The following is a 56,193-nucleotide window of genomic DNA, read 5'->3' on the forward strand; positions in this document are numbered from 1 at the left end:
TGACTCCGGTTTGGGGATTACCAACGATTTTTTCGCTATAGGGCAGGATCACTGTCATGCCTTCGCTGGAGGCACTGTGTACCTGCAGACCCAAGACCTGACAGTGACGCAATGCCGATAAAAAACGCGTCGTGCGCTCAAAAACGGGGTTTTCGGCCATGTGATAATTACTCGCGTTTGGGCCTTGTGCCAGTAGTGAGAAAAGCGGCAAAAGTTCCGTGATAAAACAAACTTATATATCTGAAACAAATGAGGAACTTAACCCGTAGCGCCGAGTTCTTAAGGCCAGTAGTTATTTTCCATAAGGAGATACACCCCATGCGTAAGACTTTAGCTATTGCCTTGATGTTGACCGCTTCCCTCGGTCTCGCTGCCTGCGATAAAAAATCCGAGGACAAAGCTCAAGATGCCAACCAACATGCTGAGCAGGCTCAGCAAGACATGAACAAAGCTCAGGATAAAGTGAACGACGCAGCAAAAGAAAACGCCGAAGCTGCCAAAGCTCAGGCTGAATCGAACGCCGCTGCTCAAGAAGAAGCCGCCAAAAAGCAATAAGCTTTCTGGTGTGAAAAGAAAACCCGCCAAGTGCGGGTTTTCTTTTGCCTGCGATTTACCGGTTATAGCAACACGGTTCTAAAAGTCGGACTAATCATCAGCAACAACGAGCAGATGAAGCCAACTAGCCACATCAGGCTGCGTAACTTCGCCAGGTCGGCCAGATAGAACCACAGATAGAAGATTCGCGAGATCACGAAGATGATCGCCAGCGCATCGATCAGCCAGCCTGCGGTTTGCGTGGTGTGCGCCATCAGCACACCGACGGCGAACAGGATGAAGGCTTCGATGCTGTTCTGATGGGCCGCCAGCGCTCGCGCACCGAAGCCGGTCAACTGTGCCTGCTGCTGACGGGGCTGATGATTGTCATACCCACCCTGCTCTTTCATGGCCTTGGCCACCGGCATGCGCGCCACATAAATCAATAAAGCACTGATAAACACACACCAGAACGGAATACTCATCAAACAGCCTCTTTGTTTGCCTCAGGGACGGGCGCCTCTGTAGGGGTATAGACCATGACATCGAGAACGTCGGAATGAAACTCCCGGCGATACAGAACCACCACGACGCCCGCGCTCATGATCATGAATAACCACGGGCTGACGAACCACGCCAGCATGCTCATGCCGAAGTAGTAAGAACGCAGGCCGAAGTTGAACTGGTTGGCCGCCATCGAGATCACCCGCGCCGCACGTGATGCGAACGCCTTGCGCTCTTGCTCGGTGACCTGGCGCTCGCCGATCATCGGCGCCGAACCGACCAGAATCGCGGCGAAGTTGTACTGCCGCATGCACCAGCTGAACGTGAAGAACGCGTAGACGAACACCAATGCCAGACACAGCAATTTGATCTCCGACATGCCCTGCGACGCCTGCTGCACCATCGGAATATCCGCCAACAACGACACGGCCCGTTCGGACGCACCGAGCACGGTGAGGATACCGGCGAGGATGATCAGCGTGCTGGAGGCGAAGAACGAGGCGTTGCGTTCCAGATTGCCGATCACGCTGGCGTCGGCGATACGGTTGTCACGCAGGAGCATGCGCCGCATCCAGTCTTCGCGGTACAGGTGCAACACGCTGGCCAGACATGCCGTGTCGCGGGCCTTCCAGGAGGCATAACGGGTGTAACCGCCCCAGCAGATGACAAACCAGACAGCGGCGAGCAGGTGGATCAGATTGGCTTGGATGAACGACATGCAATTCCCTGTGAGATGTAAACGCAGTACACCTGTAGGAGTGAGCCTGCTCGCGATAGCGGTTTGTCAGTCAGCATGGTGTTGGCTGACAAACCGCTATCGCGAGCAGGCTCACTCCTACATAAAAGCTAAGCAACCCTTCGACGTTAGCTCAGCAAAAAAGACACTGCCTCACGCGCATAAAAAATGCCCCGTATCGATTGATACGGGGCATTTCTGTTTAACCGTGCCGACCCGCTTGTGGCGGGTCATATCACGTCAGGCAGTGACTTCGCTGCGCTTGCCCAGCAGGCGATCGCACACCACGGCGACCACCAGGGTCATCACGCACGGCACCAGCCACGCCAGCCCCTGCTCGCTCAACGGCAGATGGGTAAGCTGAGTTGGCATCCAGTCGGCCAGACCGGCGCCTTTCAAGGCATCGATGGTGCCGAACAGGAACGACACCAGCATCACCGGGCCAAGAATGCGCGCGTGCTCATGCCAGAAATCCTTGCAGAAGCTCAGCGCAACCAGAACGATGCAAGGCGGGTAGATCGCAGTGAGCACCGGAATCGAGAAGGCAATGAGCTTGGTCAGACCGAGGTTGGAGACCAGCAGCGAAAACGCCGCAAGGATAATCACCAGAGTCTTGTAGGACAGTGGCAGCACACGGCTGAAATACTCAGCGCAGGCGCAGGTCAGGCCGACCGCCGGGACCAGGCACGCCAGCGAGATCAGTACCGCGAGGAACCCGCTGCCCAGCGAACCGAGGGTGTGTGGCACGTAGGCATGCAACACCGCCGCGCCGTTGGTGGCGCCGACAGCGACTTCATGACTGCCGGAACCGAGGCGGAACAGGCTGACGTAGACCAGCGCCAGACCGACACCGGCAATCAGCCCGGCGATGATCGCGTAACGGGTGATCAACGCCGGCGATTCGACGCCACGGGAGCGGATCGCGTTGACGATGACGATGCCGAATACCAGCGCGCCGAGGGTATCCATGGTCAGGTAACCATTGATGAAGCCCTGGGAGAACGGTGCCGCCACATATTCCGGCGTGCCGTGACCGATGTCCCCCGCCGGCAGGACGAATGCGGCGATACCCAGCACTGCCAGCGCAATGATTTTCAGCGGCGCGAGGAAGCGGCCGACGGTATCCAGCAAACGCCCAGGGTAGAGCGAAACAAAGAACACCAGCAGGAAGTACACCGAGCTGTAGAGAAACAGCGCCAGCGGGCTTTCGCCGGTCAACGGCGCCAGACCCACCTCGAACGATACGGTCGCGGTACGCGGGGTGGCGAACAGTGGACCCACCGCCAGATAGCACGCCGCCGCGAGGATACCGCCAGCGATCTTGCCGATCGGGCTGCTCAACGCATCCATGGCGCCGCCGACCTTGGCCAGCGCCACCACGGTGATCACCGGCAAACCTACCGCGGTGATCAGAAAGCCCAATGCAGCCATCCAGACGTGAGGTCCGGCCTGCAAGCCGACGATCGGCGGGAAGATGATGTTACCGGCCCCGACAAACAGGGCGAACGTCATAAAACCAAGTGCCAGGATGTCCTGACCTTTCAAAACTTTCATTAAGGTAATACCACACTACTGAAATCGGAATTTAGAGGGGGATTGCCCTGTTGGATTAGGGAAATGCTGTCGATCCGTATGGGACTGACCCTTAAAGCGCGTAGCTGCCTTGTGGGCGGCGGACGCAAAAATGGCTGCCAGCCTAACGAATTCGGCTGATAAACGCACTGTTAGAGGGCGAACTATCCGATACGCGACGTTTCAGTGTCGCGTTTACATATCTTATTTTCAGAATAAGAGGCACAACGCAAAAGATCGCAGCCTTCGGCTGCTCCTACATTTGGAATGCATTTCTCCTGTAGGAGCTGCCGAAGGCTGCGATCTTTTGATCTTCCAATCAGCAGAAACGACAAAGGCCACCCGACGGTGGCCTTTGTTGCTGGAGCTAAAAAGTCAGCCGGGGCTTACTTCTTCACTTCCCAGCCAGTCAGCTCGGCCAGGGCCTTGCCGATGTCTGCCAGCGAACGCACGGTTTTCACGCCTGCGTCTTGCAGCGCAGCGAATTTCTCGTCTGCAGTGCCTTTGCCGCCAGAGATGATTGCGCCAGCATGGCCCATGCGCTTGCCCGGAGGAGCAGTCACACCAGCGATGTAGGAAACAACCGGCTTGGTTACGTTTGCCTTGATGTAGGCAGCCGCTTCTTCTTCAGCCGAACCGCCGATCTCGCCGATCATTACGATCGCTTCGGTCTTCGGGTCTTCCTGGAACAGTTTCAGGATGTCGATGAAGTTCGAACCCGGGATCGGGTCACCGCCGATGCCGACGCAAGTCGACTGACCGAAACCGGCGTCAGTGGTCTGCTTCACAGCTTCGTAGGTCAGGGTGCCGGAACGCGAAACGATACCGACCTTGCCTGGCAAGTGAATGTGACCTGGCATGATGCCGATCTTGCATTCGCCTGGGGTGATCACGCCTGGGCAGTTAGGGCCGATCAGGACTACGCCCAGTTCGTCGCACTTAACTTTGGCGTCCAGCATGTCCAGGGTAGGAATGCCTTCGGTGATGCAGACGATCAGCTTGATGCCGCCGAATGCCGCTTCCAAGATCGAGTCCTTGCAGAACGGAGCAGGAACGTAGATCACGCTGGCGGTAGCGCCGGTGGCAGCTACTGCGTCTTTGACGGTGTTGAACACTGGCAGACCCAGGTGCTCGGTGCCGCCTTTGCCAGGAGTTACGCCACCAACCATCTTGGTGCCGTATTCGATGGCTTGCTGGGTGTGGAAACTACCTTGCGAACCGGTAATACCCTGGCAGATAACTTTGGTGTCTTTATTGATCAGGACGCTCATTACTTGCCCTCCGCAGCTTTGACAACTTGTTGAGCAGCGTCGGTCAGGCTGGTAGCAGCGATGATGTTCAAACCGCTTTCTGCCAGTACTTTAGCGCCCAGCTCAGCGTTGTTGCCTTCAAGGCGAACAACAACCGGGATTTTCACGCCGACTTCTTTCACGGCGCCGATGATGCCTTCGGCAATCATGTCGCAGCGAACGATGCCGCCGAAGATGTTGACCAGTACTGCCGCGACGTTCTGGTCGGACAGGATGATCTTGAACGCTTCAGTAACGCGTTCCTTGGTTGCGCCACCACCTACGTCGAGGAAGTTGGCTGGCTTGCCGCCATGCAGGTTGACGATGTCCATGGTACCCATGGCCAGACCGGCACCGTTGACCATGCAGCCAATGTTGCCTTCCAGGGCTACGTAGTTCAGTTCGAACTTGGCAGCGTGCGCTTCGCGCGGATCGTCCTGCGACGGATCGTGGAAAGCCTTCAGCTTAGGCTGACGGTACATGGCGTTGGCGTCGATGTTGATCTTGGCGTCGAGGCAGTGCAGATCGCCGTCAGCCTTGATCACCAGCGGGTTCACTTCCAGCAGAGCCAGGTCGTGGTCTTTGAACAGTTTGGCCAGACCTACGAAGATCTTGGCGAACTGAGTGACCTGCTTGCCTTCCAGACCCAGCTGGAATGCCAGCTCGCGACCCTGGGATGGCTGAGCGCCAACCAGTGGATCGATAGTGGCCTTGAGAATTTTTTCTGGCGTGTCGTGAGCGATTTTCTCGATGTCCACGCCACCTTCGGTGGAAGCCATGAACACGATGCGACGGCTCGAACGGTCAACGACAGCGCCCAGGTACAGCTCTTTAGCGATATCAGTGCACGATTCAACCAGGATCTTGGTGACTGGCTGGCCATTGGCGTCAGTCTGGTAAGTCACCAGACGCTTGCCCAGCCACTGCTGTGCGAAGGCCTTGGCGTCTTCTTTGCTGCGAACCAGCTTTACGCCGCCCGCTTTACCGCGACCACCGGCGTGAACCTGGGCTTTGACGACCCACTCGTTGCCGCCGATCTTGTCGCAAGCTTCTGCTGCTGCTTCCGGGGTGTCTACTGCGTAACCAGTGGAAACTGGCAGGCCGTATTCAGCGAACAGCTGCTTACCCTGATACTCGTGAAGATTCATGCTTTTTACCGTCTTCGTTAGGTACTGCGCATTCGGCGCTGCGCTCGTTTGAGTGCCGCGCCACCTGTGACTGCTGCTTGCGTAGCTGAGCTACGCAAGACTGCGTCCGGCGGACATTCCGCGGTGAGTCTTGCTCGCAAGGCTCACGACGGGCCGCTACCGCCGTGGTTTCTTATTGTGTGTCTTAACGCTTCTTGCGGTTGGCAATGTGAATGGCGCCGCCATTCACTGCCAGAGCAGCTTCGTGCAAGGCTTCGGACAGGGTCGGATGGGAGAAAACCATCATGCCCAGGTCTTCAGCGCTGGTGCCGAATTCCATACCGATCGCGCCCTGCTGAACCAGTTCCGCAGCGCTCGGGCCAATCACGTGCACGCCCAATACGCGGTCGGTCTTGGCATCGGCGATGACCTTGACGAAACCACCGGTATCGTTGGCAGCCATGGCACGGCCGGAAGCGGCGAACGGGAAGGTGCCGACGTTGACTTCAACGCCTTCGGCCTTCAGCGCCTGCTCGGTTTTGCCAACCCATGCGATTTCCGGGTGAGTATAAATAACCGAAGGGATCAAATCATAGTTCATCTGAGCCTTGTGGCCTTTGATGCGCTCGACAACCATGATGCCTTCTTCCGAAGCCTTGTGGGCCAGCATCATGCCGCGAACCACGTCGCCAATGGCGAAGACGCCCGGTACGGCGGTGACGCAGTGGTCATCGACCGCGATGAAACCGCGCTCGTCGATTTCCACGCCGCAGTCGGCAGACAGCAGATCAGTGGTCACCGGACGGCGACCAACGGCAACGATCAGCTTGTCGAATGTGATGGTCTGTTCGCCGTTGGCATCGGTGTAGTTGACGACAACTTCTTCACCGTTGACTTTCGAACCGGTAACGCGAGCGCCCAGCTTGATGTCCAGGCCCTGTTTGGTCAGGGTTTTCAGCGCTTCCTTGGAAACAGCGGTGTCCGCTGCCATCAGGAAAGTGTCCAGCGCTTCCAGAACAACCACTTCGGAGCCCAGACGCGACCATACCGAACCCAGTTCCAGACCGATCACACCAGCGCCGATCACGCCCAGACGCTTGGGTACGGACTGGAATTCCAGAGCGCCCGTCGAATCGACGATGACTTTCTGGTCAACCGGAGCCGGTGGGATGTCGATCGGACGCGAACCTGGCGCGAGGATGACGTTTTCCGCTTCGATGACTTCAACCGAACCGTCAGGCTTGGTGACTTCGACTTTCTTGCCGGCCAGCAGCTTGCCGTGGCCCTGGATCGAAGTAACGCCGTTGGCCTTGAACAGGGTGGCAACGCCGCCGGTCAGGTTCTTGACGATGCCAGCCTTGCGGCCAACCATCGCAGCGACGTCCATTTTGACTTCGCCGGTCGAGATACCGTGAACGTTGAAGCTCTCTTTGGCTTCCTTGTATTTCCACGAGCTGTCGAGCAGCGCCTTGGAAGGAATGCAACCCACGTTCAGGCAGGTACCGCCAAGGGCTTGCTTGCCCTCTGCGTCGGTGTACTTCTCGATGCAGGCAGTGGTCAGGCCCAACTGCGCAGCCTTGATGGCCGCTACATAGCCACCAGGGCCGGCACCGATCACTACTACGTCAAATTTCTGCGACATTCAAAAAATCCTCTTTAGCAATAAAGCTACAAGCCGCAAGCCTCAAGCTGCAAGCCCACCCGCTCGCCTTGAGCTTGAGGCTTGTAGCTGAAAGCTTGCAGCTGCTTTTTAGATATCCAGCAACAGACGAGCCGGATCTTCCAGCAGGTTCTTGATGGTCACCAGGAAGGTCACAGCTTCTTTGCCATCGATCAGACGGTGATCGTAGGACAGTGCCAGGTACATCATCGGACGGATCACGACCTGACCGTTGATGGCCATTGGACGCTGGATGATGTTGTGCATGCCCAGAATCGCTGCCTGCGGCGGGTTGACGATTGGCGTCGACATCATCGAACCGAAGGTACCACCGTTGGTGATGGTGAAGGTACCACCGGTCATCTCGTCCATCGACAGTTTGCCGTCACGGGCTTTCTTGCCGAAAGTGGCAATGCCGCCTTCGATTTCCGCCAGGCTCATCAGCTCGGCGTTACGCAGAACCGGTACCACCAGGCCACGGTCGCTGGAAACGGCAACGCCGATGTCCGCGTAGCCGTGGTAAACGATGTCGCCGCCGTCGATCGACGCGTTGACAGCCGGGAAGCGTTTCAGCGCTTCGGTGGCCGCTTTCACGAAGAACGACATGAAGCCCAGGCGTACGCCGTTGTGCGACTTCTCGAACAGGTCCTTGTACTTCGAACGCAGAGCCATGACTTCAGTCATGTCGACTTCGTTGAACGTGGTCAGCATCGCCATGTTCGACTGGGCTTCAACCAGACGCTTGGCCACGGTGGCACGTACGCGGGTCATCGGTACGCGCTTCTCGATGCGGTCGCCAGCAGCGAACACAGGCGCAGCAGCCGAAGGAGCAGCAGCCTTGGCAGGTGCGGCAGCCGGAGCGGCTTTCTTGGCAGCAACAGCGGCTACCACGTCTTCCTTGGTCACACGACCGCCCTTGCCGGTGCCGGCAACGGAAGCGATGTTGATGCCGTTTTCTTCAGCCAGTTTGCGTGCGGCCGGCGCTGCGATCGGGTCATCTTCGCCATCGGCAGCAGCTGGTGCGGCAGCGGCAGTAGCAGCCGGAGCAGCAGCGGCGGCAGGAGCGGCAGCAGCAGCGCCGCCCTCTTCGATCGAGCCCAGAACCTGGTTCGACAGAACGGTAGCGCCCTCTTCGGCAACGATTGCGCCCAGCACGCCGTCCGCTTCAGCCAACACTTCGAGCACGACCTTGTCGGTTTCGATGTCGACGATCAGGTCGTCACGCTTGACGGCCTCACCTGGTTTCTTGTGCCAGGTGGCAACGGTGCCATCGGCAACCGATTCCGGGAATGACGGGGCTTTGATTTCGATAGCCATTATCTGTGGGTCCTTAAAATTCGGTTTCAGTCAGCGCGAAGGCGTTAAACAGTGAAAGCATCTTGCAGCAGTTTTTCCTGCTGCTCGGCGTGCATCGATGCATAACCACAAGCTGGGGCAGCCGACGCCTCACGGCCCGCGTACTCGAGTACGAGAGTCTTGTCGAGGTTGGCGATGCTGCGACGCAAGTGATGCTGGCTGCAGTACCAGGCACCCTGGTTCATCGGCTCTTCCTGACACCAGACGGCATGCTTGACGTTGGTGTACGGAGCCAGGACTTCTTTCAAGTCGTCCTCAGGGAACGGATACAGCTGCTCGATACGCACGATGGCGATATCTTCGCGGCCTTCGGCACGGCGTTTTTCCAGCAGGTCGTAGTAGACCTTGCCGCTGCACAGAACCACACGCTCGACCTTTTTCGGGTCCAGTGCGTCGATTTCCGGGATCACGGTCTGGAACGAACCTTCGGCCAGATCTTCCAGCGTCGAGATGGCCAGCTTGTGGCGCAGCAGCGACTTCGGCGTCAGCACGACCAGCGGCTTGCGCAGCGGACGAATCACCTGACGACGCAGCAAGTGGTAGATCTGCGCCGGGGTAGTCGGCATGCACACCTGAATGTTGTGCTCGGCGCACAGCTGCAGGTAACGCTCAAGACGTGCCGAGCTGTGCTCAGGGCCCTGGCCTTCGTAACCGTGTGGCAGCAGCATGGTCAGACCGCAGAGACGGCCCCACTTGTGCTCGCCGCTGGTGATGAACTGGTCGATCACGACCTGTGCACCGTTGGCGAAGTCGCCGAACTGGGCTTCCCAGATCACCAGCGCGTTCGGCGTGGTGGTCGAGTAACCGTATTCGAACGCCAGTACCGCTTCTTCCGAGAGGAACGAGTCGTACAGGTCGAAACGTGGCTGACCGTCGTACAGGTTCTGCAGCGGAATGTAGGTGCCCGCGTCTTTCTGGTTGTGCAGTACAGCGTGACGGTGCGAGAACGTACCGCGGCCGATATCCTGACCGGTCATGCGAATCGGGTGACCTTCGAACGCCAGGGTCGCGTACGCCATGGTTTCAGCGTAACCCCAGTTGATCGGCAGGCCGCCGGCTTGCATCTTCTGACGGTCTTCATAGATCTTCGCGACCTGGCGCTGAACCACGAAGCCTTCCGGAATTTCCAGCAGCTTGGCGGACAGCTCTTGCAGGGTCTTCAGATCGAAACGCGTGTCGTGACGCGCAGTCCAGGCGTGGCCCAGGTACGGACGCCAGTCGACGAACAGCTCTTTGTTCGGCTCCTTGACCAGCGATTTCACCACGTGCAGACCGTTGTCCAGCGCGTTGCGATATTCGTCGACCTTGGCCTGGACACGTTCAGCATCGAGCACACCGGCCTGGGTCAGGCGTTCGGCGTACAGCTCACGGGTGGTGCGCTGCTTGGTGATCTGCTGATACATCAGTGGCTGGGTGCCGCTTGGCTCGTCGGCCTCGTTGTGGCCGCGACGACGGTAGCAGACCAGATCGATCACCACGTCACGCTTGAACTGCATGCGGTAGTCGATGGCCAACTGGGTCACGAACAGCACGGCTTCCGGATCATCACCATTCACATGGAGGATCGGCGCCTGGATCATCTTGGCAACGTCGGTGGCGTACTCGGTGGAGCGCGAGTCCAGCGGGTTGCTGATGGTGAAACCGACCTGGTTGTTGATCACGATGTGCACGGTACCGCCGGTCTTGAAACCGCGGGTCTGCGACATCTGGAAGGTTTCCATGACCACGCCCTGACCGGCGAATGCCGCGTCACCGTGGATGGAGATCGGCAGGACTTTCTCACCGGTCAGGTCGTTGCGACGGTCCTGACGGGCGCGCACCGAACCTTCGACCACCGGGGAAACGATTTCCAGGTGGGACGGGTTGAACGCCATGGCGAGGTGAACTTCACCGCCGGTGGTCATCACGTTGGACGAGAAGCCCTGATGATATTTCACGTCACCGGAACCGAGCTCGACCTTCTTCTTGCCTTCGAACTCGTCGAACAGCTCGCGCGGGTTCTTGCCGAAGGTGTTGACCAGCACGTTCAGACGGCCACGGTGGGCCATGCCGATGACGACTTCCTTGGTACCGTACGAGCCGGAACGCTGGATCAGTTCGTCGAGCATCGGAATCAGGCTTTCGCCGCCTTCCAGACCGAAACGCTTGGTGCCCGGGTATTTGGTACCGAGGTATTTTTCCAGGCCTTCACCGGCTGTCACGCGCTCAAGCAGATGGCTCTTGATGTCGGCGGAGTACGTCGGACGACCGCGCACGCTTTCCAGACGCTGCTGGAACCACTGGCGCTGCTCGGAATCGGTGATGTGCGTGAATTCAGCGCCGATGGTGCGGCAATATGTCTGCTGCAACGCTTCGTGAATTTCGCGTAGGCTCGCTTCCTCTTTGCCGATGAACAGGTCGCCGGCACGGAAGGTCGTATCAAGATCGGCATTGGTCAAGCCGTAATGATTGATCGACAGGTCTGCAGGTGCAGGACGCTGCCACAGCCCCAGCGGGTCAAGCTGGGCTGCCTGGTGGCCACGCATACGGTAGGCCTGGATCAATCGCAGCACTTCAACTTGCTTCTTCTCGTGCTCACTGCTCACGCTGCCGGCGGAAACCGGTTGGGCGCGGCGCTGGTTCTTTGCCAGCAGCACGAAATGATCGCGAATCGTCGAGTGCGAAACATCAGTGGCAGAGTTGCCGTCGGCTGGCAACTTCTGAAAGTAGGTGCGCCACTCTTCTGGCACAGCGTTAGGGTCGTGCAGGTAGAGCTCATAAAGCTCTTCCACATAGGCAGCGTTTCCACCTGAAAGGTAGGCGCTGTTCCACATGCGCTGCATCACGCTTTCTTGCATGCTTGGTCACCCTCGGTTAGGGGAACACCATCGGTGTCGACACCGAGCAAACTTGCAGAAGTCCGAATGCAGCGACTAAAACAAGCCACCTAGGATCACACTGATAGTCCGGGTACCAGCCCGGATGCCCCTGCTTGTCTCATTTCTTCAAAAGAAGAGCTGCAGCTTATGGCTACGGCTCTGGTTATAGCCATGACGCGGGTTGAAGCCCGCGCCACAGCCTCTACGGTGCAACGGTTACAGCAGCTGAATCACACGCCGCTCGAAAGCAGCATGTTACGGATGTGACCGATGGCCTTAGTCGGGTTCAGGCCTTTCGGACATACGTTGACGCAGTTCATGATGCCCCGGCAGCGGAAAACGCTGAACGGGTCGTCAAGTGAAGCCAGACGTTCGCTGGTCTTGGTGTCACGGCTGTCTGCCAGGAAGCGGTAGGCTTGCAGCAGCGCAGCTGGACCGAGGAACTTGTCCGGGTTCCACCAGAAGGACGGGCAAGAGGTCGAGCAGCAGGCGCACAGGATGCACTCGTACAGACCGTCGAGCTTTTCGCGCTCTTCTGGCGACTGCAGACGCTCGATGGCCGGAGCCGGCGTGTCGTTCTGCAGGTAAGGCTTCACCTTCTCGTATTGCTTGTAGAAGATGCTCATATCGACGACCAGGTCACGGATAACCGGCAAACCTGGCAGCGGACGAACGATCAGCTTGTTACCTTTTACAACAGCGGACAGCGGCGTGATGCACGCCAGGCCGTTCTTGCCGTTGATGTTCATGCCGTCGGAGCCGCAGACGCCTTCACGGCAGGAGCGACGATAGGAGAACCCTTCGTCCTGCTCTTTGATCAGGGCCAGCACGTCCAGCACCATCAGGTCCTTACCACCGGTATCGACCTGGAAATCCTGCATGAACGGCGCAGCGTCCTGATCAGGGTTGTAGCGATAAACACTGACTTGCAACATGGCGGTCACCCTTAATAAGTCCGGACTTTAGGTTCGAAAGTCGGAACAGTCTTCGGCGAGAAGTTCACGGCACGCTTGGTGACGCGCTTGTCACCCGGGAAGTACAGGGTGTGGCACAGCCAGTTTTCGTCGTCACGGTCTTCGAAGTCTTCACGGGCATGAGCGCCGCGGGACTCTTTACGTACTTCGGCCGCGATGGCGGTAGCTTCAGCCACTTCCAGCAGGTTTTGCAGTTCCAGCGCTTCGATACGTGCAGTGTTGAACGCCTGCGACTTATCGTTGATCTTCACGTTGGCGATGCGAGCACGCAGGTCAGCGAGCTGAGCGATGCCCTTCTGCATGTATTCACCGGTACGGAATACACCGAAGTAGTTCTGCATGCAGCTTTGCAGCTCGCGACGCAGGGTGGCAACGTCTTCACCGTCGGTACGGTTGTTCAGCGCGTTCAGACGCGACAGTGCAGCTTCGATGTCGGACTCGGTAGCGTCGTCGTATTCGATGCCATCGGTCAACGCCTTTTCCAGGTGCAGGCCGGCAGCGCGACCGAAGACCACCAGGTCGAGCAGCGAGTTGCCGCCCAGACGGTTCGCACCGTGTACCGATACGCAAGCCACTTCGCCTACTGCGAACAGGCCAGGAATGATCTGGTCCTGACCTTCGGCGTTCTGGGTGATCGCCTGGCCATGAATGTTGGTGGCAACGCCGCCCATCATGTAGTGGCAGGTCGGAACAACAGGAACCGGAGCAACCACCGGGTCAACGTGGGCGAAAGTCTTCGACAGTTCGCAGATGCCTGGCAGACGGCTGTGCAGCACTTCCTCGCCCAGGTGGTCGAGCTTGAGCATTACGTGGTCGCCATTCGGACCGCAACCGTTGCCGGCGATGATTTCCTTAACCATCGAACGGGCAACCACGTCACGACCTGCCAGGTCTTTCGCGTTCGGAGCATAACGCTCCATGAAACGCTCGCCGTGCTTGTTGATCAGGTAACCACCTTCACCACGGCAACCTTCAGTAACCAGTACACCAGCGCCGGCGATACCAGTCGGGTGGAACTGCCACATTTCGATGTCTTGCACCGGCACGCCAGCACGCAGAGCCATGCCGACGCCGTCACCGGTGTTGATCAGGGCGTTGGTGGTCGACGCGTAGATACGGCCTGCACCGCCAGTCGCCAGAACGGTGGCCTTGGCACGGATGTAGGAGGTTTCGCCGGTTTCGATGCAGATCGCGATCACACCAACGAATTCGCCTTCCTGGTTTTTCACCAGATCGACAGCGTAGTACTCGTTGAGGAACGTGGTACCGGCTTTCAGGTTGCCCTGATAAAGGGTGTGCAGCAGCGCGTGACCGGTACGGTCGGACGCAGCGCAGGTACGTGCAGCCTGACCGCCCTTGCCGTAGTCCTTGGACTGGCCACCGAACGGACGCTGATAGATGCGGCCTTGCTCGGTACGCGAGAACGGCAGACCCATGTGGTCCAGCTCGAACACGGCAGCCGGGCCTTCCTGACACATGTATTCGATAGCGTCCTGGTCACCGATGTAGTCGGAACCCTTGACGGTATCGTACATGTGCCAGCGCCAGTCATCGTTCGGGTCGGCAGAGGCGATGGCGCAAGTGATGCCACCCTGAGCGGAAACAGTGTGCGAACGGGTCGGGAAAACCTTGGTGATCACCGCAGTCTTGTGGCCGCCCTGTGCCAGCTGCAGCGCAGCGCGCATGCCGGCACCGCCACCACCAATGATGATGGCGTCGAAAGAAATCGTTGGAATGTTAGCCATGAATCAGATACCCCAGAGAATCTGCACACCCCAGACGAAGTAAGCGAACATCGCAACGCCGCATACTGCCTGGAAAAGGAAACGTATCGCCGTTGCGGACTTGCCGAACGCCATTGGCGTCAGGTAGTCGGTCGCGATGGTCCACATGCCGACCCAGGCGTGAGCGCCCAGAGCAACAAGGGCCAGCAGGCTGAAAATACGCATTCCGTTGTGAGCGAACAGTTCATGCCACTGGGCATACTCGAGGCCTGGATTGGCGACGATGTATCCGATCAGAAAGATGAAGTAAGCCGCGAGAACGACCGCAGACACACGCTGTGCCATCCAGTCATAGAGGCCCGAACGCGACAGGTTAGTGACGTTAGTTACCATATCCAGACTCCTGCCAGAACGATTACCACCACGGAAACGGCGATAACGATTTTCGAGCCCAGTTTGCCGCCTTCCAGCGTCTCACCGATGCCCATGTCCATGATCAAGTGGCGCACACCGGCTACCAGGTGATACAGCAGAGCGGACAGGATGCCCCAAATCACTAGCTTGGCTAGCGGACTGGTCAGACACGCTTTCACCTGACCGAAGCCTTCCTCGGAGCTCAGCGACTTGTCCAATGCGTAAAGCATGATGGCAAGGCACACGAAGAGGATGACACCGGAGATACGGTGAAGAATGGACGTGTAAGCAGTGACTGGGAGTTTGATGGTCCTTAGGTCTAGGTTTACAGGTCGTTGGCTTTTCACGGCTTTTTTTTCACACTGAAGAGCCCCTAACAATCAGGGCAAAGTTGTTGGGGAGTGCACTGGTCAGGTAACCACCACCCAGGGATGCGACCCCCAATGAAAGCAAGCCCAAAAGCCCTTGGCGGTCGGTGGCCGAGTATAGACAGTTAGGCTACTAATGACAACGCGTTCACCTACCCCCAATAGCGGATTGCACAAGTTGCATAAAAGGCGTAAATGGCAGGCAATTTCGAGGAAAAAGTCGGCTTAAAGCCTTCTGGAGCAAGACTTTAGGCAAATTGACATTCGAATTTATCTCACTATAGTGGTGCGGGCCCTGCGTGGGGGGTCTGTCTGATGGTTCAAGCATAAATAGGAGGCCACATGGCTGACAAAAAAGCGCAGTTGATCATCGAGGGCGCAGCCCCCGTCGAGCTGCCCATTTTAACCGGCACCGTTGGTCCCGATGTAATCGATGTTCGGGGCCTGACGGCCACGGGCCGCTTCACTTTCGACCCGGGTTTCATGTCGACCGCTTCGTGCGAATCGAAAATCACCTATATCGACGGCGACAACGGCATTCTGTTGCACCGCGGCTACCCGATCGAACAGCTGGCTGAAAAGTCGGACTACCTGGAAACCTGCTACCTGCTGCTCAACGGCGAACTGCCGACCGCAGAACAGAAGGCCCAGTTCGTCAGCACCGTGAAAAACCACACCATGGTTCACGAGCAACTGAAAACCTTCTTCAACGGCTTCCGTCGCGACGCCCACCCGATGGCCGTCATGTGCGGTGTAGTCGGCGCCCTCTCGGCCTTCTACCACGACTCCCTGGACATCAATAACCCGCAGCATCGCGAAATCTCCGCGATCCGTCTGGTTGCGAAGATGCCGACCCTGGCAGCGATGGTTTACAAGTACTCCATGGGCCAACCCATGATGTACCCGCGCAACGATCTGACGTACGCGGAAAACTTCCTGCACATGATGTTCAACACCCCGTGCGAGATCAAACCGATCAGCCCGGTACTCGCCAAGGCCATGGACCGGATCTTCATCCTGCATGCCGACCACGAGCAGAACGCTTCGACCTCCACCGTGCGTCTGGCCGGCTCCTCGGGTGCCAACCCGTTCGCCTGTATCGCCGCCGGTATCGCCGCACTGTGGGGCCCTGCCCACGGCGGTGCGAACGAAGCCGTGTTGACCATGCTCGACGAGATTGGCGATGTGTCGAACATCGACAAGTTCATCGCCAAGGCCAAGGACAAGAACGACTCGTTCAAGCTGATGGGCTTTGGTCACCGCGTCTACAAGAACCGCGACCCGCGCGCGACTGTCATGAAGCAGACCTGCGACGAAGTGCTGAAGGAACTGGGCATCAACAACGATCCGCAACTCGAACTGGCCATGCGCCTGGAAGAGATCGCCCTGACCGACCCGTACTTCATCGAGCGCTCGCTGTACCCGAACGTCGATTTCTACTCGGGGATCATCCTCAAGGCGATCGGCATTCCGACCAGCATGTTCACTGTGATTTTCGCGCTGGCACGTACTGTCGGCTGGATTTCGCACTGGAAGGAAATGCTCTCGAGCCCGTACAAGATTGGCCGTCCGCGCCAGCTGTACACGGGTTACGAGTCGCGTGACATTACCTCGCTGGAAGATCGCAAATAAGGGTTTTGCTTTTTTGTGATGGATTAGTGGTGTGTCAGGAACGGCCTCTTATATAGAGGCCGTTTTTGTTTGGTTTGCCCTCCAGAATTCTGCCATATCCGTTGCTGCGGTAACGGCTCCTTATGGTTTCGCTCTTACAGCGAGTCACCTTTTCCAAACGCCGAAAAGGTAACCCAAAAGGCTTTGCCCCGGCGTACGGCCCTCTCGCTGAGGCTCGGGGTTCCTTCGTTACGGGACCGATCCCGTAACGAAGCCTGCCGAAGGGGCAAAAGATCAAGAGCCGGATCAAGAGCCCCTCACCCTAGCCCTCTCCCGGAGGGAGAGGGGATTGACCGAGTTGTACAGGCGAAGTACGCCGACCTGAGATACCGAGTCGAATGCAGGTTTTGAACACCACACAGATCGGCCCCCTCTCCCTCGGGAGAGGGCTGGGGTGAGGGGCGAATCCACCGAAAATCTCAAGCCATGCGACGCTTCTAACCACTCAACAATGAGCGTTAGCTCGAGTGCTCTTGATCTTGATCCACAGGCGACGTCGGAAGGCTGAGTGGAGGGATTGATCGCAACGGATATACACACCAAACCAACCGATAACCGCCCACAAAAAAACGCCCCGATCTCTCAACCAGGGCGCTTTCTTGCAGCTTGCAGCTTGCAGCTGATCTCTTAGTGCGAAACCGCCCCACTCGCCCCCAACCCGGTCTGCGAACGCACAAACTGCGGGAAGAACAGCGCCCGCTCGTTATCCGCAGCCGCCGACTTGTCGGTAATCGAGAAGAACCAGATCCCGATGAACGCAATCATCATCGAAAACAGCGCCGGATACTCGTAAGGGAAGATCGCCTTCTCGTGATGCAGAATCTGCACCCAGATGGTCGGGCCAAGGATCATCAGGCCAACGGCACTGATCAGCCCCAGCCAGCCGCCAATCATCGCGCCACGGGTAGTCAGCTTCTTCCAGTACATCGAAAGCAGCAGCACAGGGAAGTTGCAGCTCGCCGCGATCGAGAACGCCAGGCCCACCATGAACGCAATGTTCTGGCTTTCGAACAGAATGCCCAGACCAATCGCCAGCACTGCCAGGGCGATGGTGGTGATCTTCGACACGCGAATCTCATCCTTCTCGTTGGCCTTGCCCTTCTTGATCACACTGGCGTACAGGTCGTGGGATACCGCCGAGGCACCTGCCAGCGTCAGACCGGCTACCACCGCGAGAATGGTCGCGAACGCCACCGCCGAGATGAAGCCCAGGAAGATGCTGCCGCCGACCGCGTTGGCCAGGTGCACAGCCGCCATGTTGTTGCCGCCGAGCAGGGCGCCCGCTGCATCCTTGAAGGCCGGGTTGGTGCTGACCAGCAGGATCGCGCCGAAGCCGATGATGAAGGTCAGGATGTAGAAGTAACCAATGAAACCGGTAGCGTACAGCACGCTCTTGCGCGCTTCCTTGGCGTCACTCACGGTGAAGAAGCGCATCAGAATGTGCGGCAGGCCAGCGGTACCGAACATCAGCGCCAGACCCAAGGAGAACGCCGAGATCGGATCCTTGACCAGACCGCCCGGGCTCATGATCGCTTCACCCTTGGCGTGCACCTTGATCGCCTCGGAGAACAGCGTGTTGAAGTCGAAGCCGACGTGCTTCATCACCATCAGGGCCATGAACGAAGCACCGGACAGCAGCAGCACTGCCTTGATGATCTGCACCCAAGTGGTCGCGAGCATGCCGCCGAACAGCACGTACATGCACATCAGTACGCCGACCAGAATCACCGCAACGTGGTAATCGAGGCCGAACAGCAACTGGATCAGCTTGCCGGCACCGACCATTTGCGCGATCAGGTAGAACGCCACCACCACCAGCGAACCGCAAGCGGACAGCGTGCGGATCTGGGTTTGCCCGAGGCGGTAGGACGCGACGTCGGCAAAGGTGTATTTACCCAGGTTGCGCAGGCGCTCGGCGATCAGGAACAGAATGATCGGCCAGCCAACGAGGAAACCGATCGAGTAGATCAGGCCATCGTAGCCGGAGGTGAACACCAGCGCGGAAATGCCCAGGAAGGACGCCGCCGACATGTAGTCACCGGCAATCGCCAGGCCGTTCTGGAAACCGGTGATCTTGCCGCCAGCCGCGTAGTAGTCGGCGGCCGAGTTGTTTTTCTTCGACGCCCAGTAAGTGATGTACAGGGTCGCGCCGACGAAGGCCACGAACATCAGGATCGCCGGGATGTTCAGCGGTTGCTTGGCCACCGCACCGGTCAGGGCGTCAGCCGCCCAGGCGCCGGGTGCGAACGCGGCAACGCTCAGAAGAGCCAGTAGACGCCGGATCATTGCTGAGCCTCCTTGAGAATCGCATTGTTCAGGTCGTCGAACTCGCCATTGGCGCGGCGCACGTAGATGCCAGTCAGGACGAAGGCCGAGAGAATCAGGCCGACACCGATCGGGATGCCCCAGGTGATCGACGATTCAGGACTGAGTTTCGCCCCGAGCACGTGCGGCCCGTAGGCGATCAGCAGGATGAATGCGGAGTAGAGCCCAAGCATGATTGCCGAGAGAATCCAGGCGAATCGTTCCCTTTTCTGAACCAGCTCCTTGAATCGGGGACTGTTTTGAATCGAGAGGTAAATGCTGTCGTTCATTGTTTTTATCCTCGCAGCACAAATTATTGTTGGAACGTAGCTAATGTATGCGGCTGCGAGAGAGGTTCCAGACGACCTTAGTAGTAGATGGCCATGATCCTTCTGCCATTTTCCGGACACCCAAAACAACTGTAGGAGTGAGCCTGCTCGCGATGGCGTCGTGTCAGTCGACATTTCTCTCAACTGACGGAACGCTATCGCGAGCAGGCTCACTCCTACAGGGGTGTGGCGGGATTTAAATTATTTGGTCCAGTCAGCCACGCGATCCGGGTGTTTGGCCACCCAGTCCTTGGCCGCTGCATCAGGCTTGGCGCCGTCCTGAATCGCCAGCATCACTTCGCCGATTTCGTCTTTCGAGGCCCACTGGAAGTTCTTCAGGAACTTGGCCACTTCCGGTGCCTTGGCTTCCAGGCCTTTGCTGCCGATGCTGTTGACGGTTTCAGCCTGGCCATACACGCCTTTCGGGTCGTCGAGGAAGCGCAGTTTCCACTTGGCGAACATCCAGTGCGGCACCCAACCGGTGACGGCGATGGATTCGTTTTTCTTCTCGGCGCGGGTCAGCTCGGCAATCATGCCAGCGCCGGAACTGGCCTTGAGGCTGTACTTGTCCAGACCATAATCCTTGATCGCCTGATCGGTCTTGAGCATCACGCCTGAACCGGCGTCGATGCCGACAATGCGGTTTTTGAAGGTGTCGTCGGTTTTCAGGTCTTCGATCGATTTGGCTTTGACGTACTCAGGCACGATCAGGCCGATTTTTGCGTCCTTGAAGTTCGGGCCGTAATCGACGACCTGATCCTTGTTTTTCGTCCAGTAGTCACCGTGGGTCACGGGCAGCCAGGCCGAGAGCATGGCGTCGAGTTTGCCGGTGGCTACGCCCTGCCACATGATCCCGGTGGCGACGGCTTGCAGCTTCACGTCATAACCGAGTTTCTGTTTGATCACTTCGGCCGCCACGTGGGTGGTCGCGACGCTGTCGGACCAGCCGTCAACGTAACCGATGTTCAGGGTCTGTTTTTCAGCGTTGGCGAAAGTGGAACTCATCGCAAGCACCAGAGCGGCACCTGCGCCTAAAAGTCGTCGCATCTTCATCGTTTACTTCCCCGAAATGCTGCGCCCGACGGATGCCGGGCATCGTCAACGTATTGTTATGGTGCACAGCGCCCCCATCACGCCGGACCTCACACACCGAACATCAGCCGATTTTTCAAAAAGGGTACTGATGGTTTGATCATCAACCTCAAGCGGCAGGCGACCTGCTCTGTCAGCGACCTCAAGGCAACGAGAAACGACATCAGAAAGCCATTAATCAACCAAGATTAATTGACGCCAGACAATCCGCCCGAACTTTGCATGTACAACGCCTGCAAGCCCCCTGCCCCTCTATAAATGCAGGTAACATGCGTCGCTTTGCAGCCACTCGGCCCGACCATGTCCGCTACGTTCCGATTTCCTTTTCTGCCTTATCTGTTCGCCTGCCTGCTCGGGCTGCTGGCCCTTGGCGGTTTCTGGTACGGCCTCGGCCAACCGGTGATCCTGCCCGACGCTGCAACGCCGACGCACAAGCTGCAATGCGCCTCGTACACGCCGTTCGACAAGGACCAGTCGCCGTTCGACGTGCCGTTCAAATTGCGCCCGGAGCGCATGGACGCCGACCTCGCGCTCCTGGCGACGCGCTTCGAATGTATCCGCACCTATTCGATGACCGGCCTCGACGCTCTGCCCGATCTGGCGCGCAAGCACGGTCTGAAGTTGATGATCGGCGCCTGGGTCAACAGCAACCCCGTGGATACCGAGCAGGAAGTCGAGCTGCTGATCAAATCCGCCAACGCCAACCCCGACGTGGTGACGGCGGTGATCGGCGGTAACGAGGCGCTGCTGCGCAAAGAGGTCACCGGCGCGCAACTGGCGCGGCTGATCAACAAGGTCAAAAGCCAGGTCAAGCAACCGGTGACCTACGCCGACGTCTGGGAATTCTGGCTCAAGCACCCGGAAGTCGCGCCCGCTGTGGACTTCCTGACCATTCACCTGCTGCCATACTGGGAAGACGATCCGTCGAACATCGACGTGGCGCTGCGGCATGTGGCGGATGTGCGTCAGGTGTTCGGCAACAAGTTCGCGCCCAAAGACGTGATGATCGGTGAAACCGGCTGGCCGAGCGAAGGCCGTCAACGCGAAACCGCCGTACCGAGCCGGGTCAACGAGGCGAAATTCATTCGTGGATTCGTGACGATGGCCGAGCAGGAAGGCTGGCGCTACAACCTGATCGAAGCCTTCGATCAACCGTGGAAGCGCGGCAGTGAAGGCGCGGTTGGCGGCTATTGGGGACTGTTCGATGCCGATCGCCAGGACAAGGGTGTACTCGCAGGGCCGGTGAGCAATGTGCCGTACTGGAAAGAATGGCTGGCGGTCGGTGCTGTGATTCTGCTCGGCACGCTGATCCTCGGTGGTCGCGTTCGGTCCACACGTTCGGCGCTGCTGCTGCCGCTGCTGGGCGCCGTCGCTGCTTGCTCGATCGGAGCCTGGGGCGATCTGGCGCGGTTGACTACGAGGTTTGCCGGCGAATGGCTGTGGGTCGGTTTGCTGACCGGGTTGAATCTGTTGGTGCTTGCCCATGCCGCGCTGACGTTGAGTGCCCGTAGCGGATGGCGCGCGCGAGCCTTTGATTTCCTCGAGCATCGCGCCGGCTGGCTGGTCGCAGCGGCCGGTTTTGCAGCGGCGGTGATGATGCTGGAGATGGTCTTCGACCCGCGTTATCGCAGTTTTGCCAGCATGGCGTTCGTGCTGCCGGCGCTGGTTTACCTGAGCCGCCCGGTGAGTGTGCCGCGCCGGGAAATCGCTCTGCTGACCTTTATCGTCGGCGCGGGGATTGTGCCGCAGTTGTATCAGGAAGGATTGCAGAATCAGCAGGCGTGGGGATGGGCGCTGATCAGTGGATTGATGGTGGTGGCATTGTGGCGCTGTCTGCGGGTTCGCAACGGCTGAGCAAGATCAAAAGATCGCAGCCTTCGGCAGCTCCTACAGGTGTACGACATGCAACTGTAGGAGCTGCCGAAGGCTGCGATCTGTTCTGTCACGCGTTGCGTGAGGATCTGACCAAGCGCAACCCGGCAGTCACTACGGCAAACACCGCCAACGTCGTGTTGTACAAGGCCAGGGCCGGCAATCCGAATACCAGCGCCAGCACCGCCAGCCACCACCCTGCCCGTCCCGGCAATACAAACGCCAATACCGCCGCGCCCACCGCCGCCCAGCCCAGCACCTTGAAATGAATCATCAGCCCGAGGTTCGAGCGCACCGCGCATTCCCAGCGACTGGCCTCGTCGACACAGATGCCCACCCACTGTCCGTCTTCCATGAAGCCGTAACGCGCGGCATAACTGGCGGCCAGCCACAGCGGCAACAAAACGAGCAGCACAATCACGGGCAAGCGGCGGGACATGGAGCACTCCAATCTGCGGAAATCGGCGGCCAGCTTAATCTGCCGGCCGGCATTCGCAAGCACTAACAACTGTTAACTGTTCAGCGAGCCCTCGCAACGTGTATCGTCCAGCTACTATTACCCCGAATTCCGCCTGTTTGGTGCCGCAGCATGGCACTTTGGCGCTTGGCCGGTGGTCATAGCCTGCGAACTTCAATCGGCACCTTCCTCTAAGGGATCTAGTCATGCTCCGTTCCTTGCGCTTCGCCGCGCTGTTCAGCGGCCTAATTTTGAGTGCGTCCGCGCTGGCGGTGGATATCGACGCCGCCAGTTATGGCTACCCGCTGACCAACCCGTTCGAGGCGACGATCGCCACGACACCACCGGACCTGCGTCCGGAGTTGCCGCTGGACGACGACATCACTCAGTCGGATCGCAGCCTCACCCTGCGCCCGGAGCGTGAATTCCAGCTGCCGGACAATTTCTGGGCAGTCAAAAAACTCACCTACCGCATCGCCACCCAGGACAAACCGGCGCCGCTGATCTTCCTGATCGCCGGCACCGGGGCGCGCTTTGACAGCACGCTCAACGAATACCTGAAGAAGTTGTATTACAAGGCCGGCTACCACGTCGTGCAGTTGTCCTCGCCGACCAGTTTCGACTTCATCAGCGCCGCTTCGCGTTTCGCCACCCCGGGCGTGACCAAGGAAGATGCCGAAGACATGTACCGGGTGATGCAGGCCGTGCGGGCGCAGAATCCGAAACTGCCGGTCACCGAGTACTACCTGACCGGTTACAGCCTCGGCGCCCTGGATGCCGCGTTCGTCGCGCATCTGGACGAAACCCGCCGCAGCTTCAACTTCAAGAAAGTCCTGCTGCTCAACCCGCCGGTCAACCTGTACACCTCGGTGACCAACCTCGACAAGCTGGTACAGACCGAGGTCAAGGGTATCAACAACAGCACCACTTTCTATGAGCTGGTGCTGGCCAAACTGACCCGCTACTTCCAGCAGAAAGGCTACATCGACCTCAACGATGCGCTGCTGTATGACTTCCAGCAGTCCAAGCAGCATCTGACCAACGAACAGATGGCCATGCTCATCGGCACGTCGTTCCGCTTCTCGGCCGCCGACATTGCCTACACCTCTGACCTGGTCAACCGTCGCGGCCTGATCACCCCGCCGAAATTCCCGATCACCGAAGGCACCAGCCTCACGCCGTTCCTCAAGCGTGCGCTGCAATGCGACTTCGACTGCTACATCACCGAACAGGTTATTCCGATGTGGCGCGCCCGCACCGACGGCGGCAGCCTGCTGCAACTGATCGATCAGGTCAGCCTGTATGCGCTCAAGGATTACCTGCACGACAGCCCGAAAATCGCCGTGATGCACAACGCCGACGACGTCATCCTCGGCCCTGGCGACCTGGGCTTCCTGCGTAAAACCTTCGGTGATCGCCTGACCGTTTATCCACTGGGCGGCCACTGCGGCAACCTTAACTACCGCGTCAACAGCGACGCCATGCTGGAGTTCTTCCGTGGCTAAATATCTCCTGCTGATTGCAGCGTTCCTCTGTGCAGGCGTGGCCCAGGCCGACAACAGTAAAGCCGACGCACCGGTGGTGGTCGACAGCGACGGTTTCAAGGAACCGCTGACCAAACTCAAATTCAACCCGGGCCTGGACCAGCGCGAGTTCGAGCGCTCGACGCTCAACGCGCTGAACGTCTATGACCCGCTGGAATCGTGGAACCGTCGGGTCTACCACTTCAACTACCGTTTCGACCAGTGGGTGTTCCTGCCGGTGGTCGATGGCTATCGCTACATCACGCCAAGCTTTGTGCGTACCGGGGTGAGCAACTTCTTCAACAACATTGGTGACGTGCCGAACCTGGTCAACAGCCTGCTGCAGTTCAAGGGCCAGCGCTCGATGGAAACCACCGCGCGCCTGCTGCTCAACACCACGATCGGCATCGCCGGCCTGTGGGACCCGGCGACCGCCATGGGCCTGCCGCGCCAGAACGAAGACTTCGGGCAGACCCTGGGCTTCTATGGCGTGCCGGGCGGTGCGTACTTCGTACTGCCGATCTTCGGCCCGTCGAACATTCGCGACACTGCAGGTCTTGCCGTGGATTACACCGCCGACACTGCGATCAACTTCCTCAATGTCGCGGAAGTCAGCTCCAACCATCCGGAAGTCTGGGCACTGCGTGCGATCGACAAGCGCTACCAGACCAGCTTCCGCTACGGTCAGATGAACTCGCCGTTCGAGTACGAGAAAGTGCGCTACGTCTACACCGAAGCACGCAAGTTGCAGATCGCCGAGTAATTTCGGCGGGTACAAAAAAGGGCCATTCGATGCGAGTCGAATGGCCCTTTTTCATGGCATCACACAGATCAAATTGTAGGAGTGAGCCTGCTCGCGATAGCGGTGTACCAGTCACCACCTGTCTGGCTGACAAACCGCTATCGCGAGCAGGCTCACTCCTACAGGGGGCTGTATTCAGCCTTTGGTTGCGCGCCAGAGCTTGCCCAGGACAGTCACTACCGCCAGCACCACGGCGCCGGCAATAATCCCCGCAACACCATTGAGCAGCATTGGCACGGCGAACCCGGCGCTGCCCGCCGCTGCGCCGACACCTTCGATCCAGTGATGCAGCACCGGCACGCCATGAGTCAGGATGCCGCCGCCGACCAGGAACATCGCCGCCGTGCCGACCACCGACAGGGTTTTCATCATGTACGGCGCGGCGCTGAGAATGCCGCCGCCGATTTTTTTTGCCATCTGCCCGGGTTTCTGCGTCAGCCACAGGCCCAGATCGTCGAGCTTGACGATGCCCGCCACTAAACCGTAAACGCCGACGGTCATGACAATGGCGATGCCGGACATGACAACCACTTGCTGGGTCAGCGAGGCATCTGCCACGGTGCCGAGGGTGATGGCGATGATTTCTGCCGAAAGAATGAAGTCGGTGCGGATCGCGCCTTTGATCTTGTCCTTTTCGTACGCCACCAGATCGGTGCTCGGGTCGGCCACAGCCTCAGTCAGTTGCGCATGCCCAGCCTCGTCTTCCTCTTTGCTGTGCAGGAACTTGTGTGCGAGTTTCTCGAAACCCTCGAAGCACAGGTACGCACCGCCGACCATCAACAGCGGCGTCACCAGCCATGGCACGAAGGCGCTGATTGCCAGCGCCGACGGCACGAGGATCAGTTTGTTGACGAACGAGCCCTTGGCCACCGCCCAGACCACGGGAATTTCCCGCTCGGCGCGCACGCCCGAGACCTGCTGGGCGTTGAGCGCCAGGTCGTCACCGAGCACGCCGGCAGTCTTCTTGGCGGCCATTTTCGTCATCAATGCAACGTCATCCAGAACGGTGGCGATGTCATCGATCAGCACCAGCAAACTGCTTCCTGCCATGAATCCTGTTTCCTTCTGTGTATGAATGTTGCCAAGCATAACGCGACCGCCGGCCACAGGCTGCATTGTTGAGCGCCGCTCAAGGCCGGTGCTACCATGCGCCACCGCCAGAACAGGCAAGGAACCACCGGGTTTATGAGCACAATCCGCGAGCGTAACAAAGAACTGATCCTGCGCGCCGCCAGCGAAGAGTTTGCCGACAAGGGCTTTGCGGCGACCAAAACCAGCGACATCGCCGCCAAGGCGGGATTGCCCAAGCCCAACGTCTACTACTACTTCAAATCCAAGGAAAACCTCTACCGCGAGGTGCTGGAAAGCATCATCGAGCCGATTCTGCAGGCCTCGACCCCGTTCAACCCGGATGGCGTGCCGAGCGAAGTGCTGAGCGGCTACATCCGCTCGAAGATCCGCATCTCCCGCGACCTGCCTTACGCCTCCAAGGTGTTCGCCAGCGAAATCATGCACGGCGCGCCGCACCTGAGCGCGGACCTGGTCGAGCAGCTCAACGCCCAGGCCAAGCACAACATCGCCTGCATCCAGAGCTGGATCGACCGCGGCCAGATCGCCCCGATCGACCCCAACCACCTGATGTTCAGCATCTGGGCCGCCACCCAGACCTACGCCGACTTCGACTGGCAGATTTCTGCGGTGACCGGGAAAGACAAGCTCGACGAAGCCGATTATGAAGCGGCCGCGCAGACGATTATCCGGTTGGTTTTAAAAGGGTGTGAGCCGGACTGAAAGACCGCAGCGACGCAATCGCGAGCAGGCTCACTCCTACATTTGGAATACGTTCCCCTGTAGGAGTGAGCCTGCTCGCGATCGAGGCGATACGGTCCCCACTCAAACCCAAATCGCACCCCATAGCGGATAGTCGCCAAGCTTCTCCACCAGCCCGGCCCGCAATGGGTTGGCTACTACATACCGCGCCACTTTCACCAGGTTCTCCTCCCGCCGCAACGCCCGATCATGAAAACCTCTCTGCCAGAGAACACTGTTATCTCCGGTAGCCTGTCTTACGGATCTGGTACTCATCGACTTGGTTTTCTGCATCAGCTCACTCAATGAGCCCCGCCGTAATTCAATCAGCCAGTGAAAATGATCAGGCATGACGACCCAGGCCAGTGAATGCACCAGCCCGGAATCCTGGGCATTTTGGAATTGATCAGCGACCAGCTTGCCCAAGGCAAAATCCTTGAAAACCGGCCTTCGTTCATGGGTGTTGCTGGTTAACAGATAGATTCGGCTGACTTCGGCATAGCGCCCGACTCGCAATTTATGTGCAGCAGGTAGATCTGGCATTCCTTTGCCTCCTGTGATCAAGTCATAAGAGGCTAGTACCGGGGATGCAAATGGAGTGGGCAGACTGTTGGCAGGATGTGTCCGGAAGATAGCTATCGCGAGCAGGCTCACTCCTACAGGGGTTTTGTGGCGTTCCGACATTTTGTATCTGAACCCAGATCCACTGTAGGAGTGAGCCTGCTCGCGATGGCGATAGCTCAATCACCGCTAATTCAAGCAACCACCCCCCCATCCGCCCTCAGATCCAGCGCCTCCACCGCTTTGATCGCCACCTGCTCATCCACATCCGACAAATCTCCGCTGATCCCGATCGCGCCCAGCACTTCACCCGCCTGATTGCGAATCAACACACCACCCGGTGCCGGCACAACGCTGCCCTGCCCCATGCTGTTCAACGAAGAAAAAAAGGCCGGACGTTGTTGGGCGTCCTGGGCGAGCAGGCGTGAGCCTTTGCCCAGGGCGATGGCGCCCCAGGCTTTGCCGATGGCGATGTCGGGGCGCAACAGGCTGGCACCGTCTTCGCGTTGCAGGGCGATCAGGTGGCCGCCGGTGTCGAGTACCGCGATGGTCAGTGGCGCGGCGTTGATGCCGCGCCCCGCACTGATGGCTTCGCTGACCAGGTTGACTGCGACTTTCAAGGTTAAAGCGCTCATGGTGCCGTCCTCATTTTGTTATAGGGAAAGTCGTGGGACTGCGCGTTTCTGCCACAGTCCGATGCAACAAATAGAACACAATGAGTTAGTTTTTTGTATACAATAATTCTCGAAAAGCGCCGCATGCGACGAAAAGCCACAGCACAAGCGGCTTCCGACGAATGAAACAGACGCTTGAGAAAATGGATTGACCTGCGCCGTCCGCCGTGAATACACTCTGCGCAAAGCCACTTGTATACAATTACAAAACGTAAAGAGGCACAAAACCATGAGCAAAATGAGAGCAATCGAAGCCGCCGTTCTGGTGATGCGCCGCGAAGGGGTTGATACCGCTTTTGGCATCCCGGGCGCAGCGATCAACCCGCTGTACTCCGCCTTGCAAAAGGTCGGTGGCATCGATCACGTCCTTGCTCGCCACGTTGAAGGCGCCTCGCACATGGCCGAGGGCTACACCCGCACCAAGGCCGGCAACATCGGCGTGTGCATCGGCACGTCCGGCCCGGCCGGTACCGACATGGTCACCGGGCTCTACAGCGCCTCGGCCGACTCGATTCCAATTCTCTGCATCACAGGGCAAGCACCCCGCGCCCGGATGCACAAGGAAGACTTCCAGGCTGTCGACATCACCAGCATCGTCAAGCCAGTCACCAAGTGGGCGACCACGGTGCTCGAACCGGGCCAGGTGCCTTACGCCTTCCAGAAAGCTTTCTATGAAATGCGCTCCGGCCGTCCGGGCCCAGTGCTGATCGACCTGCCATTCGACGTGCAGATGGCCGAGATCGAATTCGACATTGACGCTTACCAACCGCTACCACTGGCCAAACCGACCGCGACCCGCGTGCAGGTCGAGAAGGCGCTGGCGCTGCTGGATCAGGCCGAGCGTCCGTTGCTGGTCGCCGGTGGCGGCATCATCAATGCCGACGCCAGCGATCTGTTGGTCGAGTTCGCCGAACTGACCGGCATCCCGGTCATCCCGACCCTGATGGGCTGGGGCACCATCCCTGACGATCACCCGCTGATGGTCGGCATGGTCGGTCTGCAGACGTCGCACCGTTACGGCAACGCGACGATGCTGAAATCCGACGTGGTGCTGGGCATCGGTAACCGCTGGGCCAACCGTCACACCGGTTCGGTCGATGTGTACACCGAAGGTCGCAAGTTCATTCACGTCGACATCGAAGGCACGCAGATCGGCCGTGTATTCACCCCGGATCTGGGCATCGTCTCCGACGCCGCCGCCGCGCTGACCGTGTTCATCGAAGTGGCGCGGGAATGGCAAGCCGCCGGCAAGCTGAAAAACCGCAGTGCCTGGCTGCAGGATTGCCAGCAGCGCAAAGCCAGCCTGCACCGCAAGACTCACTTCGACAACGTGCCGGTCAAACCGCAGCGCGTTTACGAGGAAATGAATCAGGTGTTCGGCAAGGACACCTGCTACGTCAGCACCATTGGTCTGTCGCAGATTGCCGGCGCGCAGTTCCTGCACGTCTACAAGCCGCGTCACTGGATCAACTGTGGCCAGGCCGGCCCGTTGGGCTGGACCATTCCGGCGGCGCTGGGCGTGGTCAAGGCCGATCCGAACCGCAAAGTCGTGGCCCTGTCGGGAGACTATGATTTCCAGTTCATGATCGAAGAACTGGCGGTCGGCGCTCAGTTCAAACTGCCGTATATCCACGTCGTGGTGAACAACTCGTACCTGGGCCTGATCCGTCAGGCGCAGCGCGGGTTCGAAATGGACTACTGCGTGCAGCTGTCCTTCGATAACCTGAATGCGCCGGAACTCAACGGTTACGGGGTTGACCACATCGCAGTCGCTGAAGGCCTCGGTTGCAAGGCGCTGCGCGTGTTCGAACCATCGGAAATCGCCCCTGCCCTGCGCAAGGCCGAACAGATGATCGAAGAGTTCAAGGTGCCGGTGATCGTCGAGATCATCCTGGAGCGTGTGACCAACATCTCCATGGGTACCGAGATCAACGCGGTCAACGAATTCGAAGACCTGGCGCTGGTCGGCAACGACGCGCCGACGGCGATTTCGTTGCTTGATTGATTGCTTTTAGCCCCCTCTCCCTCTGGGAGAGGGCTGGGGTGAGGGAAAGGTTTTGCGGTGCTCGTACAATCGGGATCAGATTCAGGATTCCCCCCTCACCCTAACCCTCTCCCCAAGGAGAGGGGACTGATCGCGTTCAGTCTGATCTACCGTGCCTCATCAGTTTTTAGGAGACCACCATGCCGCGTTTCGCAGCCAACCTGTCCATGCTGTTCACCGAACAGGATTTCCTTGCCCGTTTCGACGCCGCCGCCAAGGCCGGTTTCAGTGGCGTGGAATACCTGTTCCCGTACGACTTCAGCTCCGCCGAAATCAAGGCAAGACTCGAGGCCAACGGTCTGACCCAAGTGCTGTTCAACCTGCCGGCCGGTGACTGGGCCAAGGGCGAGCGCGGTATCGCCTGCCTGCCGGATCGGGTCGAAGAATTCCGCGCCGGGGTCGATCTGGCGATTGCCTACGCACAAGTGCTGGGCAACACCCAGGTCAACTGCCTGGCCGGCATTCGTCCGCAAGGCGTTGACGATGCCACGGTGGAAAAAACCTTCGTCGCCAACCTCAAATACGCCGCCGACAAGCTGCAAGCGGCGGGCATCAAACTGGTGATGGAAGCGATCAATACCCGCGACATTCCCGGTTTCTACCTGAACAACACGGCGCAAGCCCTGTCGATTCGCGAGCAGGTCGGCAGCGCCAATCTGTTCCTGCAATACGACATCTATCACATGCAGATCATGGAAGGCGATCTGGCCCGCACCCTGCAATCGCACCTGGGCGCGATCAACCATGTGCAACTGGCGGACAACCCGGGGCGCAACGAGCCGGGCACCGGTGAGATCAACTACCGCTTCCTGTTCGAACACCTCGACCGCATCGGTTATCAGGGTTGGGTCGGCTGTGAATACAAGCCGTTGACCACCACCGAGGCTGGCCTCGGCTGGCTGAAAACCCACAACGCGATCTGAGAACACAGCAAAACCTCTGTAGGAGTGAGCCTGCTCGCGATGAGGCCGGCACATTCAATATCCATCTCGCCTGACAAACCGCTATCGCGAGCAGGCTCACTCCTACAGAAATGCAGCTCCCCTATTTGCTTGCGCACGACAAAAACAAGAGGATTTTCTCATGGCTAAAATCGGATTCATCGGCACCGGCATCATGGGCCACCCAATGGCGGCGAACCTGCAGAAAGCCGGTCACAGCCTGTTCCTGTCGCAACACCACGACGCGGCCCCGGCCGATCTGGTCGCCGCTGGCGCCGTTGCCCTTGCGAACCCGCGCGAAGTGGCGCAGGAAGCCGAATTCATCATCGTCATGGTCCCGGATACCCCGCAGGTCGATGACGTGCTGTTCCGCGCCGACGGCGTTGCCGCCGGCATCGGCAAGGGCAAAGTGGTCATCGACATGAGCTCGATCTCGCCGACCGCCACCAAAGCCTTTGCGGCGAAGATCAACGAGAAAGGCGCGCAATACCTCGACGCTCCCGTGTCCGGCGGTGAAGTCGGTGCCAAAGCCGCGACCCTGAGCATCATGGTCGGTGGCGACGCCAATGCCTTCGAACGCGCCCTGCCGCTGTTCCAGGCCATGGGCAAAAATATCACCCTGGTCGGTAGCAATGGCGACGGCCAGACCGCCAAGGTCGCCAACCAGATCATCGTTGCCCTGAACATCCAGGCCGTTGCCGAAGCGCTGCTGTTCGCCTCGAAAAACGGTGCCGATCCCGCCAAGGTGCGTGAAGCCCTGATGGGTGGTTTCGCCTCTTCGAAGATTCTCGAAGTGCACGGCGAGCGCATGATCAAAGGCACCTTCGACCCGGGCTTCCGCATCAGCCTGCACCAGAAGGACCTGAACCTGGCCCTGCAAGGCGCCAAGGAGCTGAACATCAATCTGCCGAACACCGCCAACGCCCAGCAAGTGTTCAGCACCTGCGCGGCCATCGGTGGCAGCAACTGGGATCACTCGGCGCTGATCAAGGGCCTTGAGCACATGGCCAATTTCTCGATCCGCGACAATAAATAAAGCCTGCACAAAACCCTGTGGGAGCGAGCCTGCTCGCGAAAGCGACTTCACATTCAACATCCATGTTGGCTGACATACCGCGTTCGCGAGCAGGCTCGCTCCCACAAGGGATCTGAGTCGCCCTTTCGAATAACAAGAATTCCGGGAGCCCGCCATGTCGGTCGATCCGCAACAACTGCTGCGCGAGCTGTTTGCCACAGCCATCGACGCGGCGCATCCGAACCAAGTCCTCGAAGCCCATCTGCCTGCCGATCGCAGCGGTCGAGTCATCGTCATCGGCGCCGGCAAAGCCGCTGCCGCCATGGCGCAAGTGGTCGAGCGTTGCTGGGAGGGTGAAGTCACCGGCCTGGTGGTCACCCGCTACGGTCACGGCGCTCCGTGCGAAAAAATCGAAGTGGTCGAGGCCGCGCACCCGGTGCCGGACGCCGCCGGTCTGGCCGTGGCCAAACGCGTACTCGAACTGGTCAGCAACCTCAGCGAAGACGATCGCGTCATCTTCCTGCTCTCCGGTGGTGGCTCTGCCCTGCTCGCCCTGCCGGCCGAAGGCATCACCCTCGCTGACAAACAAACGATCAACAAAGCCTTGCTGAAATCCGGCGCGACCATCGGCGAGATGAACTGCGTGCGCAAGCACCTCTCGGCGATCAAGGGCGGCCGCCTCGGCAAGGCCTGCTGGCCGGCGACTGTCTACACCTATGCGATTTCCGACGTACCGGGCGACCTCGCCACGGTCATCGCCTCCGGCCCGACCGTGGCCGACCCGAGCACCTCCGCCGAAGCATTGGCGATCATCAAGCGCTACGGCATCGACATCCCCGCCTCTGTGCGCACTTGGCTGCAGAGTCCGGAATCGGAAACCGTAAAACCCGGCGACCCGAGTCTGGCGCGCAGCCATTTCCAATTGATCGCCCGGCCGCAGCAATCATTGGATGCGGCGGCGGTGAAGTGCCGTCAGGCCGGTTTCAGCACATTGATTCTCGGCGACCTCGAGGGCGAGTCCCGCGAAGTGGCGAAAGTCCACGCTGGCATCGCCCGGCAGATCATCAATCACGGCCAGCCGCTGGCGGCACCTTGCGTGATTCTCTCCGGCGGTGAAACCACGGTGACCGTGCGCGGCGACGGCCGTGGCGGACGTAACGCTGAATTCCTGCTCAGCCTCACCGACAGCCTCAAGGGCCAGCCCGGCGTCTACGCGCTGGCCGGCGACACCGATGGCATCGACGGTTCGGAAGACGACGCCGGCGCGATCATGACCCCGGACAGCTACGCCCGCGCCGCCGCCCTCGGTCTGAGCGCCAGCGACGAACTGGATAACAACAATGGTTACGGCTACTTCCAGGCGCTCGATGCGCTGATCGTCACCGAGCCGACCCGCACCAATGTCAACGACTTCCGCGCCATTCTGATCCTTGAGAACTGCAAATCATGACGCCTGATAAAAAGGTCAAAATCCTCGCCACCCTCGGCCCTGCGGTCGATGGCATTGACGACATTCGCGAGCTGGTCGAGGCCGGGGTCAACATCTTCCGCCTGAATTTCAGTCACGGCGATCATGCCGACCACGCCAAGCGCTATCAATGGATCCGCGAAGTCGAGCGCCAGCTCAACTACCCGCTGGGCATTCTGATGGATCTGCAGGGGCCGAAACTGCGCGTCGGCAAGTTCGCCGACGGCAAGGTGCAGTTGCATCGCGGTCAGGCGTTCCGTCTCGATCTCGATGCGACACCGGGCGATGAACGCCGGGTCAACCTGCCGCATCCAGAGATCATTGCTGCGCTGGAAGCCGGCATGGACCTGCTGCTCGACGACGGCAAACTGCGCCTGCGCGTGGTCACCAAGTACGCCGATGCAATCGACACCACCGTGCTCAATGGCGGTGAGCTGTCTGACCGCAAAGGCGTGAACGTGCCGCAAGCGGGGCTCGACTTGAGCCCGCTGACCGCCAAGGATCGCCGCGACCTGAGCTTCGGTCTGGAGCTGGGCGTGGACTGGGGTGCGCTGTCGTTCGTGCAGCGTCCGCAAGACATCGTCGAAGCCCGCGCATTGATCGGCGACAAGGCGTTTCTGATGGCAAAAATCGAGAAGCCTTCGGCGGTCGAGCAATTGCGTGAAATCGCTGAGCTGAGCGACGCGATCATGGTCGCGCGCGGGGATCTTGGCGTGGAAGGGCCGGCGGAAAGCGTGCCGCAGATTCAGAAAAACATCATCACCACCTGCCGCGCACTGGGCAAACCAGTAGTGGTGGCGACGCAGATGCTCGAGTCGATGCGCTTCTCCCCTGCCCCAACCCGTGCCGAAGTGACTGACGTCGCCAACGCCGTGGCCGAAGGCGCCGATGCGGTGATGCTCTCGGCGGAAACCGCATCCGGGGAATACCCGCTGGAAGCCGTGCAGATGATGAGCAAGATCATCCGCCAGGTGGAAAACGGCCCGGATTATCAGACCCAGCTCGACGTCAGCCGACCGAAAGCCGAGGCGACCGTTTCCGACGCGATCAGCTGCGCGATCCGCCGTATCAGCAACGTGCTGCCGGTGGCGGTGCTGGTCAATTACAGCGAGTCGGGCGCCTCGACGCTGCGTGCATCGCGGGAGAGGCCGAAAGCACCGATCCTCAATCTGACGCCCAACCTGCAAACCGCGCGGCGCTTGAGCGTGGCCTGGGGCATTCATTCGGTGGTCAACGATCGCCTGCGTCAGGTCGACGAAGTCTGCTCGACCGCGCTGGAGATTGCTCAGGCGCAAGGCATGGCCGAGCGTGGCGACACATTGCTGATCACCGCCGGCGTGCCGTTCGGCCAGCCGGGCTCGACCAATTCGCTGCGCATCGAGACGTTGATTTAGCGCTTGTACCGGCCTCTTCGCGAGCAGGCTCGCTCCCACATTGGTTCTGCGTCGATCACAGAACCGAGACTGGACGCAGATCCATGTGGGAGCGAGCCTGCTCGCGAAGCAGGCGCCTCGGTTTTCCCTGACTTTCAGAACTGCCATGCCTGCCAATCACTTCAACACCCACTGCCCCGACTGGGCCGAGGCTTTGCTCAACGGTTTCAGTCAGATTTTCTTCCAGCGCCATCCGCTGTGCGGGCTGCTGTGTCTGTTGGCAATTCTGCTGACGGCGCCGGTGCTGTTTGCCGGGGCGCTGCTCGGTGGGGTTGCCGGTCTGCTCACCGCGCAGCGGCGCAACTACGCCAAGCCTGATCGCCAGGCCGGGCTGTTCAGCTACAACGGCGTATTGCTCGGTCTGCTGTTGAGCCTGTATTTCCCCTGGTCGCCGCTGCTGCCGCCGCTGATTCTCGCGGCCGGCGGCTTGAGCGCGATGCTCACTCAGCAATGGCTCAAACATGTGTATCGCAGCCGTTCCATACCGGCGTACACCTCGCCGTTCGTGGCGATAGGTTGGGTGCTGCTGGTGTTCGCCGAACCGTTCGCGCCGGCGGCGTCTATCGATCTGAACACGGCGAATGTGCTGGCCGCTGAACTGCGCGGATTCGGCCAGGTGATGTTCCTCGACCATCCATTGGCCGGGGCATTGATCGCCAGTGGTTTGCTGCTCGCCGATCGTCGCGCTTTCTGCTGGGCGCTGCTGGCTTCGGCGATCGGCCTCGGCTCCAGTCTGCTGCACCACGAGACATCCGCCGCGCTGCTCGGCCTCGGTGGCTACAACGCCCTGCTCGCCGCCCTCGCCTTCAGCGCCCAACGGCAACATCCGTGGCTGCCGCTGCTGGGAATTGTCCTGGCGCTGTTGGTGACGCCGCTGTTTGCTGCTGCGGGACTGGCGACGCTGACCGCGCCGTTCATCCTCGCCTGCTGGCTGATTCGCGCCGGCATCCAGATGCTGGGCAAAGCGTCGCTTGCGCATGAGTCTTGCGCTCACGAGGACAATCACCCTAGGCTGCGCTGATCTTCGATTCAGGCGTTATCCATGGACAGCAGCAACAATTGGCGCGAACGGCTCTACGTCATGATTTTCCAGAGCGACACCCCGGCCGGGCGTCGCTTCGACGGCATCCTGCTGTTGATCATCCTCGCCAGTCTGGTGATCGTGATGCTCGACAGTATCGACAGCATTCACCGCAATTACGCCGACGTACTGGCCTATATAGAGTGGGGCTTCACGGCGATCTTCCTCGGTGAGTACATCCTGCGTCTGTACTGCTCGCCCAAACCGCTGCGATATGCCTTCAGCTTTTATGGGCTGGTGGATCTGCTGGCGATCGTCCCGGGCATCCTCGCGCTGTATTACAGCGATGCGCAGTACCTGCTGATCATCCGGATTATCCGGATGCTGCGGATTTTCCGCGTGCTCAAACTCAGCCCCTATCTCAAGCAGGCCAACTACCTGATGTCGGCGCTGCGCGGCAGCAAGCAGAAAATCGTCGTGTTTCTGGTCAGCGTGTGCACGCTGGTGACAGTGTTCGGCACGCTGATGTACGTGATCGAAGGCCCGGAACATGGCTTCACCAGCATTCCCAAGGGCATTTATTGGGCGATCGTCACCCTGACCACCGTAGGTTTCGGCGACATCGTGCCGAAGACGCCGCTGGGCCAGGTGATTTCCTCGCTGGTGATGATCACCGGTTATTCGATCATCGCTGTGCCCACGGGGATTTTCACCGCTGAGCTGGCCAATGCCATGCGCGGCGAGCAGCTGCAACATGACTGCCCTGGGTGTCAGAAAAAGACCCACGAGCAGAGCGCGGCGTTCTGTTCGCGCTGCGGCAGTCAGCTGTTCAAGAAAGTGGAATAAGCACAGAGCTTTTTAATCTTTAAGCGCCTATGCGTGGCCCGTTATAGTCGCTGGCAATTGAACATCACCCCCTTGTAGGAGCAGCCTTCGGCAGCTCCTACATCGATAACCAACAAGGAATGCGCAGTGAAAAAACTCTTTGGCGCCTCACTTCTCGCCGCCGGCCTGACCTTGGCCAACATCGCCCAGGCAGCACCGACGCTGCTTAACGTTTCCTACGACGTGATGCGCGATTTCTACAAGGACTACAACACTGCGTTCCAGAAACACTGGCAAGCCGAGCACAAGGAAAACATCACCGTACAGATGTCCTTCGGCGGCTCGAGCAAGCAGGCACGCTCGGTGATCGATGGCCTGCCGGCTGATGTCATCACCATGAACATGGCCACCGACATCAATGCCCTCGCCGACAACGGCAAACTGGTCCCGGACAATTGGGTCACGCGCCTGCCGAACAACAGCGCGCCGTTCACATCAGCCACGGTGTTCATCGTTCGCAAGGGCAACCCGAAAGCGTTGAAAGACTGGCCGGACCTGCTCGAGGATGGCGTGCAAGTGATCGTGCCCAACCCGAAAACCTCGGGTAATGGCCGTTACACCTACCTGTCGGCCTGGGGTTATGTGCTGAAGAATGGCGGTGACGAGAACAAGGCCAAGGACTTCGTCGGCAAACTGTTCAAGCAGGCGCCAGTGCTGGATACCGGTGGCCGCGCCGCTACCACCACGTTCATGACCAACCAGATCGGCGACGTGCTGGTGACCTTCGAAAACGAAGCGGAAATGATCGCTCGCGAATTCGGTCGCGATCAGTTCGAAGTGATCTACCCAAGCGTCTCCGCCGAAGCCGAGCCACCGGTGTCCGTGGTCGATAAAGTCGTCGACAAGAAAGGCTCGCGCGCTGCGGCAGATGAATATCTGAAGTACCTGTGGTCGCCGGAAGGTCAGGAAATCGCTGCAGCCAACTACCTGCGCCCACGTGACCCGGCGGTGCTGGCGAAGTACACCGACCGTTTCCCGAAAGTCGATTTCCTTTCGGTGGAGAAGACTTTTGGTGACTGGCGCACGGTGCAGAAAACCCACTTCAATGATGGTGGGGTGTTTGATCAGATTTATAGCGGGCAGTAAGGTTTGATCTGAAAAATCAAAAGGCGACCCACCAAGGTCGCCTTTTTGTTGAGCCAGAAGCCCCTCACCCCAGCCCTCTCCCAGAGGGAGAGGGAGCCGACCGAGGTGACTTCCGTCAGACATCGACCTGAAGGACCGAGTGGATTATGGTTTGGAACGATCATGGATTCACTGTCGCACCTTCAGGTCGGCGCATATCCCAAGCATCCCCCAATCAGTTCCCTCTCCCTCCGGGAGAGGGCTAGGGTGAGGGGCTTTTGTTGAATGAACAAACACATCCAGCCTTCCCCCGTAACCATCCAGAAGTCATTACACAACGTAATAACAGTTATCATCCGAAAACGTCTTCTGCCCGTCCACGTTGTCCATTAGCCTCTCCGCTTTCCAGTGCCCGACCCGAGATCTCCTATGACCACCACTCCTCACGCAATGACCCGAGGCATGGTCCTGCTGTTCGCGTTCTGCTGCGGCGCCATCGTTGCCAACATCTACTACGCACAGCCGATCATCGGCCTGATCGCGCCGGACATCGGCCTCTCCGACACCATGGCCAGTTTCATCGTCTCGCTCACCCAGATCGGTTACGCGCTGGGCCTGTTCTTTCTGGTGCCGCTGGGCGATCTGCTGGAAAACCGGCGGCTGATGATCATCACCACGCTGGTGGCGATCGCCAGTCTGCTGGGCGCGGCGTTTACCGAGCAGCCCAACGTGTTTCTGCTGATCTCGCTGCTGGTCGGCTTCAGCTCGGTGTCGGTGCAGATCCTGATTCCGCTGGCCGCGCATCTGGCGCCGGAAGAATCCCGTGGCCGCGTGGTCGGCGGCATCATGGGCGGTCTGCTGCTGGGTATTCTGCTGGCGCGACCGGTGTCGAGCGTGGTCGCCGACCACCTCGGCTGGCGTGCCATGTTCATGATCGCCGCAGCGTTGATGGCGGCAATCAGCGTGGTGCTGGCACTGACCGTACCCAAGCGCCAGCCCGATCACAGCGCCACCTATGGCCAATTGATCGGCTCGCTGTGGACACTGCTGCGCCAACAACCCGTGCTGCGTCAGCGGGCGTTTTATCAGGGTTGCATGTTTGCCACGTTCAGCCTGTTCTGGACCGCCGTGCCGCTGGAACTGGCGCGCAACCATGGCCTGTCGCAAAGCGAGATCGCCATATTCGCCCTCGTGGGCGCCATCGGTGCCATCGCCGCGCCAATCAGTGGCCGCCTCGCCGATGCCGGCCACACACGCATCGCCTCGCTGCTGGCCATGCTCTTCGCCAGCCTGAGCTTCCTCCCCGCTTTCATCCACCCGGCCTATAGCGTGATCGGCCTGGCCGTGACCGGGGTGGTCCTCGACTTCTGTGTGCAGATGAACATGGTCCTCGGCCAACGCGCGGTGTACTCGCTGGACGCGAAAAGTCGCGGCCGTTTGAACGCGCTGTACATGACCAGCATCTTCATCGGCGGCGCCTTCGGCTCGTCGGTAGCCAGCGCGGTGTACGAGCATGGCGGCTGGTTGTGGATCGTGATTGTCGGCAGCGTGTTCCCGTTGTTGGCGTTGTTGCGGTTTTTGAGTGCATCGCAAAACGCCTCTCTGGCGCAACGAAAAGTCGCGTCCTGACGCGATGTCATAGTGGGAGCGAGCCTGCTCGCGAAAGCGGTGTGTCTGCCGCAGATCAGTGCCTGACCTGACGCCTTCGCGAGCAGGCTCGCTCCCCACAATTGCGTAGACCCTCAATACCGCACCAGTTTCTCCATCGCCGCATCCGCCAGAAACGAGGAGCGGCTTTTGACGTTATGCTCGCGCACATAGCGATCAATACGCTGAATCACATAGCCAGGCAGCGTAACGTTGACCTTCTCGGTCTTGCCCAGATACGGCGAGATATCCAGCTCCAGCATGCCCCAGCCCATCCCGGCAAAATCCGGATGGCTGCGATGCGCCGCTGCCGAAGTCGGCATCGGAATCGCCTGCCCGGCCGCCGCGATCTCCTGCAGCATGAGATGCGCGACTTCCACGGCCGCGTTGTAAGCCTCTTCGAAGCTGTCCCCGGCCGTGACTGCGCCGGGAATATCGGGGATCTGAATACCGATGGCAGTGTTCTCGTCACCCCACTCGATGCAGATGGGATATTGCATTACGGATCTCCTTCATGACGGGTTGGCGGGCTGAACAACCCCGCGCGCCGCCTGATGCTTGTGACTGTCCCCAGTGGTAAATCCTTTTTCGGATGCGGGACGGCAATCGTGTTCGGGTTGTAACGATGAGTGAAAATGTGATGACTGCCGGCAACCCGATCCAACGTCCAGCCCGCCTCCTCCAGCTCCTTCATCAATAGCCTGATCTGCACCAACCGCCTCCTTGGCCTGGCCAACTAAAAATAACTCTAGAGTTATCTTTACTCAAGCACAGAATGGGACGGGGTGATGGTGGGTTGTTTTGCAAAGTATTCCTGACGCCAGTTTCGTTTATTGCGATTTTCGTTTAATTCGAATAACGTTCGCGCATCGTTTCTAGAATGTTGGAACAGTCTTATGCCCACTCCAATTCCTTCCACTACAAATTTGCCAGTTGAACGCGAAGTCAAAGCCGCGATTGAAGGCCAGCGCACCCTCACCGCTTTCCTCGCCACAGGTTTCGATACCCAGCGAATCCAGATTTTTGATGAGCAGAATGAAGCCCACAGCGTCGAGCTGCCAACGTCGGCATTGCGCTTGCTGAGCGATATCCTCGCAGCGCTGGCGGAGGGCAACGCTGTGAAGGTCGTGCCGATCCATGCCGAGCTGACCACTCAAGAAGCTGCCGATCTGCTCAACGTCTCACGTCCGCACATGATCAAACTGCTGGAGAGCGGTGAGATTTCCTACCACAAAACAGGCAAGCACCGACGTGTGCGTTTTGCCGATCTGATGGAATATAAAACCCGGCGAGACACCGCCAGCGAGCAGGCAATGACGCTTCTCGCGGAGCAGGCACAGGCGCTAAGGACAGGATACGAGTGAGGCATTCCTCTTTCACTGCTGTATACGATGCATGCGTCTTATATCCGGCCCCTTTGAGAGACTTCCTTATGTGGCTCGCGTTGTCTGGGCTGTATCGAGCTCGCTGGACTCAGGAAATACACCACGAATGGAAGCGTAACTTATTGAAGAACAGGTCCGACCTGACCCTCGAACAACTCGATCGCACATCGCAATTGATGGACCTGGCCATTCCAGATGCGTGTATCGATGGCTATGAAGACTTGGTGTCAGGTCTGACGCTGCCTGATGAGAACGACCGCCATGTTCTGGCGGCCGCTATCCGATGCGGTGCCGATGTAATAGTGACGTTCAACCTGAAAGATTTCCCCTCCTGTCACCTCGCGCCATATGGCATCGAAGCTCAGCACCCGGATGAGTTTGTGGAAAACCTTTTTCATCTTGATTCGGCTGCCGTCGTCGCTGCGGCTCAAAGCCAGCGACGGCAATTGAACACGCCCACTGTGGAGGTGGACAAATATCTTGGCTTTCTCCAGCGGCAAGGCTTGGTCGAATCGGTAAAGGCGTTAGGTAACTATCGTGCGATTCTCTGAGAATCAGACGCAAAAAAACGGCGATCCCAGGATCGCCGTTTCTCTTACTGCCCGAACTGCTTGCCCAGCCCCGGCGGTACGCCGTGGATGTTGGTGTCTTCCCACGGGCCGTTGGGGCTGACCGAGCGGCTCCAGCCGTTGTTCCAGCGGTAGTAGGTGCGCTGGCGGTAGAAGGTGTTGGTCTGGTCGTCGAGGACGTAGACGCCGAGTTTCTGGTCCCAGTGGCTGTTGCCGCCCGGTGGCGGGGCGAAGCTGGCGGAGGTGCGTGGCACCGGCTTGGCGGGTTTGGCCGGGATGGTTTTGCCGGGGGTCGGCGAGGTCGACGGGGTCGGGGTCGGTTGCGACGGCGGAATCGGCGGCAGGCTGGTGGTCGGTTCCGGGCGTTGTACCGCACATGCACTCAAGCCCAGGGCCAGTGTGAGGACTGTGATGCGGGCGATGGTGTGCATGGCGGTGCTTTCCTGTTGGGTCCGGTTACTGGTCCGGGCTGTCGATGGTCAGTTTTTGTGGCGCAGTGGTGCTGCTGGCCAAGGGGCCGCTGCGACCGATCCATTCCCCGGCAGTCGGTTGACCGGCCCGAGAGATGCGCGCAACCAGTTGGACTTCAGGGAAGTTGGACAGTTTCAACTGCGGCATCATTGCATCGGCGTCGCCCAGTTCGACGGTCACTGGCAGGTCGGCGACGGTCAGGCGTTTGGCCGCCAGCGGCGCCGGTGGGCCAGAAGTGGCGCGGGCGAAGATGAACACGCTGTCGCCCGGTTGCACCTTGCCTTTGAGTTCGCTCGCGAGATCAACGCTGACTTTCAGCAACGCAGCTTTCGGCGCCGGTGCCTCGGCAACCTGACCACCGCTGGCCTTCAGGCGTTCGGCGGCACGCTCGATGCCGCCTTGCAGCGCAGCGCGCGAGTTGTCTTCCGGCGGCAGTTGCGCGAGCAGGCGATTCCAGTAGTCGATTGCTTCTTGATACCGCTCGCCTTCGAACGCGGCGATACCGAGCAGGCCGAGGCTGGTGACTTCTTTCGGGTCGGCCTTCAGCGCTTCGTCGGTCAGTGCCTGAATCTTCTCTGACCATTTCTTACCGTCGGCGAAATACTGCGCCTGCGCCCACTGGCCAAGCAGTTCCGGCTGGCGACCGGCGAGGTTGGCGGCGCGTTCGAACATCTTCGCCGCGTCCGCCGGGCGATCTTGAGCCATGTAGGTACGGCCAAGGAAATACAGGCCTTCAGCGGAATCCGGTTGTGCGGCGACCGCACGCTCCAGACGCTGGGTCATCTCTTCCATCGACTGTGGTGCCTGGGCGAATTCGCGGGTCAGTTCGACTTTGTCGGCGGCGCCGAAATGCAGGTACAGACCAAGGCCCAGCACCGGCACCAACACGGCGGCCAGCAGCGGCAACGGCTTGCCAAGGCGCGAGACACGCGGTGCGGTGACGCCTTCGGTGTCGGCGAGCAATTCACGTGCAGCTTCCGCGCGGCCACTGTCCAGTTGCGCGGCATCGAGCACGCCTTCGGCCTGCTGCGCTTGCAGTTCGGCAACCCGCTCCTGATACAGCGCGACGTTCAGCGCGGTGCGATCTTCTTCACGCTGGGCGCGGCGTTCGCGCAGCACCGGGATCAGCAGAAAACTCAGGGCGACCAGAAGCAACAGCCCTGCGGCGAGCCAGAAATCAATCATTCTTGGTTTTTATCCAACAGTTGGTCGAGGCGCTGACGTTCTTCGGCAGACAGCGATGACGGGGTTTCGGCACGTTGCCCGCGACGCCTGCGCACGATCAGCACGATCACTACGAAACCGCCGAGCAGCAGCCCGGCCGGGCCGAACCACAACAGCGCGGTCTTCGCATTGAGCGCCGGTTTGTAGCGGACGAAATCACCGTAACGATCGACCATGAAGTCGATGATCTGCTGATTGTCCTTGCCCTCGCCGAGCATGCGGAAAATCTCTTTGCGCAGGTCGGCGGCGATCGGCGCGTTGGAGTCGGCGATATCCTGGTTCTGGCACTTGGGGCAGCGCAGTTCCTTGGTCAGCTCGCGGAAACGCTCGCGGTCGCCCTCGTTGGCGAACTCGTAGGTGTCGATGGCCGCTTGGGCGACACCGGCCAGGCTCAAGCCCAACAGCACTGCTGCGAGAAAACGCTTCATGGCGTGGCCTCATCGACCAGCGCCTGATACTTGGCCGCGAGTTTCTCGCGCCAGACCTGCTCGTCGATTACCCCGACGAACTTGTCGCGGATGACGCCCTTGGCGTCGATGAAGAAGGTTTCCGGCGCGCCGTAGACACCGAGGTTGAGGCCCAGCGAGCCTTCGTCATCACGAATATCCAGCGCGTATGGATTGTGGAACTCGGCCAGCCATTTCAAGGCATCGGCGTTGGTGTCCTTGTAGTTGATGCCGTAGATCACCACGCCGCGCTCGGCGAGTTTGTTCAGTACCGGGTGCTCGACCCGGCAGGAAATGCACCAGGTGCCCCAGACATTGACCAGCGCCGGTTTGCCGAGGATGTCGGCCTTGGTCAGCGTCTTGTCACCCTGCACACTCGGCAGGGAAAACTCCGGGAATGGCTTGTTGATCATCGCCGACGGCAACTCCGCCGGATCGAGATACAGGCCACGATAAAGAAACACCGCCACCAGCAGAAAAATCGCCAGCGGCAATAACATCAACCAACGCCTCATGCCGCCGCTCCCGTCATGCCCAGCGCTTCGCGCACTTTGCTTTTCACCTTGACCCGATAACGCCGATCCAGCGCCGCCAGCAAACCACCCAATCCGGTGAGCAAGCCGCCGAACCAGATCCAGCGCACAAACGGTTTGACGTGTACGCGCACGGCCCAGGCGCCGTTATCCAGCGGCTCGCCGAGGGCGACGTAGAGATCGCGGGTGAAACCGGCATCGATGCCAGCTTCGGTCATCACCGAATTCTGCACCGTGTACAGACGTTTTTCCGGGTGCAGCACGCTGATTTCCTGGCCGTCGCGAATGACGCGGATGGTGCCTTTGTCCGAGGTAAAGTTCGGCCCCTCGAAATGTTTGGCGCCTTCGAAGACGAACTGATAGCCGGCCAGGTCCATCGCCTCGCCCGGCGCCAGGCGCAGGTCACGCTCGGCACTGTTCTGGCTCGACAACACCACACCCAGCGCGCACACAGCGATGCCGAGGTGGGCGATCTGCATGCCCCAATAGCTGCGGGTCAGCGTCGGCAAGCCTTTGATCAGGCCTTTGTGGCGGGTCTTGTCGAGCAGATCGCGCACGCCGGCAAGCAGCACCCACGCGGCCAGCAGGAACGTCGCGATCACCGCCCAGTTGAAGTCGCCATAGGCCACGCCGGCCACCACGGCCAGTGCGACGCTGCCGAGCAGCACCGGGGTGAGCATGCTCGCCAGCCATTTCACCGGCGTGTCCTTCCAGCGCACGATCACACCGACCGCCATGACCAGCATCAGCAACGCCATCAACGGAATGAACAGCGCATTGAAATACGGCGGGCCGACCGACAGCTTGGCACCGCTGATGGCATCGAGAATCAGTGGATACAAGGTGCCGAGGAGGATCATCGACGCCGCGACGACCAACACCAGATTGTTGCCCAGCAGCAAGGTTTCACGTGACCACAGATTGAAGCCGACCTGACTTTTCACCACTGGCGCGCGCAGGGCGAAAAGGGTCAGCGAACCGCCCACCACGAACAGCAGGAAAATCAGAATGAACACGCCGCGCTCGGGGTCCGAGGCAAACGCGTGCACCGAGGTCAGTACGCCCGAGCGGACGAGGAAGGTGCCGAGCAGGCTCAACGAGAACGCGGCAATCGCCAGCAACACCGTCCAGCTCTTGAACACGCCGCGTTTTTCGGTGACCGCCAGCGAGTGGATCAACGCAGTGCCGACCAGCCATGGCATGAACGAGGCGTTTTCCACCGGGTCCCAGAACCACCAGCCGCCCCAGCCGAGTTCGTAATACGCCCACCACGAACCAAGGGTGATGCCGATGCCGAGGAACGCCCAGGCGACGATCGTCCATGGACGCGACCAACGCGCCCATGCGGCATCGAGACGACCGCCGAGCAGCGCGGCGATGGCGAATGCGAAGGCCACGGAGAAACCGACATAACCCATGTACAACATCGGCGGATGCACGATCAAACCGATGTCCTGCAGCAACGGATTGAGGTCGCGGCCATCGGCGGGAATCTGCGGCAGGATCCGCGAGAACGGGTTCGAGGTAAGAATCAGGAACAGCAGGAAACCGGTGCTGATCATTCCCATCACCGCCAGCACGCGAGCGAGCATGACTTGCGGCAACTGCCGGGAAAACACCGACACGGCGAACGTCCAGCCGCCGAGGATCAATGCCCACAGCAACAGCGAGCCTTCATGGGCGCCCCACACCGCACTGAATTTGTAGTACCACGGCAGCGCGCTGTTGGAGTTCATCGCCACATAGCCGACGGAGAAATCGTCGGTCATGAACGCGTAGGTCAGGCAGCCAAAGGCAAACAGCAGAAAGGCAAACTGACCCCACGCTGCCGGTTGCGCCAGGCTCATCCACAAACGGTCGCCGCGCCAAGCGCCGAGCATCGGCACCACCGCTTGGACCAGCGCAAAACACAGGGCGAGAATCATCGCCAGATGGCCCAGTTCAGGAATAAACAATGCGGCTGCCATCGATCAACCCTCCTTCACAGGCGTCGGCGCGGATTGACCGCTGTCCTTTAGCGCTTTGGTCACTTCCGGCGGCATGTACTTCTCATCGTGCTTGGCCAGCACTTCATCGGCAATCACCACGCCGTCGGCGTTGAGCTTGCCGAGGGCGACGATACCCTGCCCTTCGCGGAACAGATCCGGGAGGATGCCGCGATAAGCGATGGTCACGGACTTGTTGAAATCGGTGACGACGAACTTGACGTCCAGCGAATCCTTGGATCGTTGCAGCGAACCGGCCTCGACCATGCCGCCGGCGCGGATGCGCGTGTCCTGCGGCGCTTCACCGTTGGCGATCTGCGTCGGCGTGTAAAACAGATTGATATTTTCCTGCAGCGCGCTCAGGGCCAGGCCGACAGCGGCGCCGACCCCGACCAGGATGGCCAGAATGATGATCAGACGTTTTTTGCGCAGCGCATTCACTGGCCGTTCTCCCGGCGCAGACGACGCGCCTCTTGTTGCAGATAACGCTTGCGCGCCGCAATCGGCGCCACCACGTTGAGGGCCAGCACCGCCAGACAGATGCCGTAGGCCGACCAGACATACAGGCCGTGATGGCCCATGGCGAGGAAGTCGCCGAATGAAGCAAAACTCATCGTGCCGCCTCCAGACTCTGCTGCACTTCGGTTTTCACCCAACTGGCGCGGGCTTCGCGCTTGAGCACTTCAAGGCGCATGCGCAGCAACAGCACAGCGCCGAAGAAGCAGTAGAAGCCCAGCACCGTCAGCAGCAGCGGCAGCCACATTTCCGCCGGCATCGCCGGCTTTTCCGTGAGGGTGAACGTCGCGCCCTGATGCAGGGTGTTCCACCACTCCACCGAGTATTTGATGATTGGAATGTTGATCACCCCAACGATCGCCAGCACCGCGCAGGCCTTGGCGGCGCTGTCGCGGTTGCTGATGGCATTGCCCAGCGCGATCACGCCGAAATACAGGAACAGCAGAATCAGCATCGAAGTCAGGCGTGCATCCCAAACCCACCACGAGCCCCAGGTCGGCTTGCCCCAGATAGCACCGGTGACCAGCGCCACCGCAGTCATCCACGCACCGATCGGTGCAGCACATTGCAGAGCGACGTCGGCCAGTTTCATCTTCCACACCAGCCCGACCACGCCGCACACCGCGAGCATCACGTAGATCGACTGGGCGAGCATCGCGGCAGGCACGTGAATGTAGATGATGCGGAAGCTGTTGCCTTGCTGATAATCCGGCGGCGCGAACGCCAGCCCCCAGACCACACCAACGCCGATCAGCAGCAACGCTGCGATGCTCAACCACGGCAGGAACTTGCCGCTGATGCCGTAGAACCACTTGGGCGAGCCGAGCTTGTGAAACCAGGTCCAGTTCATACTGTTTCCATCACGGTTGCCGCTCATCATCGCGAGCTGGCAGAGGGTCATGCCTTTCTTCTGGAAGAAGTGGTCAATTTTTGACCAGGCCTCATTATTATTCGCCGACGCTGATCTTCAGGCCAGCGGCTATTGCAAAGGGTGTCAGGGTGATCGCCAGCGCTGTGAGGCTGGCCATCCACAACAGGTATCCGGTCGCCGGCATGCCTTGCAGCGCGGCCTGCAACGCGCCGCTGCCAAGGATCAACACCGGGATGTACAACGGCAGAATCAGCAGCGCCAGCAACAGACCGCCGCGCTTGAGGCCGACCGTCAGCGCCGCGCCAACTGCGCCGAGCAGGCTCAGCACCGGCGTGCCCAGCAGCAACGACAGCAGCAGGACCGGCAGACAGGCGGCCGGCAAACCGAGCATCAACGCCAGCAATGGCGACAGCAGGACCAGTGCCAGACCGGAGAACAGCCAGTGTGCCAGCACCTTGGCCAGGACCAATAGCGGCAGCGGGTGCGACGAAAGGACCCACTGCTCCAGCGAGCCATCTTCGAAATCACTGCGAAACAATCCGTCCAGCGACAGCAGGACCGACAACAACGCCGCCACCCAGACTAACCCCGGGGACAGGTTTTGCAAGACTTGAGTTTCCGGGCCGACGGCCAGCGGGAACAGTGCAATGACGATGGCGAAGAAAATCAGCGGGTTGGCCAGCTCCGCCGGGCGGCGGAACAGCAGGCGCGATTCGCGGGCAAGCAGCAGGCCGAAGACACTCATACCGCCCATTTCCCCAGATCGATGTCGCGATAACCGGCCGGCATGCGGCTCAGCGTATGGTGCGTGGTCAGGATCACGAGACCGCCGCGCTCGCAATGCCCGGCCAGATGTTCTTCCAGTTGCGCGACGCCCTGCTTGTCCAGCGCCGTGAAAGGTTCGTCGAGAATCCACAACGGCGGGCTGTCCAGATACAACCGCGCCAGCGCTACGCGGCGCTGTTGACCGGCGGAAAGACTGTGGCAGGGAACGTCTTCGAAACCGCGCAATCCTACCGCTGCCAGTGCCTGCCAGATCGCCTCGCGCTCGGCGGGATGATGCAGGGCGCAGAGCCACGACAGGTTTTCTTCGGGAGTGAGCAGATCCTTGATCCCGGCGGCGTGACCGATCCACAACAGATTGCGCGCCAGTTCGCTGCGTTGCTCGGCCAGCGGTAGCCCGTTGAGCAGCACCTGGCCATCGGTGGGTTGCATCAAACCGGCGAGCAGACGTAAAAGACTGGTCTTGCCGCTGCCGTTGGGACCGCTGATCTGCACCATGTCACCGCTGACCAGGCGCAATTCGAGGTGTTCGAACAGCAGCCGCAGATCGCGTTCACACGCCAGGGCAACGGTTTGCAGGACAGGACTGGTCAAGGGATCACGGGCCTTATACGGTTCAAGTCGGCTCTGGCGCGGCCGTTAAAGAGAAGCAGCATAGATGCTTTGATCGCTCGATCTGGCGAGCTGGATCAAACAATTGCTAGGTTTTTTGAACGAAGCGCACGACGCGCGGCATTATACATGCCGTGCCTTACTCTCAAGAGTGCAATTTCCTCAGGTTGTGTCCGCGTATGACAGGCGAAATGAACATCCTCCCGCTGCCGCCCACCGTGCCGGCGAGCGCTCGCCCGCAGATGGGTGAACTGCTCAAGCTGCTGACGCCGGTCGAGGGCTTGATAGGCGCGGGGCAAAGCGCCAAGGCCGAGGTGTTGTCGCTCAAGCAGGCCGATCAGACCTTTGAATTGCTGCTCAAAGTGACCCTCGACAGCGGTCGCCAGACCACCGTGCAGGCCAGCAGCAATCTGCCGTTGCCACAGGGCACCAACCTGGCGATCACCCAGCCATCGGCCGGGAATCTGGCGATCACCGTGCAGCAAGCGATTGCCAGCAGCGTCGCCACCCTCACCCGCATCGACACCGCGCAGCTGCCGGCCGGCACCCTGCTGCAAGGCAAAGTCGTGACCTCGCAGGCTCTGCCGCAAACCCCAGGACAAGCGGCGGTGTTCCGTTCGATGGTGACCCTGCTCAACACTGCGTTGAGCGGCAGCACATTGACCGTCGACAGTCCGCAACCGCTGCGCATCGGCACCTTGTTGTCGGCGCAGGTGCAGGACGCGCAAACCCTCAAATTCGTGCCGTTGAGCAGCCGTCAGGAGCAACTGGCGGTCAGTCAGCAATTGCTCGGTCAGCAAAGTCGTCAGGGCTCGCTCGATGGTTTGCTGAAATTGCTGCAGAATCTGCCGCCGGCCACCGATCAGACCTCGGCCGATCTGCGCGCAGTGGTCGACAAGCTGCTCGCCAGCCTGCCGGACGTGCAGCAAATGAGCACGGCCAAAGGCGTGGCACTCGCCCTGGCCAACAGCGGCGCGTTCCTCGAAGCCAAATTGCTCGGCGGACAAAACCCGGCGCTTGCCCCGGACATGAAGGCCGACCTGCTCAAGCTGATCGCGCAACTGACCCCCGGCCTGCCGAGCAACACCAATTTCAACGCGATCATCGCCGCCAACACCCTGGCGCAGGCCTTGCCGAGTTTCGTTCGAAATGCCTTGGGCACCCTCGGTCAGGTCAGCGCCAAACCGGTGCCGAGCAGCTTTCCGTTACCCGAACGGCTGCTGGCGAAACTGGAAGGCGAAGGCGATCTCGAACAGCTGCTGCGCCTCGCCGCCGCTGCGGTGTCGCGCCTGCAAAGCCATCAGTTGTCGAGCCTGGAACAGACTGGCGTCACCGACGATGGCCGCCTGCTCAGCACCTGGCAGCTGGAAATCCCCATGCGCAATTTGCAGGACATCGTGCCGCTGCAGGTCAAGTTTCAGCGTGAAGAAGCGCCGGAGCGCGAACCGCAACCCCACGAACGCCGCGACGAGCGTGAAGCCAAACAGCAACTGTGGCGGGTCGATCTGGCCTTCGATCTGGAACCCCTCGGACCGATGCAGATTCAGGCGCAACTGATTGCTGGCAGCCTGTCCAGTCAGCTGTGGGCCGAGCGGCCGTACACCGCCGACCTGATCGAAAGCAATCTGTTTGCGCTGCGCCAGCGCTTGCTCGATTCCGGGCTCAACGTCGGCGACCTCGACTGCCACCACGGCACCCCGCCGCAAGGCAACCAAACCCGCCTCGAACACCGCTGGGTCGACGAAACCGCATGAACGATTCCACTGCCCCACGCCAGGCCATCGCCCTCAAATACGACGGCAACCACGCCCCGACCCTCACCGCCAAGGGCGACGATGAACTGGCCGAAGAAATCCTGCGCATCGCCCGCGATTACGAAGTGCCGATCTACGAAAACGCCGAACTGGTACGCCTGCTGGCGCGGATGGAACTGGGCGACAGCATCCCCGAAGAGCTCTACCGCACGATCGCCGAGATCATCGCGTTTGCGTGGAATCTGAAGGGCAAATTCCCCGAGGGACAAGACCCGAACGCGCCGATGGTCGAGAAAGATGTGACCCTGCGCGGCGATGATTATTAAGCCTTAAAAGCAAAAGATCGCAGCCTTCGGCAGCTTCTACAGGGAAATGCGAATCCAATGTAGGAGCTGCCGAAGGCTGCGATCTTTTGATCTTGCTTCTAGTTCTTGTGAAGCTTGCGCATCAACTCCGCCTCAGCCTGGGTCAAGCCGCACGACTGAGTCAGTTCATCGACGCTCGCGCCCATGCCCACCAGTTTCGCCGCCTGGGCGAATGACAGGCTCGACGGGTCGCGTTGTTCCAGTGCAACGATCTTGTCCGGCAACGGGCTCACCACCGCGCGCAACTCGTGCAGGGCTTCGCCCATGCGCACGTTGCCGTTCTGGTAATCGTCGACGCGTTTGGCCAGTTCCTTGATGCGCTGATCACGCAGCGCATCGCCCTGGGCCTGCTGCGCAGCGATCACCCGCTGCGCCTTGATGTACGAGACGAACATCGCCAGCGTGCCGGCCCAGAACAGGAACAGAACAATTACCGCAACCTCGAGAATCAAATCAGATGCTCTCCAGTTCCGACCATTCTTCTTCGCTCATCATCTTGTCCAGCTCGACCAGAATCAGCAGCTCGTTGTTCTTGTTGCACACGCCCTGGATGAACTTGGCCGACTCTTCGTTACCGACGTTCGGTGCGGTTTCGATTTCCGACTGACGCAGGTAAACCACTTCGGCGACGCTGTCGACCATGATGCCGACGACTTGCTTGTCGGCTTCGATGATGACGATACGGGTGTTGTCGCTGATCTCGCCGCTGTGCAGGCCGAAGCGCTGACGGGTGTCGATCACGGTGACCACGTTGCCGCGCAGGTTGATGATGCCCAGCACATAGCTCGGCGCACCCGGTACCGGGGCGATCTCGGTGTAGCGCAGCACTTCCTGCACGCGCATCACGTTGATGCCGTAGGTTTCGTTATCCAGTTTGAAGGTCACCCATTGCAGGATCGGATCTTCAGAACCTTTTGCATTCGACGCCTGACTACTCATACCCTGACCCCTCGAAAAAACCGCCCTGGGCGGTGTGTGTTCTGTGTGATGGCATTGAAAAATGCCATCGCCTGATTGTTATGTCGGCTGCTATGTCGGTTTATGTAGCGGCTTGTTGCCGCTCAAGTGCTTTGCCCCGCCGCTGGCGATCAGCTCGGCCAGCGCGGATACGTCAAGCAATGCACACATGTGCTCGATCACCGTGCCGGCGAGCCATGGCCGCTGACCCCGGTGACTTCTCCATTTGATTTCATTCGGGTCCAGGCGCAACGAGCGACTGACCTGATGCACCGCCAGCCCCCACTCGTAACCCTGAACCGAAATCACGTATTGCAGGCCCTGCCGGAAGTCATCGCGGTAACGATCCGGCATGACCCAGCGCGCGGTGTCCAGGACCTTCAGGTTGCCGGCCTGGCTCGGCAGAATTCCGAGGAACCACTCCGGCTGACCGAACAGCGGCGTCAGCTCATGGCCGGCCAGCGAATAGATCGACCCCAGGCACACCAGCGGCACGGCCAGCGTCAGCCCGGCGACATCGAACAACAGACATTCGAAGGCCTCAGCAGCCCAGGCCGGACGGCCATCGGGTTCAACCGGTGGCGGCGGGTTGTTCGGTGGCAGGTGCACTTCGACCAGCGGCGGAATCAGCACCTGCGGCTCTGCCACTGGCGGCGCCGGTTCTGGCTCCGGCTCGGGTTCTGATTCTGGTTCCGGAACGGTCAATAACTGTGTTTGCAGCAGCGGCGCCAGCGTCGACAGCGGCGCGCGCGGTTCGTCGATCAGCGCCACCGGGGCCTTGGCTACAGGTGCAACAGCCGGGGCGGCAATTGGAGCGACAGACTTCTGCGCGTCGCGAGCCTGCTCTTCGAGCACCGCCGCCTGGAACTCGTCCATGGCCTCGGCGCTTTCCATCACTTGAGGCTGCGCCTGTTCGACGACTGGCGGCTGCGCTTCGACTGGTGGCGGCACGTCTTCGGGCAGGTCCAGCAGCAGGTCTTCCAGGTAGGACTGCAAGGCCTGTTGCGGGCGTGAAGTCAGCTTAACCGGCCGGTTCATGCGCGCCCCCCTGTAGGAGCTGCCGAAGGCTGCGATCTTTTGATCTTTTCAGGAGCACTGGCAGGCCAGATCAACAGATCGCAGCCTTCGGCAGCTCCTACAGGAATAAAGATCATGTTCAGGCCACCTGCGGAACAAGTTGCTGCGCGAGCAGGTGCTTGAGCAGCGCGCGGTAGGCCAGCACGCCACGGCTCTTGCCGTCGAATTGCGAAGGCGTGACACCGGCGCGACTCGCATCGCGCAGGCGGGTATCGACCGGGATGTAGCCGTGCCAGATATCGTCGGGGAATTTGTCGCGCAGCACGCGCAGGGTGCCCATCGACGCCTGCGTGCGGCGGTCGAACAGGGTCGGCACGATGCTGAACGGCAGTGGCTGTTTGCGCGAACGATTGATCATCGCCAGGGTGTTGACCATGCGCTCCAGACCTTTCACGGCCAAGTGCTCGGTCTGCACCGGGATCACCAGTTGCTGGCTCGCCGCAAGGGCGTTGACCATCAGCACGCCGAGCAACGGCGGGCTGTCGATGATCGCGTAATCGAAGTCCTGCCACAGCTGCGCCAGACTCTTGGCGATCACCAGACCCAGGCCACTCTGCCCCGGCGACTGCCGCTCAAGGGTGGCCAGCGCAGTGCTCGACGGCAGCAGGGAAATGCGTTCGTCGCTGGTCGACAGCAGCAACTGCCCCGGCAGGCCTTGCGGCACGCTGCCCTTGTGCAGGAACAGGTCGTAGTTGCTGTGTTCCAGGTTGTCGGGGTCGTAACCGAAATAGCTGGTCATCGAGCCGTGCGGGTCGAGATCGACCACAACCACGCGCTTGCCCGCCTCGGCCAGCAACCCGGCTAAAGCGATGGAGGATGTGGTTTTACCGACACCACCCTTTTGATTGGCGACTGCCCAGACTCTCATTCAGTTCGTTCCTCCCGGCCAGGTTGATTGACCGAGACATGCTTCAGCGTGTTAATGCGGGCGACGGAGAATTGACGGCACTCTCGCGTCCCGGCGTCTTGACCGGGGTCGGTGCAGTTTGTGTGCCAGCGCGCTTCAGTGCCGCGTCCGGTTGCGCATTGGCGGTTCCGGTACCGGTGAGGCTGCGGCGTACATCGAGGTTGCGCGACACCACCAGCACCACGCGACGGTTCTTCGCCCGGCCTTCGACCGTGGCGTTGTTGGCCACTGGCTGGAATTCGCCGTAGCCCACCGACGCCAGACGCCCAGGGTTGACACCCTGCATGGCGAGCATGCGCACGATGCTCGCCGAGCGTGCCGAGGACAGCTCCCAGTTGGTCGGGTACTGCGCGGTGCGGATCGGTTGATCGTCGGTAAAGCCTTCAACGTGGATCGGGTTGTCGAACGGTTTCAGGATCGCTGCGACCTTGTCGATGATGTTGAAGGCGATGTCGCTCGGCATTGCGTCGCCGCTGCCGAACAACAGGCTGGAGTTGAGTTCGATCTCGACCCACAGCTCGTTGCCGCGCACGGTCATCTGGTTGGAGCTGATCAAGTCACCGAACGCGGCGCTGATGTCATCGGCGATGCTTTTCAGCGGATCGCTGGCCCCGGCTATACCGGCGTCGACCTGCTCGGCATCCTTGACCAGCGGCTTGGCCGGGGTCACGGTCTTCGGCCGCTCGTCGCCGATCGGAATCGGTTTGAGCGAGCGATCGGAATCGGTGAACACGCCGATCAGCGCTTCGGAGATGACTTTGTACTTGCCTTCGTTGATCGACGAGATCGAGTACATCACCACGAAAAACGCGAACAGCAAAGTGATGAAATCCGCGTAGGACACGAGCCAGCGCTCGTGATTAACGTGTTCTTCCTGATGCCTGCGACGAGCCATGATCCATATCCCCCATCAATCCATGAAGCCCTGAAGCTTCAGCTCGATAGAGCGCGGGTTTTCACCTTCGGCGATCGACAGAATTCCTTCCAGCAACATTTCGCGATAACGCGACTGCCGCAACGCGATGGACTTGAGCTTGGCGGCCACCGGCAAGAGGATCAGGTTGGCACTGGCCACGCCGTAGATCGTCGCGACGAAAGCCACCGCGATGCCGTTACCCAGTTGCGACGGATCGGCGAGGTTGCCCATCACATGGATGAGGCCCATCACCGCACCGATGATGCCGATGGTCGGCGCGTAGCCGCCCATGCTTTCGAAGACCTTGGCTGCTTCGATATCACGGGATTCCTGGGTGTAGAAATCCACTTCGAGAATGCTCCGGATCGCTTCCGGCTCGGCGCCATCGACCAGCAGTTGCAGGCCCTTGCGCGAGTAGCTGTCGGGTTCGGCGTCGGCCACGCCTTCGAGACCGAGCAAGCCTTCCTTGCGCGCCGTCAGGCTCCAATTGACCACGCGGTCGATGCCGCCGGCCAGGTCGACACGCGGCGGGAAGAAGATCCAGGCGAGAATCTGCATCGCGCGCTTGAACGCGCTCATCGGCGATTGCAGCAGCGCGGCGCCGACGGTGCCGCCCAGCACGATCAGCGCCGCAGGGCCGTTGGCCAGCGCGCCGAGGTGACCGCCTTCAAGGTAGTTGCCGCCGATGATGGCGACGAACGCCATGATGAGGCCGATAAGGCTGAGAACATCCATCAGATACACGCCTCGACGATGTGCTTGCCGATATCGTCCAGACCGTACACGGCGTCAGCCAGATCGGCTTTGACGATGGCCATCGGCATGCCGTAGATCACGCAGCTTGCCTCATCTTGCGCCCACACCGAGCTGCCGCCCTGCTTGAGCAGACGCGCGCCTTCGCGACCGTCGGCGCCCATGCCGGTGAGGACCACTGCCAGAACTTTGTCGCCGTAGGATTTCGCCGCCGAACCGAAGGTAATGTCCACGCACGGCTTGTAGTTCAGACGCTCGTCACCCGGCAGAATCTTCACCGCGCCACGGCCGTCGATCATCATTTGCTTGCCACCCGGCGCCAGCAGCGCCAGGCCCGGAC

Annotated in this window: 58 protein-coding genes (2 of these 58 only partly in view); 19 read left to right on the plus strand and 39 right to left on the minus strand. The window is 59.9% G+C overall.

Annotated features, from left to right (window positions below):
- On the minus strand, positions 1–160 hold the start of the coding sequence (locus AEQ63_RS26650) for a PaaI family thioesterase (protein WP_064365435.1). The gene continues 317 nt to the left of window position 1, outside the view; the window shows 160 of its 477 coding nt (coding positions 1–160); it begins with the start codon at positions 158–160; its stop codon lies beyond the left edge, outside the window.
- Positions 161–318: 158 nt separating this feature from the next.
- Here AEQ63_RS26650 and AEQ63_RS26655 point away from each other — a divergent pair, with 158 nt between their 5' ends.
- Complete coding sequence (locus AEQ63_RS26655; RefSeq protein ID WP_007959016.1) at positions 319–555, plus strand: hypothetical protein; 237 nt, start codon at positions 319–321, stop codon at positions 553–555.
- 62 nt (positions 556–617) lie between these two features.
- Here the strand turns inward: AEQ63_RS26655 and AEQ63_RS26660 are convergent, their stop codons facing one another.
- The 12 genes from AEQ63_RS26660 to sdhC form a co-directional block, all read right to left on the minus strand.
- Positions 618–1,019 (minus strand): MAPEG family protein, encoded by a 402-nt coding sequence (locus AEQ63_RS26660; protein WP_042607590.1) that lies wholly within the window; start codon positions 1,017–1,019, stop codon positions 618–620.
- Positions 1,019–1,756, minus strand: coding sequence for a DUF599 domain-containing protein (locus AEQ63_RS26665; RefSeq protein ID WP_042607589.1), 738 nt, complete (start codon positions 1,754–1,756; stop codon positions 1,019–1,021). The genes AEQ63_RS26660 and AEQ63_RS26665 overlap by 1 nt, the downstream gene beginning before the upstream one ends.
- 258 nt (positions 1,757–2,014) lie before the next feature.
- Entirely contained in the window at positions 2,015–3,328 is a 1,314-nt protein-coding gene (gene brnQ, locus AEQ63_RS26670; RefSeq protein WP_064365436.1) for a branched-chain amino acid transport system II carrier protein, read from the minus strand.
- A 404-nt stretch (positions 3,329–3,732) separates the two neighbouring features.
- Entirely contained in the window at positions 3,733–4,617 is an 885-nt protein-coding gene (gene sucD / locus AEQ63_RS26675) for a succinate--CoA ligase subunit alpha (RefSeq protein WP_016773680.1), read from the minus strand.
- Positions 4,617–5,783, minus strand: coding sequence for an ADP-forming succinate--CoA ligase subunit beta (gene sucC, locus AEQ63_RS26680; RefSeq protein WP_016773679.1), 1,167 nt, complete (start codon positions 5,781–5,783; stop codon positions 4,617–4,619). Before sucC ends, sucD begins: the two co-directional genes overlap by 1 nt.
- A gap of 184 nt (positions 5,784–5,967) precedes the next feature.
- Positions 5,968–7,404, minus strand: coding sequence for a dihydrolipoyl dehydrogenase (gene lpdA, locus AEQ63_RS26685; protein ID WP_042607587.1), 1,437 nt, complete (start codon positions 7,402–7,404; stop codon positions 5,968–5,970).
- A gap of 108 nt (positions 7,405–7,512) precedes the next feature.
- The gene (gene odhB / locus AEQ63_RS26690; protein WP_024012151.1) at positions 7,513–8,739 is read right to left on the minus strand and encodes a 2-oxoglutarate dehydrogenase complex dihydrolipoyllysine-residue succinyltransferase; all 1,227 of its coding nucleotides are present in this window, start codon (positions 8,737–8,739) and stop codon (positions 7,513–7,515) included.
- Positions 8,740–8,783: 44 nt separating this feature from the next.
- Complete coding sequence (locus AEQ63_RS26695) at positions 8,784–11,615, minus strand: 2-oxoglutarate dehydrogenase E1 component (RefSeq protein WP_042607586.1); 2,832 nt, start codon at positions 11,613–11,615, stop codon at positions 8,784–8,786.
- Positions 11,616–11,866: 251 nt separating this feature from the next.
- Complete coding sequence (locus AEQ63_RS26700) at positions 11,867–12,571, minus strand: succinate dehydrogenase iron-sulfur subunit (protein ID WP_016773675.1); 705 nt, start codon at positions 12,569–12,571, stop codon at positions 11,867–11,869.
- 11 nt (positions 12,572–12,582) lie between these two features.
- Positions 12,583–14,355 carry a succinate dehydrogenase flavoprotein subunit gene (sdhA, locus tag AEQ63_RS26705; protein ID WP_042607585.1) on the minus strand — a complete coding sequence of 591 codons (1,773 nt, stop codon included), beginning with the start codon at positions 14,353–14,355 and terminating at the stop codon, positions 12,583–12,585.
- Positions 14,356–14,358: 3 nt separating this feature from the next.
- The gene (gene sdhD, locus AEQ63_RS26710) at positions 14,359–14,727 is read right to left on the minus strand and encodes a succinate dehydrogenase, hydrophobic membrane anchor protein (RefSeq protein ID WP_008049683.1); all 369 of its coding nucleotides are present in this window, start codon (positions 14,725–14,727) and stop codon (positions 14,359–14,361) included.
- The gene (sdhC, locus tag AEQ63_RS26715; protein WP_016773673.1) at positions 14,721–15,095 is read right to left on the minus strand and encodes a succinate dehydrogenase, cytochrome b556 subunit; all 375 of its coding nucleotides are present in this window, start codon (positions 15,093–15,095) and stop codon (positions 14,721–14,723) included. The genes sdhD and sdhC overlap by 7 nt, the downstream gene beginning before the upstream one ends.
- A gap of 363 nt (positions 15,096–15,458) precedes the next feature.
- Between sdhC and gltA the strand changes: the two genes are divergently transcribed.
- The gene (gene gltA, locus AEQ63_RS26720; protein ID WP_042607584.1) at positions 15,459–16,748 is read left to right on the plus strand and encodes a citrate synthase; all 1,290 of its coding nucleotides are present in this window, start codon (positions 15,459–15,461) and stop codon (positions 16,746–16,748) included.
- Between the two features lie 666 nt (positions 16,749–17,414).
- On the opposite strand, the gene AEQ63_RS26725 is transcribed toward gltA, so the two are convergent.
- The 3 genes from AEQ63_RS26725 to AEQ63_RS26735 form a co-directional block, all read right to left on the minus strand.
- Complete coding sequence (locus AEQ63_RS26725; protein WP_064365437.1) at positions 17,415–19,073, minus strand: cation acetate symporter; 1,659 nt, start codon at positions 19,071–19,073, stop codon at positions 17,415–17,417.
- Positions 19,070–19,381, minus strand: a complete 312-nt coding sequence (locus AEQ63_RS26730) for a DUF485 domain-containing protein (protein ID WP_042607582.1) — start codon at positions 19,379–19,381, stop codon at positions 19,070–19,072. The genes AEQ63_RS26725 and AEQ63_RS26730 overlap by 4 nt, the downstream gene beginning before the upstream one ends.
- A 240-nt stretch (positions 19,382–19,621) precedes the next feature.
- Entirely contained in the window at positions 19,622–20,473 is an 852-nt protein-coding gene (locus tag AEQ63_RS26735; RefSeq protein WP_042607581.1) for a glycine betaine ABC transporter substrate-binding protein, read from the minus strand.
- A gap of 297 nt (positions 20,474–20,770) precedes the next feature.
- Between AEQ63_RS26735 and AEQ63_RS26740 the strand changes: the two genes are divergently transcribed.
- Positions 20,771–22,366: a glycoside hydrolase family 17 protein gene (locus AEQ63_RS26740; RefSeq protein WP_064365438.1), complete on the plus strand. Its 1,596-nt coding sequence runs from the start codon at positions 20,771–20,773 to the stop codon at positions 22,364–22,366.
- 88 nt (positions 22,367–22,454) lie between these two features.
- On the opposite strand, the gene AEQ63_RS26745 is transcribed toward AEQ63_RS26740, so the two are convergent.
- Positions 22,455–22,823, minus strand: a complete 369-nt coding sequence (locus tag AEQ63_RS26745; protein WP_064365439.1) for a hypothetical protein — start codon at positions 22,821–22,823, stop codon at positions 22,455–22,457.
- 224 nt (positions 22,824–23,047) lie between these two features.
- On the opposite strand from AEQ63_RS26745, the gene AEQ63_RS26750 reads away from it, so the two are divergent.
- Together AEQ63_RS26750 and AEQ63_RS26755 are read left to right on the plus strand one after the other, a co-directional pair.
- Positions 23,048–24,346, plus strand: coding sequence for a hypothetical protein (locus tag AEQ63_RS26750; RefSeq protein ID WP_064365440.1), 1,299 nt, complete (start codon positions 23,048–23,050; stop codon positions 24,344–24,346).
- The gene (locus AEQ63_RS26755; RefSeq protein WP_024012144.1) at positions 24,339–25,127 is read left to right on the plus strand and encodes an MlaA family lipoprotein; all 789 of its coding nucleotides are present in this window, start codon (positions 24,339–24,341) and stop codon (positions 25,125–25,127) included. Before AEQ63_RS26750 ends, AEQ63_RS26755 begins: the two co-directional genes overlap by 8 nt.
- Positions 25,128–25,301: 174 nt before the next feature.
- Here AEQ63_RS26755 and AEQ63_RS26760 read toward each other — a convergent pair whose 3' ends face one another.
- Positions 25,302–26,216 (minus strand): DUF808 domain-containing protein, encoded by a 915-nt coding sequence (locus tag AEQ63_RS26760; protein ID WP_064365441.1) that lies wholly within the window; start codon positions 26,214–26,216, stop codon positions 25,302–25,304.
- 135 nt (positions 26,217–26,351) lie between these two features.
- Here AEQ63_RS26760 and AEQ63_RS26765 point away from each other — a divergent pair, with 135 nt between their 5' ends.
- Positions 26,352–26,957: a TetR/AcrR family transcriptional regulator gene (locus AEQ63_RS26765; RefSeq protein ID WP_042607576.1), complete on the plus strand. Its 606-nt coding sequence runs from the start codon at positions 26,352–26,354 to the stop codon at positions 26,955–26,957.
- Between the two features lie 102 nt (positions 26,958–27,059).
- Here the strand turns inward: AEQ63_RS26765 and AEQ63_RS26770 are convergent, their stop codons facing one another.
- Both AEQ63_RS26770 and AEQ63_RS26775 read right to left on the minus strand, forming a co-directional pair.
- Complete coding sequence (locus AEQ63_RS26770) at positions 27,060–27,518, minus strand: REP-associated tyrosine transposase (RefSeq protein WP_064365442.1); 459 nt, start codon at positions 27,516–27,518, stop codon at positions 27,060–27,062.
- 212 nt (positions 27,519–27,730) lie between these two features.
- On the minus strand, positions 27,731–28,171 hold the full coding sequence (locus tag AEQ63_RS26775; RefSeq protein ID WP_064365443.1) for a GlcG/HbpS family heme-binding protein: 441 nt from the start codon (positions 28,169–28,171) through the stop codon (positions 27,731–27,733).
- 268 nt (positions 28,172–28,439) lie between these two features.
- Between AEQ63_RS26775 and gcl the strand changes: the two genes are divergently transcribed.
- The 9 genes from gcl to AEQ63_RS26820 all read left to right on the plus strand — a co-directional run bounded on the left by gcl (position 28,440) and on the right by AEQ63_RS26820 (position 39,711).
- Positions 28,440–30,215, plus strand: a complete 1,776-nt coding sequence (gene gcl, locus AEQ63_RS26780; protein WP_042607573.1) for a glyoxylate carboligase — start codon at positions 28,440–28,442, stop codon at positions 30,213–30,215.
- Positions 30,216–30,394: 179 nt separating this feature from the next.
- Positions 30,395–31,177, plus strand: a complete 783-nt coding sequence (gene hyi, locus AEQ63_RS26785) for a hydroxypyruvate isomerase (protein WP_064365444.1) — start codon at positions 30,395–30,397, stop codon at positions 31,175–31,177.
- A gap of 160 nt (positions 31,178–31,337) precedes the next feature.
- Entirely contained in the window at positions 31,338–32,231 is an 894-nt protein-coding gene (locus tag AEQ63_RS26790) for a 2-hydroxy-3-oxopropionate reductase (protein ID WP_064365445.1), read from the plus strand.
- Between the two features lie 154 nt (positions 32,232–32,385).
- Positions 32,386–33,660, plus strand: a complete 1,275-nt coding sequence (locus AEQ63_RS26795; RefSeq protein ID WP_064365446.1) for a glycerate kinase type-2 family protein — start codon at positions 32,386–32,388, stop codon at positions 33,658–33,660.
- Positions 33,657–35,072: a pyruvate kinase gene (gene pyk / locus AEQ63_RS26800; RefSeq protein WP_064365447.1), complete on the plus strand. Its 1,416-nt coding sequence runs from the start codon at positions 33,657–33,659 to the stop codon at positions 35,070–35,072. Before AEQ63_RS26795 ends, pyk begins: the two co-directional genes overlap by 4 nt.
- Positions 35,073–35,217: 145 nt before the next feature.
- Positions 35,218–36,132, plus strand: coding sequence for an urea transporter (locus AEQ63_RS26805; RefSeq protein WP_064365448.1), 915 nt, complete (start codon positions 35,218–35,220; stop codon positions 36,130–36,132).
- Between the two features lie 21 nt (positions 36,133–36,153).
- On the plus strand, positions 36,154–36,978 hold the full coding sequence (locus AEQ63_RS26810) for an ion transporter (protein WP_064365449.1): 825 nt from the start codon (positions 36,154–36,156) through the stop codon (positions 36,976–36,978).
- A gap of 126 nt (positions 36,979–37,104) precedes the next feature.
- A complete protein-coding gene (locus AEQ63_RS26815) occupies positions 37,105–38,103 on the plus strand; it encodes a sulfate ABC transporter substrate-binding protein (protein WP_064365450.1) in 999 nt (332 codons plus the stop codon).
- A 408-nt stretch (positions 38,104–38,511) separates the two neighbouring features.
- Positions 38,512–39,711 carry an MFS transporter gene (locus tag AEQ63_RS26820; protein ID WP_064365451.1) on the plus strand — a complete coding sequence of 400 codons (1,200 nt, stop codon included), beginning with the start codon at positions 38,512–38,514 and terminating at the stop codon, positions 39,709–39,711.
- Between the two features lie 113 nt (positions 39,712–39,824).
- On the opposite strand, the gene AEQ63_RS26825 is transcribed toward AEQ63_RS26820, so the two are convergent.
- Together AEQ63_RS26825 and AEQ63_RS26830 are read right to left on the minus strand one after the other, a co-directional pair.
- Positions 39,825–40,229 (minus strand): type II toxin-antitoxin system HicB family antitoxin, encoded by a 405-nt coding sequence (locus AEQ63_RS26825; RefSeq protein WP_064365452.1) that lies wholly within the window; start codon positions 40,227–40,229, stop codon positions 39,825–39,827.
- The gene (locus AEQ63_RS26830) at positions 40,229–40,441 is read right to left on the minus strand and encodes a type II toxin-antitoxin system HicA family toxin (protein ID WP_064365453.1); all 213 of its coding nucleotides are present in this window, start codon (positions 40,439–40,441) and stop codon (positions 40,229–40,231) included. Before AEQ63_RS26830 ends, AEQ63_RS26825 begins: the two co-directional genes overlap by 1 nt.
- A 184-nt stretch (positions 40,442–40,625) precedes the next feature.
- Between AEQ63_RS26830 and AEQ63_RS26835 the strand changes: the two genes are divergently transcribed.
- Positions 40,626–41,093 (plus strand): helix-turn-helix domain-containing protein, encoded by a 468-nt coding sequence (locus tag AEQ63_RS26835; protein ID WP_042607562.1) that lies wholly within the window; start codon positions 40,626–40,628, stop codon positions 41,091–41,093.
- Entirely contained in the window at positions 41,090–41,665 is a 576-nt protein-coding gene (locus tag AEQ63_RS26840) for a PIN domain-containing protein (protein WP_064365454.1), read from the plus strand. Before AEQ63_RS26835 ends, AEQ63_RS26840 begins: the two co-directional genes overlap by 4 nt.
- A 44-nt stretch (positions 41,666–41,709) precedes the next feature.
- Here AEQ63_RS26840 and AEQ63_RS26845 read toward each other — a convergent pair whose 3' ends face one another.
- The 10 genes from AEQ63_RS26845 to ccmA all read right to left on the minus strand — a co-directional run bounded on the left by AEQ63_RS26845 (position 41,710) and on the right by ccmA (position 49,106).
- Positions 41,710–42,114 carry a hypothetical protein gene (locus AEQ63_RS26845; RefSeq protein ID WP_064365455.1) on the minus strand — a complete coding sequence of 135 codons (405 nt, stop codon included), beginning with the start codon at positions 42,112–42,114 and terminating at the stop codon, positions 41,710–41,712.
- Between the two features lie 25 nt (positions 42,115–42,139).
- A complete protein-coding gene (gene ccmI / locus AEQ63_RS26850; RefSeq protein ID WP_042607559.1) occupies positions 42,140–43,339 on the minus strand; it encodes a c-type cytochrome biogenesis protein CcmI in 1,200 nt (399 codons plus the stop codon).
- Complete coding sequence (locus AEQ63_RS26855) at positions 43,336–43,806, minus strand: cytochrome c-type biogenesis protein (RefSeq protein WP_064365456.1); 471 nt, start codon at positions 43,804–43,806, stop codon at positions 43,336–43,338. Before AEQ63_RS26855 ends, ccmI begins: the two co-directional genes overlap by 4 nt.
- Entirely contained in the window at positions 43,803–44,339 is a 537-nt protein-coding gene (locus AEQ63_RS26860; protein WP_064365457.1) for a DsbE family thiol:disulfide interchange protein, read from the minus strand. Before AEQ63_RS26860 ends, AEQ63_RS26855 begins: the two co-directional genes overlap by 4 nt.
- On the minus strand, positions 44,336–46,324 hold the full coding sequence (locus tag AEQ63_RS26865; protein WP_064365458.1) for a heme lyase CcmF/NrfE family subunit: 1,989 nt from the start codon (positions 46,322–46,324) through the stop codon (positions 44,336–44,338). The genes AEQ63_RS26860 and AEQ63_RS26865 overlap by 4 nt, the downstream gene beginning before the upstream one ends.
- A gap of 3 nt (positions 46,325–46,327) precedes the next feature.
- Positions 46,328–46,783 carry a cytochrome c maturation protein CcmE gene (ccmE, locus tag AEQ63_RS26870; RefSeq protein ID WP_064365459.1) on the minus strand — a complete coding sequence of 152 codons (456 nt, stop codon included), beginning with the start codon at positions 46,781–46,783 and terminating at the stop codon, positions 46,328–46,330.
- Entirely contained in the window at positions 46,780–46,956 is a 177-nt protein-coding gene (ccmD, locus tag AEQ63_RS26875; RefSeq protein WP_039763617.1) for a heme exporter protein CcmD, read from the minus strand. Before ccmD ends, ccmE begins: the two co-directional genes overlap by 4 nt.
- A complete protein-coding gene (locus AEQ63_RS26880) occupies positions 46,953–47,708 on the minus strand; it encodes a heme ABC transporter permease (RefSeq protein WP_038860475.1) in 756 nt (251 codons plus the stop codon). The genes ccmD and AEQ63_RS26880 overlap by 4 nt, the downstream gene beginning before the upstream one ends.
- Positions 47,709–47,805: 97 nt before the next feature.
- Positions 47,806–48,474, minus strand: coding sequence for a heme exporter protein CcmB (ccmB, locus tag AEQ63_RS26885; protein WP_039763615.1), 669 nt, complete (start codon positions 48,472–48,474; stop codon positions 47,806–47,808).
- Positions 48,471–49,106 (minus strand): cytochrome c biogenesis heme-transporting ATPase CcmA, encoded by a 636-nt coding sequence (gene ccmA, locus AEQ63_RS26890; RefSeq protein WP_064365460.1) that lies wholly within the window; start codon positions 49,104–49,106, stop codon positions 48,471–48,473. Before ccmA ends, ccmB begins: the two co-directional genes overlap by 4 nt.
- A gap of 197 nt (positions 49,107–49,303) precedes the next feature.
- On the opposite strand from ccmA, the gene fliK reads away from it, so the two are divergent.
- Together fliK and AEQ63_RS26900 are read left to right on the plus strand one after the other, a co-directional pair.
- A complete protein-coding gene (gene fliK / locus AEQ63_RS26895; RefSeq protein ID WP_064365461.1) occupies positions 49,304–50,878 on the plus strand; it encodes a flagellar hook-length control protein FliK in 1,575 nt (524 codons plus the stop codon).
- Complete coding sequence (locus AEQ63_RS26900; protein ID WP_042607552.1) at positions 50,875–51,204, plus strand: EscU/YscU/HrcU family type III secretion system export apparatus switch protein; 330 nt, start codon at positions 50,875–50,877, stop codon at positions 51,202–51,204. The genes fliK and AEQ63_RS26900 overlap by 4 nt, the downstream gene beginning before the upstream one ends.
- Before the next feature lie 98 nt (positions 51,205–51,302).
- Here the strand turns inward: AEQ63_RS26900 and AEQ63_RS26905 are convergent, their stop codons facing one another.
- The 7 genes from AEQ63_RS26905 to AEQ63_RS26935 all read right to left on the minus strand — a co-directional run.
- Entirely contained in the window at positions 51,303–51,695 is a 393-nt protein-coding gene (locus tag AEQ63_RS26905) for a DUF2802 domain-containing protein (protein WP_064365462.1), read from the minus strand.
- 1 nt (position 51,696) lies between these two features.
- The gene (locus AEQ63_RS26910; RefSeq protein ID WP_016771050.1) at positions 51,697–52,182 is read right to left on the minus strand and encodes a chemotaxis protein CheW; all 486 of its coding nucleotides are present in this window, start codon (positions 52,180–52,182) and stop codon (positions 51,697–51,699) included.
- Positions 52,183–52,272: 90 nt separating this feature from the next.
- Positions 52,273–53,238, minus strand: a complete 966-nt coding sequence (locus tag AEQ63_RS26915) for a CheW domain-containing protein (RefSeq protein ID WP_064365463.1) — start codon at positions 53,236–53,238, stop codon at positions 52,273–52,275.
- A 118-nt stretch (positions 53,239–53,356) separates the two neighbouring features.
- A complete protein-coding gene (locus AEQ63_RS26920) occupies positions 53,357–54,145 on the minus strand; it encodes a ParA family protein (RefSeq protein WP_064365464.1) in 789 nt (262 codons plus the stop codon).
- A gap of 43 nt (positions 54,146–54,188) precedes the next feature.
- A complete protein-coding gene (gene motD / locus AEQ63_RS26925) occupies positions 54,189–55,082 on the minus strand; it encodes a flagellar motor protein MotD (RefSeq protein WP_371919904.1) in 894 nt (297 codons plus the stop codon).
- Between the two features lie 12 nt (positions 55,083–55,094).
- Positions 55,095–55,835: a flagellar motor protein gene (locus AEQ63_RS26930; RefSeq protein WP_039763601.1), complete on the minus strand. Its 741-nt coding sequence runs from the start codon at positions 55,833–55,835 to the stop codon at positions 55,095–55,097.
- Positions 55,835–56,193 carry the 3' portion of a protein-glutamate methylesterase/protein-glutamine glutaminase gene (locus AEQ63_RS26935; protein ID WP_064365465.1) on the minus strand. Its footprint extends 772 nt past the window's final position, so 359 of the gene's 1,131 nt are visible here — the last part of the coding sequence; the start codon falls outside the window, past its right edge — the gene reads right to left on this strand; its stop codon occupies positions 55,835–55,837. The genes AEQ63_RS26930 and AEQ63_RS26935 overlap by 1 nt, the downstream gene beginning before the upstream one ends.

Source organism: Pseudomonas sp. RIT-PI-o (genome assembly GCF_001297215.1).
Classification (GTDB): Bacteria; Pseudomonadota; Gammaproteobacteria; order Pseudomonadales; family Pseudomonadaceae; genus Aquipseudomonas; species Aquipseudomonas moraviensis_A.

Coding starts and splice junctions, on each gene's coding strand:
- AEQ63_RS26655 (WP_007959016.1), top strand. CDS start 319: ATGCGTAAGACTTTAGCTATTGCCTTGATGTTGACCGCTTCCCTCGGT.
- AEQ63_RS26660 (WP_042607590.1), bottom strand. CDS start 1,019: ATGAGTATTCCGTTCTGGTGTGTGTTTATCAGTGCTTTATTGATTTAT.
- AEQ63_RS26665 (WP_042607589.1), bottom strand. CDS start 1,756: ATGTCGTTCATCCAAGCCAATCTGATCCACCTGCTCGCCGCTGTCTGG.
- brnQ (WP_064365436.1), bottom strand. CDS start 3,328: ATGAAAGTTTTGAAAGGTCAGGACATCCTGGCACTTGGTTTTATGACG.
- sucD (WP_016773680.1), bottom strand. CDS start 4,617: ATGAGCGTCCTGATCAATAAAGACACCAAAGTTATCTGCCAGGGTATT.
- sucC (WP_016773679.1), bottom strand. CDS start 5,783: ATGAATCTTCACGAGTATCAGGGTAAGCAGCTGTTCGCTGAATACGGC.
- lpdA (WP_042607587.1), bottom strand. CDS start 7,404: ATGTCGCAGAAATTTGACGTAGTAGTGATCGGTGCCGGCCCTGGTGGC.
- odhB (WP_024012151.1), bottom strand. CDS start 8,739: ATGGCTATCGAAATCAAAGCCCCGTCATTCCCGGAATCGGTTGCCGAT.
- AEQ63_RS26695 (WP_042607586.1), bottom strand. CDS start 11,615: ATGCAAGAAAGCGTGATGCAGCGCATGTGGAACAGCGCCTACCTTTCA.
- AEQ63_RS26700 (WP_016773675.1), bottom strand. CDS start 12,571: ATGTTGCAAGTCAGTGTTTATCGCTACAACCCTGATCAGGACGCTGCG.
- sdhA (WP_042607585.1), bottom strand. CDS start 14,355: ATGGCTAACATTCCAACGATTTCTTTCGACGCCATCATCATTGGTGGT.
- sdhD (WP_008049683.1), bottom strand. CDS start 14,727: ATGGTAACTAACGTCACTAACCTGTCGCGTTCGGGCCTCTATGACTGG.
- gltA (WP_042607584.1), top strand. CDS start 15,459: ATGGCTGACAAAAAAGCGCAGTTGATCATCGAGGGCGCAGCCCCCGTC.
- AEQ63_RS26725 (WP_064365437.1), bottom strand. CDS start 19,073: ATGATCCGGCGTCTACTGGCTCTTCTGAGCGTTGCCGCGTTCGCACCC.
- AEQ63_RS26730 (WP_042607582.1), bottom strand. CDS start 19,381: ATGAACGACAGCATTTACCTCTCGATTCAAAACAGTCCCCGATTCAAG.
- AEQ63_RS26735 (WP_042607581.1), bottom strand. CDS start 20,473: ATGAAGATGCGACGACTTTTAGGCGCAGGTGCCGCTCTGGTGCTTGCG.
- AEQ63_RS26740 (WP_064365438.1), top strand. CDS start 20,771: ATGCAGGTAACATGCGTCGCTTTGCAGCCACTCGGCCCGACCATGTCC.
- AEQ63_RS26745 (WP_064365439.1), bottom strand. CDS start 22,823: ATGTCCCGCCGCTTGCCCGTGATTGTGCTGCTCGTTTTGTTGCCGCTG.
- AEQ63_RS26750 (WP_064365440.1), top strand. CDS start 23,048: ATGCTCCGTTCCTTGCGCTTCGCCGCGCTGTTCAGCGGCCTAATTTTG.
- AEQ63_RS26760 (WP_064365441.1), bottom strand. CDS start 26,216: ATGGCAGGAAGCAGTTTGCTGGTGCTGATCGATGACATCGCCACCGTT.
- AEQ63_RS26765 (WP_042607576.1), top strand. CDS start 26,352: ATGAGCACAATCCGCGAGCGTAACAAAGAACTGATCCTGCGCGCCGCC.
- AEQ63_RS26770 (WP_064365442.1), bottom strand. CDS start 27,518: ATGCCAGATCTACCTGCTGCACATAAATTGCGAGTCGGGCGCTATGCC.
- AEQ63_RS26775 (WP_064365443.1), bottom strand. CDS start 28,171: ATGAGCGCTTTAACCTTGAAAGTCGCAGTCAACCTGGTCAGCGAAGCC.
- gcl (WP_042607573.1), top strand. CDS start 28,440: ATGAGCAAAATGAGAGCAATCGAAGCCGCCGTTCTGGTGATGCGCCGC.
- hyi (WP_064365444.1), top strand. CDS start 30,395: ATGCCGCGTTTCGCAGCCAACCTGTCCATGCTGTTCACCGAACAGGAT.
- AEQ63_RS26790 (WP_064365445.1), top strand. CDS start 31,338: ATGGCTAAAATCGGATTCATCGGCACCGGCATCATGGGCCACCCAATG.
- AEQ63_RS26795 (WP_064365446.1), top strand. CDS start 32,386: ATGTCGGTCGATCCGCAACAACTGCTGCGCGAGCTGTTTGCCACAGCC.
- pyk (WP_064365447.1), top strand. CDS start 33,657: ATGACGCCTGATAAAAAGGTCAAAATCCTCGCCACCCTCGGCCCTGCG.
- AEQ63_RS26805 (WP_064365448.1), top strand. CDS start 35,218: ATGCCTGCCAATCACTTCAACACCCACTGCCCCGACTGGGCCGAGGCT.
- AEQ63_RS26810 (WP_064365449.1), top strand. CDS start 36,154: ATGGACAGCAGCAACAATTGGCGCGAACGGCTCTACGTCATGATTTTC.
- AEQ63_RS26820 (WP_064365451.1), top strand. CDS start 38,512: ATGACCACCACTCCTCACGCAATGACCCGAGGCATGGTCCTGCTGTTC.
- AEQ63_RS26825 (WP_064365452.1), bottom strand. CDS start 40,229: ATGCAATATCCCATCTGCATCGAGTGGGGTGACGAGAACACTGCCATC.
- AEQ63_RS26835 (WP_042607562.1), top strand. CDS start 40,626: ATGCCCACTCCAATTCCTTCCACTACAAATTTGCCAGTTGAACGCGAA.
- AEQ63_RS26845 (WP_064365455.1), bottom strand. CDS start 42,114: ATGCACACCATCGCCCGCATCACAGTCCTCACACTGGCCCTGGGCTTG.
- ccmI (WP_042607559.1), bottom strand. CDS start 43,339: ATGATTGATTTCTGGCTCGCCGCAGGGCTGTTGCTTCTGGTCGCCCTG.
- AEQ63_RS26855 (WP_064365456.1), bottom strand. CDS start 43,806: ATGAAGCGTTTTCTCGCAGCAGTGCTGTTGGGCTTGAGCCTGGCCGGT.
- AEQ63_RS26860 (WP_064365457.1), bottom strand. CDS start 44,339: ATGAGGCGTTGGTTGATGTTATTGCCGCTGGCGATTTTTCTGCTGGTG.
- AEQ63_RS26865 (WP_064365458.1), bottom strand. CDS start 46,324: ATGGCAGCCGCATTGTTTATTCCTGAACTGGGCCATCTGGCGATGATT.
- ccmD (WP_039763617.1), bottom strand. CDS start 46,956: ATGAGTTTTGCTTCATTCGGCGACTTCCTCGCCATGGGCCATCACGGC.
- AEQ63_RS26880 (WP_038860475.1), bottom strand. CDS start 47,708: ATGAACTGGACCTGGTTTCACAAGCTCGGCTCGCCCAAGTGGTTCTAC.
- ccmB (WP_039763615.1), bottom strand. CDS start 48,474: ATGAGTGTCTTCGGCCTGCTGCTTGCCCGCGAATCGCGCCTGCTGTTC.
- fliK (WP_064365461.1), top strand. CDS start 49,304: ATGACAGGCGAAATGAACATCCTCCCGCTGCCGCCCACCGTGCCGGCG.
- AEQ63_RS26900 (WP_042607552.1), top strand. CDS start 50,875: ATGAACGATTCCACTGCCCCACGCCAGGCCATCGCCCTCAAATACGAC.
- AEQ63_RS26910 (WP_016771050.1), bottom strand. CDS start 52,182: ATGAGTAGTCAGGCGTCGAATGCAAAAGGTTCTGAAGATCCGATCCTG.
- AEQ63_RS26915 (WP_064365463.1), bottom strand. CDS start 53,238: ATGAACCGGCCGGTTAAGCTGACTTCACGCCCGCAACAGGCCTTGCAG.
- AEQ63_RS26920 (WP_064365464.1), bottom strand. CDS start 54,145: ATGAGAGTCTGGGCAGTCGCCAATCAAAAGGGTGGTGTCGGTAAAACC.
- AEQ63_RS26930 (WP_039763601.1), bottom strand. CDS start 55,835: ATGGATGTTCTCAGCCTTATCGGCCTCATCATGGCGTTCGTCGCCATC.